General features: G+C 59.8%; 59 protein-coding genes and 1 pseudogene (1 of these 60 running past the window's edge). 24 read left to right on the forward strand and 36 right to left on the reverse strand.

Annotated elements, in window-relative coordinates; all coding sequences use genetic code 11:
* Positions 1-31: 31 nt before the first annotated feature.
* From OKC29_RS18625 to OKC29_RS18635, 3 genes are all read right to left on the reverse strand, one after another.
* Positions 32-1,081: a hypothetical protein gene (locus OKC29_RS18625; RefSeq protein WP_270669491.1), complete on the reverse strand. Its 1,050-nt coding sequence runs from the start codon at positions 1,079-1,081 to the stop codon at positions 32-34.
* On the reverse strand, positions 1,078-2,814 hold the full coding sequence (locus OKC29_RS18630) for a hypothetical protein (protein ID WP_073351659.1): 1,737 nt from the start codon (positions 2,812-2,814) through the stop codon (positions 1,078-1,080). Before OKC29_RS18630 ends, OKC29_RS18625 begins: the two co-directional genes overlap by 4 nt.
* 471 nt (positions 2,815-3,285) lie before the next feature.
* Complete coding sequence (locus OKC29_RS18635; RefSeq protein ID WP_073351657.1) at positions 3,286-3,648, reverse strand: DUF2061 domain-containing protein; 363 nt, start codon at positions 3,646-3,648, stop codon at positions 3,286-3,288.
* Between the two features lie 186 nt (positions 3,649-3,834).
* On the opposite strand from OKC29_RS18635, the gene OKC29_RS18640 reads away from it, so the two are divergent.
* Positions 3,835-4,041, forward strand: coding sequence for a hypothetical protein (locus tag OKC29_RS18640; protein WP_162275835.1), 207 nt, complete (start codon positions 3,835-3,837; stop codon positions 4,039-4,041).
* 97 nt (positions 4,042-4,138) lie between these two features.
* On the opposite strand, the gene OKC29_RS18645 is transcribed toward OKC29_RS18640, so the two are convergent.
* Positions 4,139-4,738 carry an FMN-dependent NADH-azoreductase gene (locus OKC29_RS18645; protein ID WP_073351653.1) on the reverse strand — a complete coding sequence of 200 codons (600 nt, stop codon included), beginning with the start codon at positions 4,736-4,738 and terminating at the stop codon, positions 4,139-4,141.
* A gap of 109 nt (positions 4,739-4,847) precedes the next feature.
* Between OKC29_RS18645 and OKC29_RS18650 the strand changes: the two genes are divergently transcribed.
* A complete protein-coding gene (locus tag OKC29_RS18650) occupies positions 4,848-5,777 on the forward strand; it encodes a LysR family transcriptional regulator (RefSeq protein ID WP_073351650.1) in 930 nt (309 codons plus the stop codon).
* A gap of 50 nt (positions 5,778-5,827) precedes the next feature.
* Here OKC29_RS18650 and OKC29_RS18655 read toward each other — a convergent pair whose 3' ends face one another.
* Genes OKC29_RS18655 through OKC29_RS18665 form a run of 3 tightly spaced genes read right to left on the reverse strand, consistent with a single transcriptional unit; the run spans position 5,828 to position 9,040 of the window.
* Positions 5,828-6,682: a 23S rRNA (adenine(2030)-N(6))-methyltransferase RlmJ gene (locus tag OKC29_RS18655; RefSeq protein ID WP_073351649.1), complete on the reverse strand. Its 855-nt coding sequence runs from the start codon at positions 6,680-6,682 to the stop codon at positions 5,828-5,830.
* Positions 6,676-7,137 carry a DUF2390 domain-containing protein gene (locus OKC29_RS18660; RefSeq protein WP_016351916.1) on the reverse strand — a complete coding sequence of 154 codons (462 nt, stop codon included), beginning with the start codon at positions 7,135-7,137 and terminating at the stop codon, positions 6,676-6,678. The genes OKC29_RS18655 and OKC29_RS18660 overlap by 7 nt, the downstream gene beginning before the upstream one ends.
* A complete protein-coding gene (locus OKC29_RS18665; protein ID WP_073351648.1) occupies positions 7,130-9,040 on the reverse strand; it encodes an ABC transporter ATP-binding protein in 1,911 nt (636 codons plus the stop codon). Before OKC29_RS18665 ends, OKC29_RS18660 begins: the two co-directional genes overlap by 8 nt.
* Positions 9,041-9,193: 153 nt before the next feature.
* On the opposite strand from OKC29_RS18665, the gene OKC29_RS18670 reads away from it, so the two are divergent.
* Positions 9,194-9,604, forward strand: a complete 411-nt coding sequence (locus OKC29_RS18670; RefSeq protein ID WP_011707313.1) for a CBS domain-containing protein — start codon at positions 9,194-9,196, stop codon at positions 9,602-9,604.
* An 83-nt stretch (positions 9,605-9,687) separates the two neighbouring features.
* Here OKC29_RS18670 and OKC29_RS18675 read toward each other — a convergent pair whose 3' ends face one another.
* Both OKC29_RS18675 and OKC29_RS18680 read right to left on the reverse strand, forming a co-directional pair.
* A complete protein-coding gene (locus OKC29_RS18675; RefSeq protein ID WP_041218350.1) occupies positions 9,688-10,143 on the reverse strand; it encodes an NfeD family protein in 456 nt (151 codons plus the stop codon).
* The gene (locus tag OKC29_RS18680; RefSeq protein ID WP_011707311.1) at positions 10,140-11,060 is read right to left on the reverse strand and encodes an SPFH domain-containing protein; all 921 of its coding nucleotides are present in this window, start codon (positions 11,058-11,060) and stop codon (positions 10,140-10,142) included. Before OKC29_RS18680 ends, OKC29_RS18675 begins: the two co-directional genes overlap by 4 nt.
* Positions 11,061-11,257: 197 nt before the next feature.
* On the opposite strand from OKC29_RS18680, the gene cysG reads away from it, so the two are divergent.
* The 5 genes from cysG to cysC all read left to right on the forward strand — a co-directional run bounded on the left by cysG (position 11,258) and on the right by cysC (position 17,605).
* Positions 11,258-12,670 (forward strand): siroheme synthase CysG, encoded by a 1,413-nt coding sequence (cysG, locus tag OKC29_RS18685; protein ID WP_073351646.1) that lies wholly within the window; start codon positions 11,258-11,260, stop codon positions 12,668-12,670.
* Positions 12,671-12,778: 108 nt separating this feature from the next.
* A complete protein-coding gene (gene cysD, locus OKC29_RS18690; protein ID WP_017781532.1) occupies positions 12,779-13,687 on the forward strand; it encodes a sulfate adenylyltransferase subunit CysD in 909 nt (302 codons plus the stop codon).
* A gap of 24 nt (positions 13,688-13,711) precedes the next feature.
* On the forward strand, positions 13,712-15,139 hold the full coding sequence (cysN, locus tag OKC29_RS18695; RefSeq protein WP_073351643.1) for a sulfate adenylyltransferase subunit CysN: 1,428 nt from the start codon (positions 13,712-13,714) through the stop codon (positions 15,137-15,139).
* A gap of 4 nt (positions 15,140-15,143) precedes the next feature.
* Positions 15,144-16,868, forward strand: a complete 1,725-nt coding sequence (locus tag OKC29_RS18700) for an SLC13 family permease (RefSeq protein WP_073351641.1) — start codon at positions 15,144-15,146, stop codon at positions 16,866-16,868.
* A gap of 146 nt (positions 16,869-17,014) precedes the next feature.
* Complete coding sequence (gene cysC / locus OKC29_RS18705) at positions 17,015-17,605, forward strand: adenylyl-sulfate kinase (RefSeq protein ID WP_073351639.1); 591 nt, start codon at positions 17,015-17,017, stop codon at positions 17,603-17,605.
* Positions 17,606-17,745: 140 nt separating this feature from the next.
* On the opposite strand, the gene OKC29_RS18710 is transcribed toward cysC, so the two are convergent.
* From OKC29_RS18710 to OKC29_RS18780, 15 genes are all read right to left on the reverse strand, one after another.
* The gene (locus OKC29_RS18710) at positions 17,746-18,477 is read right to left on the reverse strand and encodes an HNH endonuclease (RefSeq protein ID WP_083557472.1); all 732 of its coding nucleotides are present in this window, start codon (positions 18,475-18,477) and stop codon (positions 17,746-17,748) included.
* 83 nt (positions 18,478-18,560) lie between these two features.
* The gene (locus OKC29_RS18715; RefSeq protein ID WP_123785045.1) at positions 18,561-18,920 is read right to left on the reverse strand and encodes a hypothetical protein; all 360 of its coding nucleotides are present in this window, start codon (positions 18,918-18,920) and stop codon (positions 18,561-18,563) included.
* Positions 18,921-18,923: 3 nt separating this feature from the next.
* A complete protein-coding gene (locus OKC29_RS18720) occupies positions 18,924-19,298 on the reverse strand; it encodes a hypothetical protein (RefSeq protein WP_123785044.1) in 375 nt (124 codons plus the stop codon).
* 100 nt (positions 19,299-19,398) lie between these two features.
* Positions 19,399-19,998 carry a hypothetical protein gene (locus OKC29_RS18725; protein ID WP_073351636.1) on the reverse strand — a complete coding sequence of 200 codons (600 nt, stop codon included), beginning with the start codon at positions 19,996-19,998 and terminating at the stop codon, positions 19,399-19,401.
* A gap of 154 nt (positions 19,999-20,152) precedes the next feature.
* Positions 20,153-21,076 (reverse strand): Shedu immune nuclease family protein, encoded by a 924-nt coding sequence (locus OKC29_RS18730; RefSeq protein WP_073351635.1) that lies wholly within the window; start codon positions 21,074-21,076, stop codon positions 20,153-20,155.
* A gap of 467 nt (positions 21,077-21,543) precedes the next feature.
* Positions 21,544-21,903 (reverse strand): hypothetical protein, encoded by a 360-nt coding sequence (locus tag OKC29_RS18735; RefSeq protein WP_073351631.1) that lies wholly within the window; start codon positions 21,901-21,903, stop codon positions 21,544-21,546.
* Between the two features lie 514 nt (positions 21,904-22,417).
* Positions 22,418-24,046 carry a methyl-accepting chemotaxis protein gene (locus OKC29_RS18740; RefSeq protein ID WP_073351628.1) on the reverse strand — a complete coding sequence of 543 codons (1,629 nt, stop codon included), beginning with the start codon at positions 24,044-24,046 and terminating at the stop codon, positions 22,418-22,420.
* Positions 24,047-24,311: 265 nt separating this feature from the next.
* Positions 24,312-25,178, reverse strand: a complete 867-nt coding sequence (locus tag OKC29_RS18745) for a TIGR03899 family protein (protein WP_024945761.1) — start codon at positions 25,176-25,178, stop codon at positions 24,312-24,314.
* 139 nt (positions 25,179-25,317) lie between these two features.
* Entirely contained in the window at positions 25,318-25,797 is a 480-nt protein-coding gene (locus OKC29_RS18750; RefSeq protein WP_073351625.1) for a DUF3299 domain-containing protein, read from the reverse strand.
* A gap of 29 nt (positions 25,798-25,826) precedes the next feature.
* Positions 25,827-27,074 carry an ABC transporter permease gene (locus OKC29_RS18755; RefSeq protein WP_073351621.1) on the reverse strand — a complete coding sequence of 416 codons (1,248 nt, stop codon included), beginning with the start codon at positions 27,072-27,074 and terminating at the stop codon, positions 25,827-25,829.
* On the reverse strand, positions 27,068-27,757 hold the full coding sequence (locus OKC29_RS18760; RefSeq protein WP_073351618.1) for an ABC transporter ATP-binding protein: 690 nt from the start codon (positions 27,755-27,757) through the stop codon (positions 27,068-27,070). Before OKC29_RS18760 ends, OKC29_RS18755 begins: the two co-directional genes overlap by 7 nt.
* Positions 27,758-27,761: 4 nt before the next feature.
* Complete coding sequence (locus OKC29_RS18765; RefSeq protein ID WP_073351617.1) at positions 27,762-28,364, reverse strand: DUF2796 domain-containing protein; 603 nt, start codon at positions 28,362-28,364, stop codon at positions 27,762-27,764.
* A gap of 35 nt (positions 28,365-28,399) precedes the next feature.
* Complete coding sequence (locus OKC29_RS18770; protein ID WP_042065544.1) at positions 28,400-28,690, reverse strand: hypothetical protein; 291 nt, start codon at positions 28,688-28,690, stop codon at positions 28,400-28,402.
* A 44-nt stretch (positions 28,691-28,734) separates the two neighbouring features.
* Complete coding sequence (locus OKC29_RS18775; RefSeq protein ID WP_011707296.1) at positions 28,735-29,277, reverse strand: YtfJ family protein; 543 nt, start codon at positions 29,275-29,277, stop codon at positions 28,735-28,737.
* A gap of 257 nt (positions 29,278-29,534) precedes the next feature.
* Positions 29,535-30,413: a hypothetical protein gene (locus OKC29_RS18780; protein WP_024945756.1), complete on the reverse strand. Its 879-nt coding sequence runs from the start codon at positions 30,411-30,413 to the stop codon at positions 29,535-29,537.
* 124 nt (positions 30,414-30,537) lie between these two features.
* On the opposite strand from OKC29_RS18780, the gene OKC29_RS18785 reads away from it, so the two are divergent.
* Complete coding sequence (locus tag OKC29_RS18785; RefSeq protein ID WP_024945755.1) at positions 30,538-30,900, forward strand: hypothetical protein; 363 nt, start codon at positions 30,538-30,540, stop codon at positions 30,898-30,900.
* A 25-nt stretch (positions 30,901-30,925) separates the two neighbouring features.
* Here the strand turns inward: OKC29_RS18785 and ppa are convergent, their stop codons facing one another.
* Entirely contained in the window at positions 30,926-31,456 is a 531-nt protein-coding gene (gene ppa / locus OKC29_RS18790) for an inorganic diphosphatase (protein ID WP_011707292.1), read from the reverse strand.
* Positions 31,457-31,634: 178 nt separating this feature from the next.
* On the opposite strand from ppa, the gene mpl reads away from it, so the two are divergent.
* The gene (mpl, locus tag OKC29_RS18795; protein ID WP_073351615.1) at positions 31,635-33,005 is read left to right on the forward strand and encodes a UDP-N-acetylmuramate:L-alanyl-gamma-D-glutamyl-meso-diaminopimelate ligase; all 1,371 of its coding nucleotides are present in this window, start codon (positions 31,635-31,637) and stop codon (positions 33,003-33,005) included.
* A complete protein-coding gene (locus tag OKC29_RS18800; RefSeq protein WP_073351614.1) occupies positions 33,002-33,613 on the forward strand; it encodes a flavin prenyltransferase UbiX in 612 nt (203 codons plus the stop codon). Before mpl ends, OKC29_RS18800 begins: the two co-directional genes overlap by 4 nt.
* A gap of 74 nt (positions 33,614-33,687) precedes the next feature.
* Here OKC29_RS18800 and OKC29_RS18805 read toward each other — a convergent pair whose 3' ends face one another.
* A complete protein-coding gene (locus OKC29_RS18805) occupies positions 33,688-34,302 on the reverse strand; it encodes a TetR/AcrR family transcriptional regulator (protein ID WP_011707289.1) in 615 nt (204 codons plus the stop codon).
* A gap of 200 nt (positions 34,303-34,502) precedes the next feature.
* On the opposite strand from OKC29_RS18805, the gene hpt reads away from it, so the two are divergent.
* The 8 genes from hpt (at position 34,503) to OKC29_RS18845 (ending at position 40,281) form a co-directional block, all read left to right on the forward strand.
* The gene (gene hpt, locus OKC29_RS18810; RefSeq protein ID WP_024945753.1) at positions 34,503-35,033 is read left to right on the forward strand and encodes a hypoxanthine phosphoribosyltransferase; all 531 of its coding nucleotides are present in this window, start codon (positions 34,503-34,505) and stop codon (positions 35,031-35,033) included.
* Positions 35,034-35,144: 111 nt separating this feature from the next.
* Positions 35,145-36,062 (forward strand): ABC transporter ATP-binding protein, encoded by a 918-nt coding sequence (locus tag OKC29_RS18815; protein WP_016351893.1) that lies wholly within the window; start codon positions 35,145-35,147, stop codon positions 36,060-36,062.
* Positions 36,059-36,832, forward strand: coding sequence for an ABC transporter permease (locus OKC29_RS18820; protein ID WP_005304632.1), 774 nt, complete (start codon positions 36,059-36,061; stop codon positions 36,830-36,832). Before OKC29_RS18815 ends, OKC29_RS18820 begins: the two co-directional genes overlap by 4 nt.
* Positions 36,833-37,066: 234 nt before the next feature.
* On the forward strand, positions 37,067-38,218 hold the full coding sequence (locus OKC29_RS18825; protein WP_123785043.1) for a double-cubane-cluster-containing anaerobic reductase: 1,152 nt from the start codon (positions 37,067-37,069) through the stop codon (positions 38,216-38,218).
* 9 nt (positions 38,219-38,227) lie between these two features.
* On the forward strand, positions 38,228-39,010 hold the full coding sequence (locus OKC29_RS18830) for an acyl-CoA dehydratase activase (protein WP_049047525.1): 783 nt from the start codon (positions 38,228-38,230) through the stop codon (positions 39,008-39,010).
* Positions 39,007-39,267 carry a DUF3343 domain-containing protein gene (locus OKC29_RS18835; protein ID WP_043168093.1) on the forward strand — a complete coding sequence of 87 codons (261 nt, stop codon included), beginning with the start codon at positions 39,007-39,009 and terminating at the stop codon, positions 39,265-39,267. The genes OKC29_RS18830 and OKC29_RS18835 overlap by 4 nt, the downstream gene beginning before the upstream one ends.
* Positions 39,268-39,329: 62 nt before the next feature.
* Complete coding sequence (locus OKC29_RS18840; protein ID WP_049047522.1) at positions 39,330-39,752, forward strand: MauE/DoxX family redox-associated membrane protein; 423 nt, start codon at positions 39,330-39,332, stop codon at positions 39,750-39,752.
* Position 39,753: 1 nt separating this feature from the next.
* Positions 39,754-40,281 (forward strand): rhodanese-like domain-containing protein, encoded by a 528-nt coding sequence (locus OKC29_RS18845; protein ID WP_039214507.1) that lies wholly within the window; start codon positions 39,754-39,756, stop codon positions 40,279-40,281.
* A gap of 64 nt (positions 40,282-40,345) precedes the next feature.
* Here OKC29_RS18845 and panC read toward each other — a convergent pair whose 3' ends face one another.
* The 8 genes from panC to thpR form a co-directional block, all read right to left on the reverse strand.
* A complete protein-coding gene (gene panC / locus OKC29_RS18850) occupies positions 40,346-41,203 on the reverse strand; it encodes a pantoate--beta-alanine ligase (protein WP_073351610.1) in 858 nt (285 codons plus the stop codon).
* 187 nt (positions 41,204-41,390) lie between these two features.
* Entirely contained in the window at positions 41,391-42,185 is a 795-nt protein-coding gene (gene panB, locus OKC29_RS18855; RefSeq protein ID WP_073351608.1) for a 3-methyl-2-oxobutanoate hydroxymethyltransferase, read from the reverse strand.
* Positions 42,182-42,691 carry a 2-amino-4-hydroxy-6-hydroxymethyldihydropteridine diphosphokinase gene (folK, locus tag OKC29_RS18860; RefSeq protein ID WP_016351886.1) on the reverse strand — a complete coding sequence of 170 codons (510 nt, stop codon included), beginning with the start codon at positions 42,689-42,691 and terminating at the stop codon, positions 42,182-42,184. Before folK ends, panB begins: the two co-directional genes overlap by 4 nt.
* 11 nt (positions 42,692-42,702) lie before the next feature.
* Positions 42,703-44,202 (reverse strand): polynucleotide adenylyltransferase PcnB, encoded by a 1,500-nt coding sequence (gene pcnB, locus OKC29_RS18865; RefSeq protein WP_073351606.1) that lies wholly within the window; start codon positions 44,200-44,202, stop codon positions 42,703-42,705.
* A gap of 144 nt (positions 44,203-44,346) precedes the next feature.
* Entirely contained in the window at positions 44,347-45,255 is a 909-nt protein-coding gene (gene gluQRS, locus OKC29_RS18870; RefSeq protein WP_162275773.1) for a tRNA glutamyl-Q(34) synthetase GluQRS, read from the reverse strand.
* Positions 45,256-45,368: 113 nt separating this feature from the next.
* Positions 45,369-45,818, reverse strand: coding sequence for an RNA polymerase-binding protein DksA (gene dksA / locus OKC29_RS18875; RefSeq protein WP_005304459.1), 450 nt, complete (start codon positions 45,816-45,818; stop codon positions 45,369-45,371).
* A gap of 119 nt (positions 45,819-45,937) precedes the next feature.
* A complete protein-coding gene (sfsA, locus tag OKC29_RS18880; RefSeq protein WP_073351604.1) occupies positions 45,938-46,681 on the reverse strand; it encodes a DNA/RNA nuclease SfsA in 744 nt (247 codons plus the stop codon).
* A 42-nt stretch (positions 46,682-46,723) separates the two neighbouring features.
* The gene (gene thpR / locus OKC29_RS18885) at positions 46,724-47,251 is read right to left on the reverse strand and encodes an RNA 2',3'-cyclic phosphodiesterase (protein WP_162275833.1); all 528 of its coding nucleotides are present in this window, start codon (positions 47,249-47,251) and stop codon (positions 46,724-46,726) included.
* A gap of 156 nt (positions 47,252-47,407) precedes the next feature.
* On the opposite strand from thpR, the gene hrpB reads away from it, so the two are divergent.
* The 3 genes from hrpB to gloA2 all read left to right on the forward strand — a co-directional run bounded on the left by hrpB (position 47,408) and on the right by gloA2 (position 52,871).
* Positions 47,408-49,855, forward strand: a complete 2,448-nt coding sequence (gene hrpB, locus OKC29_RS18890) for an ATP-dependent helicase HrpB (protein ID WP_073351601.1) — start codon at positions 47,408-47,410, stop codon at positions 49,853-49,855.
* 250 nt (positions 49,856-50,105) lie between these two features.
* Positions 50,106-52,427: a penicillin-binding protein 1B gene (mrcB, locus tag OKC29_RS18895; RefSeq protein WP_073351600.1), complete on the forward strand. Its 2,322-nt coding sequence runs from the start codon at positions 50,106-50,108 to the stop codon at positions 52,425-52,427.
* 42 nt (positions 52,428-52,469) lie between these two features.
* The gene (gloA2, locus tag OKC29_RS18900) at positions 52,470-52,871 is read left to right on the forward strand and encodes an SMU1112c/YaeR family gloxylase I-like metalloprotein (RefSeq protein ID WP_073351598.1); all 402 of its coding nucleotides are present in this window, start codon (positions 52,470-52,472) and stop codon (positions 52,869-52,871) included.
* Between the two features lie 97 nt (positions 52,872-52,968).
* Here gloA2 and OKC29_RS18905 read toward each other — a convergent pair whose 3' ends face one another.
* Positions 52,969-53,289 (reverse strand): SMR family transporter, encoded by a 321-nt coding sequence (locus tag OKC29_RS18905; RefSeq protein WP_016351879.1) that lies wholly within the window; start codon positions 53,287-53,289, stop codon positions 52,969-52,971.
* A gap of 191 nt (positions 53,290-53,480) precedes the next feature.
* Positions 53,481-53,843, reverse strand: a pseudogene (locus OKC29_RS23015) (SMR family transporter); the annotation flags it as partial.
* A gap of 156 nt (positions 53,844-53,999) precedes the next feature.
* On the opposite strand from OKC29_RS23015, the gene OKC29_RS18915 reads away from it, so the two are divergent.
* A complete protein-coding gene (locus tag OKC29_RS18915) occupies positions 54,000-54,881 on the forward strand; it encodes a LysR family transcriptional regulator (RefSeq protein ID WP_011707270.1) in 882 nt (293 codons plus the stop codon).
* A 114-nt stretch (positions 54,882-54,995) separates the two neighbouring features.
* Positions 54,996-55,199, forward strand: the beginning of a protein-coding gene (locus OKC29_RS18920) for a response regulator (RefSeq protein ID WP_073351594.1). It continues 1,377 nt past the right edge of the window; only the first 204 of its 1,581 coding nucleotides appear in the window; it begins with the start codon at positions 54,996-54,998; the stop codon falls past the right edge of the window.

The raw sequence follows: 55,199 nt of genomic DNA on the forward strand, positions 1-55,199 counted from the left end.
GGCAGCCTGTCAAGGTATTCGAAGAGTACCGTCAGGCGGCATAGGCGAGTGTCGCACTTCGAAGTTGAATTCGCGCTTCACTGACTTGGCTTAAGTACCAATAAGACCAACAACCAGTTAGGGCTAAACGACCTAGAACATCAAATAATTTCAAGTTTACATCTGTGGCACAAGACGGTCTTACCGCATGTGATATCGCATACAAGCTATTGCAATGAGGGATGATTTTTTCTTCTATGTATTGATTTGATACTTGTAAATTTAGTTTAAGAATTGAATCTAAAGTTGTCAATGTGGAAACTGCTATCGTATTTTTTTTACCAAACGAAAACTTTGCGGCTTCCCAAGCATTCAGTATCATGAACTCTGCCGATAGGTATGCGCTTTCTAGATTATCTTCATCTCTACACCATGAATATAGAATCCAAAGACATAAGTATAGTTGGCGAATTCCCGTTAAAATATCTTTTGGTTTTTTATTATCAGTACGAGTTAGGTTAATGGCAAGCTTGCTAAAGTGTTTGAATGATACTTCTGGTTCATCAATCATCGCCAGTGACTTACGAAGTAAAGCACGACAGTTTCTGGGTAACAATTCCTCACGCAGCATATGCAGTTCAATTAAGTAAGCAAGCCTATCGCCATTCCATTCAGAAAAAGTTAAGTCATCTGTTTTTAATTTACCTAAAAACATACTTACGTTAGGTCTTACTTCTTCTTTAACTTCACCACCAAAACACAAACAAATCTCAACAGGAAAGTCTTTGTATTCCGCTGGAATTCTGGTAGGAATAAATACATCTATTATTTCATTGATAGAAGGACGCAGATCTTGTGGGTTACCACCATCCCAATCCTTTCTATCTAAATCACCAGATTTCACCGAGAATAGATAAACCTTATCTTCAGATTCACTAGACAACTTACCAAAAGCTGCCACATCTACTCCAAATTGCCTACTGCCTACTCCCGGTTTTAAAAATACTTCCAATCCTATTTGCGATAGTAAGTCGGGCAGTAAAGCATCCAGTTCACCCCGCTCTTTCAAAGAAGCTAAATATTGTCTAATCACTAACTTCATGATGTACAGCCCTCCACCTTAAACTGCCATATCATATTTTCTAAACTGTGTGGGTCGAGGTTATGCATTGATGCAAATTCAATTGATGTGCTGATTTCACTAAGAGGTACTTCCTGGCGGGTCTTTTTTTCACCATGATGTATATAGTGAATCGACTTGTTTCCATATAGTAACACTGATTCATTTCCAGCAAATAAAGAGGTAAAAAATGACTTGCTTCTGGCTTTTGTCATAGACTCGCTCATTAATTTGTTGTGATATCTCCAATACGTATGTCTATCCTGTTCGCTAGGGATTAATTCATGAATTTTCAATGCTGATCTTACTGATGTTTGATATTCTTCGTATTCAGATAACACATGAGATGCTAACTGCTTTATTCTTTCTTCTTTTGACTCTTTAAGGGTATTTATATGGTCGCATATACTTCCTGGATAACTCACGCAAAGAGGGTGGATAATGAGTCGTTGAATATTGTTTAATTCATCTTCAGTAGCTGTAAGAATTAACGACTCAATTAAGCTAATTGCTGTTTTCGGTTGATTGAAGAACCATCCACAAGCTTTTCTCGCCAGAAATAAATGCACACCTTTGCTTTCATTAGTCAAGCTAGAAATGTCAAAACCAATGGAAATGCCTTTATTTGAATCTCGAAGAAGGTCAGCCGCGTACTTGCCTAGCGCTACTTTTTTTGACAACAACCATCGAGTAAGCAATGAGGATAACTGAGTATGTTTATTAACATACAGCTCTCTAACAAAGCTATCGAAATGTTTAACTGATAGCTGATAATTGCACAGCTCGAAAAAGCGCTCTAAAAAGTCAACGCAATTATCATAATCATTTCGTTTCAATATACGCTCTAGTGTATAATCAATGTTGTTAATGGTACCTTTGTTTTTAGGGTTAGTGTGGCTGCAAATATTTAACAATTCAGATTCAACGTTCGCACCTACCTTTTTTTCTTCATAGAAAAGAATTTCGGAAGCAGCATGGATATATCGGTCACCTAAATTGTTTGAGTGTGTACTTAAAAAATTTAAGAACAAACCTTCTAACTCACTAGATTTAGATGTTATCGAAAACAATGTATGCATCGACGTTGCCAAGATAATATCACTCGGCGAGGAAACAGATGCTTTGCATATGGCTTTTGCAACAGGCTCCAATAGAGTTTCGTCTCGAAATCCAATTCTACCTAATGCAAAAATAGCTCTTTGCATTACTAATTTATTTTCATTGCCAAGTAACTCAATAGCTTTGCCAACATAAAATGTCTCGTCGCTGTTAGCTCCTGCTTCAATAGCAGTTGATAAGTGATCAAACTCTTCGTCAATTTCTGTTAATGCGAGCTCTAAAAGAGTTTGACTTCTAGAAGGATCATGCTGACAAAACTCTCTAAATGGAGACAATAGCGTATAAGCCGCCATGTCTTGACCTGCTTCTAAGATAAGGTGCTTAACACATTGAGCTACTTCACCGACATGAGCATTGATAAGTGGTAGAACTTTCTCGAAAACTCGTCGTACTGAAAAAAAACCATGATTTTCAGTCTTGTTTTTGAAGCCGTGAAACAACTCTACAAGGTTCAAATGGCCCTTGTTATGTAGTTCAGCCAATATGTCAGGTAGAAGTTTTTCATCTTTTAGGTCTTGGTAATAAATTTCTTGGATGAGCTCAAAAAAATTGCCATCCTTATATGCCAGAGTCAATTTACCTTTTAAGTCATCCACGTTATTCCATTCCTATAGTGATAATCTGCGATGTTGTACAGTTCACGCTTTAAATAGCAGAAAACGCGAGCGTAGCGAGTGGTTTTCCGCTGATTTAACTTGTTATAAGTACATTCTTACCTCTGAAGCTGACTGTATTCGCTTGCCCTCTTCTTTTTGCACAACCATTACAACAACATAGAAAAGTCGTGTGACCTTGGTCATGGCAAACGCCGGCATGGCTACCGCCCCTGAATTTCAGCCTCCAGTCTGCTGCTTTGTAACCAACGGGAGTGGCGGAGAGGGTTCATGGATGACTCCGACGAGGCTTGGATTGCCATTCGGATATGGTAGCGAGAGAGGGGCGCAGGGGAAGGGCGGGGTGATAAATGTTGGGGCGGGATCAACAAATTGGTCAGTACGGCAGGGAGTGGTGCCCTTGCCGGGGGAGAGAAGCTTGTTCAGGTGTGGGGAGGGGCCGTAGCCCCTCCCTCAGGCCAGTGCCAGTGGCTGACGTGCGCGCCACAGCCGCTCGTGGAAGAAGAACACTACAGTGTTGATGGCAGGCTCGATCATCGCCATCACGCCGCCGGTGAGCAGCTCGCCGCTCAGCAGGTAGGCGACGCCAAAGGCCACCGAGAAGTGCACCAGGGCGAAGCTGCTGGTCTTGGCCTGCAGGCTGTGGTGGGGCTTGAGCTTGTGCCAGCCGAGATCGTGAAAGTAGAAGGCGACCGTGTTGACGGCGGGCTCTATCAGGGCGATCAGGCTGGCGGTGAGCAGTTCACCGGTCAGCAGGTAAGCCACGGTGAAGGCCACGGTGAAGTGCAAAACGGCAAAGCTGATGGTCTTTTTCATGATGGCGGCTCCCTCTGGTTATGAGCAGAGTATCCCCCGAAACTGCATTAAATGAAAATTATTCTCATCTAATGGTTGGATAGGGAGGACCTATCAAGTGAGAACGCCCTCACCGGATTGGGAGTTGCCTGGGGCCACAGCGGCGCTAGAGTGAGCCTTTGCCATGAAAAAGGAGCTTTCATGCATATGAATATCAACGCCACCCTGATGGGGCAGTTCATCCTGTTGCTGATGATCATCGTCGGCATCGTGGCCTGGCGACTGGCCCGCCGCAAGAGTGAGCATCCGGTGCTGATCACCGTGCTGTGCATGCTGCTCAGTCTGGCCCCGCCTTTCGCCCTGCTGGCGCTGCTTATTCTGGCGCTCTGGCGGGATCTCCCGGGCAAAACGTGAGGTTGGCCGACATGCAAAAAGCCCCGTGACGGGGCTTTTTTATTTGGGCGTCTCCCGCGCAGTTGCCGGTTGGGGCGGCAAGAGGCGGGCGAGGGTCTCACCGGCTGAGGGCGACGATCCGCTCATGGGCCTGGCGCATGCCCTGCTCCGCCCCATGGGGGCGCAGGTCCATCCCTTCCGCGTAGACGAACTCCACCTGTACGATGCCCATCAGGCCGAGCACGGACTCGAGGTAGGGGGTGACCGCATCCGTTGCCTGTCCCTGATGCACGCCGCCGCGGCTGCTGAACACCAGGGCTTTTACCCCCTCTACCAGCCCCATGGGGTAGCTGTCGGTGTAGCGAAAGGTGACCCTGGCTCGCGCCACCAGATCGAACCAGTTCTTGAGCGGGGTCGGTACGTTGAGGTTGTACATGGGGGCGCCGATCAGCAGCAGGTCGGTGGCCTTGAGCTCGGCAATCAGTTGATCCGACAGCACCACCGCCTGGCGGATGGCCTCGCTGGCCGGTTCGCCCCCCCGCAGGGCGTGAAACAGTGCGCTGTCCAGTGGCGGCAGGGCGAGGGCAGGCAGGTCGCGCACCACCACCTGGTCCTGGTGGCCCTGCTCCCGGCGCGCTTGCAGAAAGCGTTCCATCAACTGGTTGGTACGGGACGCGGGGCCGTTGAGGCTGGATTGCAGCAGCAGGATCTGACTCATGAGGTGAACTCCATCTGACAAAGTGTGGGGATGAAGGGAGCTTATCAGTCATTTTTTTCCGCAGTGCTGATACTATTTCGCCATATTGGTTCCACAAGGTATGCAACAGATGGCAAACAGTCTCAATGGCCTCGATCTGTTCGCCAGCGTGGTGGAGGCGGGCAGTTTCGCCCAGGCCGCCGAGCGGCTCCACCTCACCCGCTCGGCGGTGGGCAAGGGGATTGCCCGGCTCGAGCAGCGTCTCGGCGTCCAGCTGTTTCACCGCACCACCCGCAGCCAGAGCCTGACTGAGGAGGGGGCGCTGTTCCATCGCCACTGCCTGCGGGCGCTGGAGGAGGTGCGCCTCGGCGAGGCGGCGCTGGCCAGCAACAAGCTCACTCTCAACGGCAGCCTCAAGGTCTCCATGCCGGTGCTGTTCGGTCAGCTGTGTGTGGCGCCCCTGCTGCTGGAGCTGGCGCAGGCCCATCCCGGGCTGGCGCTGTCGCTGTCGTTCAGCGATCGCAAGGTGGATCTGGTGGAGGAGGGGCTCGATCTGGTGATCCGCAACGGTGAGCCGCCGGACAGCCTGGATCTGGCGGCGCGCCGGCTCGGCGAGCACGGCATGACGCTCTGCGCCGCGCCCAGCTATCTGGCCGAGCGTGGCGAACCGATGACGCTGGCGGATCTGGCCGAGCACGAGGGCATCGCCTATCTGCGACAGGGGCGGGTGCTGGCGTGGCAGTGGCAGCTGGATGGCCAGTGGCAATCGGTGCGGCCGACGGGGCGCCTGCAGCTGGACGATCTGCACGCCATCACTCAGGCAGCCATCGCGGGCTTTGGCCTGGCCTGGTTGCCGGCCTGGCTGGCGCGCCCGCACCTTGAGCGGGGCGAGCTGCGCGAAGTGCTGGGTTCGCTCAAGGGCAGGCGCTACCCCATCAATGCCCTCTGGCCTCACAGCCCGCACCTGCCGCTCAAGACCAGAATGGCCATCGACTGGCTGGCGAGCCGGCTTCCGGAGCGGCTTGCCAGCGTGGCAGGGGCGGGCAGTCATGGTCAATAAAAAGGGCCTGCAGTGGCAGGCCCTTGGCGGTGTGCGAGTGATGCAAGGCGTTACGCTTCAACCTTGTTGAGCCACTCGACCTTGTACTGGGCGCCGGCGCCCTGCGCCAGCTTGGCACAGAGGGGTTTCAAGAAGGCTTCAATCTGCTCGTCCAGCAGCCAGGGCGGGCTGATGATGAGCATGCCTGAGCCGTTCATGCCCCAATCGGTGGTCTGGCCGGCCACTTCCAGCTCGGCCACCAGGACGTTGCCGAAGTTCTCGCGCTTGATGGCGCGCAGCATGTCGCGGGACTTGTCCGCCTCTTCCCCCAGAATGGGATACCAGAGGGCGTAGATGCCGGTGGCCCAGCGTTTTTGCGCTTTTTTAAGGGTATCGACCACCGCGAAGTAATCTTCCTTCAGCTCATAGGGCGGGTCGATCAGCACCAGGCCGCGGCGCGGGGTGGGCGGCAGCAGGGCCACCAGCCCCTCGAAGCCGTCACGATGGTGGACGGCGACGCGGGGGTCGTAACCCATGTTGGCGCGCAGGTCTTCCACCTCGTTGTTGTGCAGCTCCATCAGCGCCAGCTTGTCCTGCTCGCGGGCGAGGCGGCGCGACAGCTCCGGCGAGCCGGGGTAGTAGTGCAGCTGGCCATCGCTGTTCATCTCCTCGATGACACCCAGATAGGGGGCCATGGCAGACCACTGGGCCCGCTCATCCCACAGCCGGCCGATGCCGTCAGCATATTCCGCCTTCTTCTGGGACCAGTCGCCGCGCAGGTCGTAGAGACCGCCGCCGGCATGGGTGTCCAGCACGATGAAGGGTTTCTCCTTCTTCTTGAGGGACTCGATGATCAGGGCCTGAACGGCGTGTTTCAGCACGTCGGCGTGGTTGCCGGCGTGAAAGGCGTGGCGATAACTCAGCATATTAGGTCTCTGAGGGGGCCCTGCTGGGCCCCCAGTAACAATAGATAGTTCAACAAGTTGCGGCTGTTGCCGCGAAACAGGGTGAGGCTGCGCAGGGTCTGCAGCAGCACTCCCTGCTGCAGCCGCTCCAGCTCCAGCTCGTGGGCCAGCATGGCCTGATACTCCTGCTCGCCGAGCCGCGCCTTGGCGCTCGAACGCAGGGTACGCCAGGGGCCGAGCACCGCCTCGGTCTGCACCAGCGCCGGTTGCAGGTCGGTCAGATCGACCGGGATCCCGCACTGATCCAGCCGGTGCAGCAACAGGGCCAGATTGACGTTGCCCCCCTGCGCCTGCACGCTGAGCCAGTCCTGGCTGCGTGCGCCGTACACCTCGCCGCTCCACTGCCAGAAGTCGAGCGGGCCCGGCAGTTCGTGGGCGGCGATCCGCTCGCTCGCCATCAGCTGTTCGTCACGCAAGGAAGGCCTGCTCCATGGTTTCCAGCTCCTCGGAGAGGCTCATCCACTCCAGTTCCACCCCTTCCAGCTCCTCCTTGATGGGGCCCTGGGACTTGAGCAGCTCGGAGAGCTTCTGCTTGGCGCTCTCTTCGTAGATGGCGGGGTCGGCCAGCTGCTCTTCCACCGCGGCCAGCTTGGCCTGCAGTTTCTCCATGCTGGTTTCGAGCTTCTCCAGCTTCTGGCGCAGCGGCCGGGTCGCTTGCCGGAACTCCGCCTCGCGCCGCTTCTGATCCTTGCGCGCCACCGCCGAGTTGGCGGAGACAGGGCCATCGTCCGGTTTGGCGTTGGCCTCTTTCTCCTGCTCGCCGAGCCACTTGTGGTAGTCGTCCAGATCGCCGTCGAACGGCTCGACCCGGCCACCGTGCACCAGATAGAAGTCATCTGTGGTGGTACGCAGCAGGTGCCGGTCGTGAGAGACCACCACCATGGCGCCCTCGAAGCCTTGCAGCGCCATGGTCAGGGCGTGGCGCATCTCCAGATCCAGGTGGTTGGTCGGTTCATCCAGCAGCAGCAGGTTGGGCTTTTGCCAGGTGATGAGGGCCAGCACCAGCCGCGCCTTCTCGCCGCCGGAGAAGGGGGCCACCTTGTCGAGCGCCTTGTCACCGTGAAAGCCAAAGCTGCCGAGGTAGTTGCGCAGCTCCTGCTCGGTCTTGTCCGGCGCGAGGCGCACCAGGTGATCGAGGGGCGAGTCGTCCAGGCGCAGGGTCTCCAGCTGATGCTGGGCGAAGTAGCCGATGCTCACTCCGGCGCTCACCTCGAGCTTGCCGGAGAGCGGCGGGTTGGAGCCCGACAGCATCTTGATAAAGGTGGATTTGCCGGCGCCGTTGCGACCGAGCAGGCCGATGCGCGAACCGGGCACCAGGTTGAGTTTGATCTTCTCCAGGATCACCTTGTCGCCGTAACCGGCGCCGAGGTTCTCCATGGCAATCAGCGGGGTCGGCAGGGCCGACGGCTCGCGAAACTCGAAGCTGAACTCGGAGTCGGCGTGGGCGGGCAGGATCTTCTCCATCCGCTCCATCGCTTTGAGCCGGCTCTGGGCCTGGCGGGCCTTGGAGGCCTTGTAGCGGAAGCGGTCCACATACGCCTGCATGTGGGACATCTCGCGCTGCTGCTTCTCGTACATGGATTGCTGCTGGGCCAGGTGTTCGGCGCGCTGCAGTTCGAAGTCGGAGTAGCCGCCGGTGTATTCGTTGAGCTTGCCGTTCTCGATGTGGATGATGCGGCTGATGACCGAATCGAGGAAGTCGCGGTCATGGGAGATCAGCACCAGCGTGCCCTGATAGGCCTTGAGCCACTTCTCCAGCCAGATGACGGCGTCGAGATCCAGGTGGTTGGTCGGTTCATCGAGCAGCAGCAGATCGGAGCGGCAGAGCAGCGCCTGGGCCAGGTTCAGGCGCATGCGCCAGCCACCGGAGAAGCTGCGTACCGGCGAGCTCAGCTGCTCGTCGCTGAAACCGAGGCCGTGCAGCAGTTCGGCGGCGCGGGCACGAATGCTGTAGGCGCCTATGGTGTCGAGCTTGCCGTGCAGCTCGGCCACCAGCAGGCCGTTGTCATCCTGCTCGGCCTGGGCCAGCTGGGCCTCCAGCGCGCGGAACTCCTTGTCGCCGTCGATCACGTAGTCGAGGGCGGAGCAGTCCAGCGCCGGAGTCTCCTGCGCCACGCCGGCAATCTGCCAGCCGGCGGGCAGGCTGAAGGTGCCGCTGTCGATGGCCAGCTCGCCCCGTACCAGTGCAAAAAAAGTGGACTTGCCACAGCCGTTCTTGCCCACCAGACCCACCTTGTGGCCGGGATGAATGGTGGCGGATGCGTTGTCCAGCAGCTTGCGGCCGCCGCGGATCAGTTCGATTTGACTGGCAACTATCATGGATTGGTCTGCTTGGCTCAAATGGAGGAGAAAAACTGGCGCGGATCTTACGTGAAACGGCGCAGATTTGCACTTGAGGTGGGGGGCAACCACTGGCTGGGGGGGCAAAAACATGCCATAACAGAGCAATCAGTCAGGGTTGGGGAGGTTAGCATGCTTATCAGGGACATCATGACGACCCGGGTCGCCACCGTTTCCATGGATGACAGGCTCAATGTCATCAAGGAGATCTTCGAGCAGGCTCACTTTCGCCACCTGCTGGTGCTGGAAGAGGAGGAGCTGGTGGGGGTCATTTCGGACCGGGATCTGTTCCGCGCCATCAGCCCCTATCTGGACTCCGAGGCCGAGATGAGCCGCGACACCGAGACCCTCAACCGGCGCGCCCACCAGATCATGAGCCGCCACCCCATCACCATCGCCCCCCAGCTCACGGTGCGGGACGGGGTCAAGATGATGCTGGAGAAGAACGTCTCCTGCCTGCCGGTGCTGGAAAACGGCGCCCTGGTCGGCATCATCAGCTGGAAGGATCTGCTGCGCGCAGCCCTCGACAGCGACGCCTTCTAGCGCGCCGGCACAGTTTGCAAGACAGCGAAAAGGGCTCCGAGGAGCCCTTTGTTGTCGGCGGTCACTGGCGCCTTGCCCCTGTGTCAGGGCAGCGGTTCCACCAGCAGGATATGGGAGTCATGCCCCGTCACCCGCACCTTGCTGCCGGCGCTCAGCGGCTGGCTGCAGCGCACCGTCCAGGCGGTGTCGTCCAGGTGTACCCGGCTCATCCCCTGGGTCACGTCATCCAGCAGCACCAGCTCGCGGCCAAGATACCCCTGCATCCGCTCGTTGATGGGGGCGGCGGCATCCCGGCTGGAGCGATCCCGGCGATGCTGCCAGCGCCACCAGGCCCAGGTGGTGAGCAGGGATTGTAGGCCGAACAGCAGCAACTGCGCCTGCCAGCCGAAGGGCCAGACCAGCAGCAGCAGGCCCACTTCCAGCGCGGCGATGCCGGTCCAGAGCAGAAAGCCCACCGAGCCCAGCACCTCGATGGCCAGCAGCGCGAAGCCGAGCCCCAGCCAGTGCCAGTGGGTCAGCCCCTCGAACAGGGCTGTCATGACTTGCCGCCCTTGCCATCCTTGAACAGCTCGGCCATGCCGGCCACGGCGCCGATCAGGCTGCCCGCCTCCAGCGGCATCATCACCACCTTGCTGTTGGGGCCTTCGCCGATGCGGGCCAGCGCCTCGGTGTATTTCTGGGCCACGAAGTAGTTGATGGCCTGCAGATCCCCTTCGGCGATGGCCTTGGAGACCATGTGGGTCGCCTTGGCTTCCGCCTCGGCGGCGCGCTCGCGCGCTTCGGCGGCGAGGAAGGCGGCTTGACGTTCACCCTCGGCCTTGAGGATCTGGGACTGCTTCTCCCCTTCCGCTTTCAGGATCTTGGACTGGCGCACCCCTTCGGCTTCCAGTACCTCGGCCCGTTTCTGGCGCTCAGCCTTCATCTGGGCGTTCATGGCTTCAACCAGTGCCAGCGGCGGACGTACATCTTTAATCTCGATGCGGGTCACCTTGATGCCCCAGGGGGCGGTGGCGGCATCCATGGTGCGCAGCAGCTTCTCGTTGATGGTGTCGCGCTGGGAGAGCATCTCGTCCAGCTCCATGGCGCCGAGCACGGTCCGCATGTTGGTCATGGTGAGATTGCGGATGGCGCTGGTGAGGTCGTTGACCTCATAGCCGGCTTTGCGGGCATCCACCACCTGCACGAAGCTGATGGCGTCGATGGTGACGTTGGCGTTGTCGCGGGAGATCACTTCTTGCGCCGGGATGTCCAGCACCTGCTCCATCATGATGATCTTGTGGCCGACCCTGTCCACATAGGGGATCAGCAGGTTGAGGCCCGGCACCAGGGTGCGGGTGTAGCGGCCGAAGCGCTCCACGGTCCAGTTGTAGCCCTGCGGCACTATCTTGATGCCGGCGCTCAGGGTCGCGAGTACCAGAAACACGAAGATCCCCAGCACAATCAATGATTCATTCATTATTAAGCTCCTTATGAAACACTTTCACTAGCCTATGGTCTTGCGCCTGGCACCACAAGCGCCTTGCTTCGCCTTTGTCATCATACGGCTTTGTTAATTACTAAAACGCATTAAAAAGCATTTTTTATTATTTTGAGGGATAAGCAGCCCTGCCTATAGTCGCCCCATATTAGTCGTGTTCCGAGGGATGGGCCGAAATGGATTATTTGCCGATGTTTGCCAAATTGGACGGTCGCCCTGTGCTGCTGGTGGGAGGGGGCGAAGTGGCCCTGCGCAAGGCGCGCCTGCTGTTGGCGGCCGGCGCCAGGCTGACCCTGGTCTCCCCCGAACTGGAACCCGAATTCACGGAATTTTCCGGTCGTTTTACCCATCTGGCCGAGCGCTTCACTCCGGCCCATCTGGCAGGCCAGATTTTGGTAGTGGTGGCGACCGACAACCTCGAAGTCAACGCCCTCGTTTATCAGAGTGCCAACCAGCTGGGTCTGTTCGTCAATGTGGTGGATGACCCCAAGCGTTCCAGCTTCATCTTCCCTTCCATCATCGATCGCAGCCCCATCATGGTGGCCGTCTCCAGCGGCGGCAAGGCACCGGTGCTGGTGCGCCTGTTGCGCGAGCGGCTGGAGAGCCTGCTGCCGCGCCATCTTGGTGGGCTGGCCGAGCTCTCCGGCCGGGTCCGTGACCAGGCCAAGCGGGTGCTCTCTTCCATTTCCGACCGTCGCCGCTTCTGGGAGCGCGCCTTTGCCTCCAACACCCTGGCCGGTTTGATTGAGAAAGAAGATTGGCAGGGGGCCGAGCAGTGGCTGAACGATGGCCTCGACCATGCGACAAGCGAAGTGGGCGAGGTGGTGCTGGTGGGGGCGGGCCCCGGCGATCCGGGCCTGCTGACCCTCAAGGCGCTGCAACAGATTCAGCAGGCCGAAGTGGTGCTCTACGACCAGCTGGTCTCGCCCGAGATCCTGGACCTGGTGCGCCGCGATGCCACCTTGGTGTCGGTCGGCAAGAAGGCCGGCGCCCACAGCGTGCCGCAGGAGGAGACCAATCGCCTGCTGGTGGAATACGCCAGGGCGGGCAACCGGGTGGTGCGGCTCAAGGGGGGCGATCCCTTCATGTTCGGTCGTGGCGGCGAGGAGCTGGAAGTGCTGGCCGAGGAGGGCATCCCCTTCTCGGTGGTGCCCGGCATCACGGCCGCCGCCGGTGCCACCGCCTATGCCGGCATTCCGCTCACTCACCGCGACCATGCCCAGAGCGCCGTCTTTATCACTGGCCACTGCCAGAAAGAGGGCAAAGAGCCCGACTGGCAGCAGCTCGCCGCTACTAGCCAGACCCTGGTCATCTACATGGGGCTGATGCGCTCCGAGCATATTCGCCAGCAGCTGGTGAGCCATGGCCGAAGCAGTGCCACCCCCATCGCCATCATCGAGCGCGGCACCACCGCCCGCCAGCGGGTGCTGACCGGCACCTTGGCAGACCTGGCCGAACTGGCCCAGCAGGCGGTGAGCCCGTCACTTATCGTCATCGGCGAAGTGGTGGCCCTGCGCGAGCGGCTCGCCTGGTTTGGCGAGGGGCAACAGCAGGGCGCCTGCGACCTCAAGCTGGTGAGTCTGGCCTGAGCGCCGGCGGCGACATCCATCGATTTGACGGTGCGGCCATGGCGGCACCGACCTGAACCAACACCGCGCCCTGACCAGGCGCGTTAGCAATGAACCGAGGACCCAGACATGGACCGTGAAAGACTGACCCACTTGCAGCAGCTGGAAGCCGAGAGCATCCACATCATCCGCGAGGTGGCTGCCGAATTTGAAAACCCGGTGATGATGTACTCCATCGGCAAGGACTCCTCCGTCATGCTGCACCTGGCCCGCAAGGCCTTCTATCCGGGCAAGATCCCGTTCCCCTTGCTGCACGTCGACACCGACTGGAAGTTCAAGGAGATGATCAAGTTTCGCGATGAGACCGCCAGGAAGTACGGGCTGGATCTCATCGTCCACAAGAACCCGGACGGCCTCGCCATGGGCATCAACCCCTTCGTGCATGGCAGTGGCAAGCACACCGACATCATGAAGACCGAGGGGCTCAAGCAGGCGCTCAACAAATACGGCTTTGACGCCGCCTTCGGTGGGGCCCGCCGCGACGAGGAGAAGTCCCGTGCCAAGGAGCGGGTCTACTCCTTCCGTGACAAGTCCCACCGCTGGGATCCGAAAAACCAGCGCCCCGAGCTGTGGCGCGTCTACAACAGCCAGGTCAACAAGGGGGAGAGCATCCGGGTGTTCCCGCTTTCCAACTGGACCGAGCTCGATATCTGGCAATACATCTACCTCGAGAACATCGACATAGTGCCGCTCTACTTTGCGGCCCATCGCCCGGTGGTGGAGCGCAACGGCATCAAGATCATGGTGGATGACGAGCGCATGCCCATCGGCCCGGAAGATGAGGTGAAGCAGGAGCTGGTGCGCTTCCGTACCCTCGGCTGCTACCCGCTGACCGGTGCCATCGAATCCAATGCCACCACCTTGCCGGAGATCATCGAAGAGATGCTGATCACCACCTCGAGCGAGCGGCAAGGGCGGCTCATCGACCACGATCAGGCCGGCTCCATGGAGCAGAAGAAGCGTCAGGGCTATTTCTAAAAAAATGTTCTAAGGAATCGCAACATGAACAACCACATTCAGACCGCAATCAGCGAACAGGGGATTGAAGCCTACCTGCACGCCCAGCAACACAAGAGCCTGCTGCGCTTTCTCACCTGCGGCAGCGTGGACGACGGCAAGAGCACCCTCATCGGCCGCCTGCTGCACGACTCCCAGCAGATCTATGAAGATCAGCTCAAAGCGCTGGAGTCCGACAGCCAGAAGCTCGGCACCACCGGCGAGAAGCTGGATCTGGCGCTGCTGGTGGACGGCCTGCAGGCGGAGCGCGAGCAGGGCATCACCATCGACGTGGCCTACCGCTATTTCTCGACCGCGAAACGCAAATTTATCATCTCGGATACCCCGGGCCACGAGCAGTACACCCGCAACATGGCCACCGGCGCCTCCACCTGCGATCTGGCCATCATCCTGATCGACGCCCGCAAGGGGGTGCTGGATCAGACCCGCCGCCACAGCTTTATCGCCAGCCTGCTCGGCATCAAGCAGTTCGTGGTGGCGGTCAACAAGATGGATCTGGTGGAGTTCAGCCAGGAGGTGTTCGAGCGCATCAGCTTGGAGTATCGCGCATTCGCCAAGAAGCTCAGCGTCGACACCATCCATATCGTGCCGGTCTCGGCGCTGGACGGTGACAACGTGGTCAACCCGAGCGACAAGCTGGCCTGGTATCAGGGTGAGACCCTGCTCTCTCTGCTGGAGTCTGCCGAAGTGGAGCGCGAGCTGGAGCGTCACCCGGTGCGCCTGCCGGTGCAGTACGTGAACCGCCCCAACCTCGATTTTCGCGGCTTCGCGGGGACCTTGGCTTCCGGCATCCTGCGGGTCGGCGACAAGCTGGCGGTGCTGCCGTCCGGCAAAGAGAGCACGGTGACTCGCATCGTCACCTTCGACGGCGATCTCGACTACGCCCTGCCGGGTCAGGCCATCACGGTCACCTTTGCCGATGAAATCGACATCAGCCGTGGCGACCTGCTGGTGGATGCCGCCAGAAAGCCGCTGGTGACCCAGAACCTGCTGGCCCACATCGTCTGGATGGGGGAAGAGTCTCTGCAGCCGGGCCGGGTCTATGACGTCAAGCTGGCCACCAAGAAGAGTCGCGGCCAGGTGGAGGCCATCCGCCACCGTATCGAGATCAACAAGCTCGATGAGCTGGATGCGAGCGAACTCAAGCTCAACGAAATTGGCCTGTGCGAGCTGAGCCTGACCGACCCGGTGGCGTTCGACCCGTATCAGGAGATCCGCGATACCGGCAGCTTCATCCTCATTGACCGGCTGACCAACGTCACCGTCGGTGCCGGCATGATAGTGGAGGGCTTGGCCGCGAAAGTGGCAACCGGGCACTACAGCGAGTTCGAAGTCGAGCTCAACGCCCTGGTGCGCAAGCACTTCCCCCACTGGCAGGCGCTGACCATCAGCAACGACGCAAGCAAGGAATAAGCCCATGACCTGGCAACAATCCCTGGTGCTGGGTCTGCTGGTTGCCCTCGTCGCCCTGCTGATCCAGGGCAAACTCCGGCCGGCGCTGCTCTTCTCGGGCGCTGTGCTCATCACCTACCTGAGCGGCCTGGCGGACATCAACGCCGTGGTGGCGGGCTATACCAACAGCGCCCTGCTGACCCTGGTGTTGTTGCTGCTGGTCTCGCTCGCGGTGGAGAAGACCCGGGTCATGAGCTGGTTCGCCAATCTGGTGGGCACCGGCTCCTTCAACAAGGTGCTGGTCAAGGTGTGGTTCTCCACCGCCTTCCTGTCGGCCTTCGTCAACAACACCGCCGTGGTGGCCTCCATGCTGGGGGCGGTCAAACGCAATCCCAACCATGCGCCCTCCCGGTTGCTGCTGCCCATGTGCTTCGCGGCGACCTTTGGCGGCGTGCTGACCCTGATCGGCACCTCCACCAACCTCATCGTCAACAGCTTCCTCATCAAGATGGGAGCCAAGCCGCTCGGCATGTTCGACTTCTTCATGGTGGGGGCGGGGACCCTGCTGACCGGCCTGGTGGCCGTGCTGCTGTTTGCCCGCCACCTGCCGGAGCAGGACACCGAGATGAGCCGGGAATCCGGCTACTTTCTCGAGGCCAAGGTGGGCCCCGGCTCGCCCATGGCCGGGCGCAGCGTCAAGGAGAACGGTCTGCGCAGCCTGAAAAGCCTCTACCTCGCCGAGATCATCCGTGGCAACCAGGTGATCTGCCCGGTACAGCCGGAACACGAGCTGCACGAGGGGGACATGCTGCTGTTTTGCGGCGATGTGGAGAGCGTCGGCGTGCTGCAGGAGCTCAAGGGGCTGGATCTATATGGCCAGCACCGGCTCAACGGCCAGCATCTGGTGGAGGTGATCGTCAGCCACAGCTCGCGGCTGGTGGGGCAGACCATCAAGGATGCGGAGTTTCGCACCCACTTCGATGCGGTGGTGCTGGCGGTGCGCCGGGGCGAGACCCAGCTCACCGGTGGCCTCGGCCAGATTGAACTGCACGCAGGGGACACCTTGCTGCTGGCGCCCGGCCCCAAGTTTGCGGGCAACAAGTCCCTCTCCCGCGAGTTCGTGGTGGTGAGCGGGCTGGAGGCCTCCACCCGGCTCGATGCCACGCGCAGCGCCGCCGTGGTGGGCGGTTTCCTCGGGGTGCTGGCGCTGTCGGTGTTCGACCTGGTGCCGCTGTTCAAGGGGCTGCTGGTGATGCTGGTGGTGCTGCTGTTCTCCCGCATCCTGACCCTGGACGAGATCCGCCGCCGCTTTCCGCTGGATATCTGGCTGGTGGTGGGCGGGGCGCTCGCCATCGCTGATCAGCTGGAAAAAAGCGGACTGGCCCGGGTCATCGCCGACTGGCTGATGGGGGAGTTCAACGGTGCCAGCCCCATCATCGCCTTTATCGGTATCTACCTGTTTACCCTGGTGCTGACCGAGCTGATGAGCAACAACGCCGCGGCGGCCCTGGCCTTCCCCATGGGTTACCAGCTGGCGCTCAGTATGGATGTCTCCACTATGCCGTTCATTCTGGCGGTGCTGTTCGGGGCGAGTTCCAGCTTTATTCTGCCCTACGGCTACCAGACCAACCTGATGGTCTATGCGGCGGGCAACTACAAGATGCCGGATTATCTCAAGCTGGCCCTGCCGGTCTCCCTGGCTTACAGCCTCGGGGTGATCGTCATGGTGCCCCTGCTGTTTCCGTTTTAAGGCGGCGCAATTGGGGGCCTGGTGGCTGGTAGGGAATAGGAATACACGACGACCATGGCCCCGTCAGTGGCGAGTGGCCAGAGGCTGAGCTCCAGGGAGCCAGACCGTTTCAGCATTGAGGCGCGAGCGCCAAGCAAGGAGTGTGAATGAGCAATATCGTGTGGCATCAGCATGCCGTGGGCAAAGAGCGTAGGGCCGAATTGAAAGGGCAAAAGCCCCTGGTGATTTGGTTCACCGGGCTCTCAGGGGCGGGCAAGTCCACCCTGGCGGGGGCACTGGAGCAGGCGCTGGCCGCGCAAGGCAAGCACACCTATCTGCTGGATGGGGACAACGTGCGCCACGGCCTGTGCGGCGATCTCGGCTTCGATGACGCCGCCCGTCAAGAAAACATCCGCCGGGTCGGCGAGGTGGCAAAACTGATGGTGGATGCGGGCCTTATCGTGCTCACCGCTTTTATCTCGCCATTTCGTGCCGAGCGGGAGCTGGTGCGCAATCTCGTGGGTGAAGGGGAGTTTGTCGAAGTGTTTGTCGATGCGCCGCTCGCCATCTGTGAAGAGCGCGACCCCAAGGGGCTCTATAAAAAAGCGCGGGCAGGGGAAATTCGCAACTTCACCGGCATCGACTCCGCCTACGAGGCACCGGAGGATCCCGAGATCCATCTGATCAATGCCGGCAAACCGGTGGAAGTGCTGGTGGAGGAGTTGATGACTGCGCTAAAGCTGGGGAATTATTTATAGTGATTGAGTTGCGCCATTTGATAAAGGTAGCTGGATTGTTATCTCGGCGCGGTTATTCGCGATTGTCCGAATACGCTGCGCTATTCGAGCCTACGGACGCCTAAATCAGGTGCGCCGCAGGCGTCACCTGGATTTAATTTTTAGGCGCTTGGATTGCCAAAGTGGAACTTCCGGTGACAGTTTGGACATAAAGCTATTGTATTTTCCAATGTGTCCTCACCGCCATCAGCTAATTTTTCTTTGTGATGAACTTCGAGATAAGGCGTTCCATCTTTTATCCTGATAAAGGGAGCATCTTTTTTACAGTGCTCACATTTTCCATTGGCTATTAGAAGCCTTTCAGCTACAACGTGAGGATTTCTGGAGAAGATATGAGTTGTTACTTCAACTTTAGTTGGCTCCTTTGCGCTTTCCTTAATCAGTTTTTTTCTTTCTGAAGAAGAAAGGCTGAGAGCATTCTTTACTTCTGCGTCAAATTGCCGAATGTAATCAGACTCTGTTTTTGGTAGATTACAAACTTTTTCGAATTGTTCAGAAACACGTCTCATTGAATGAGCCGTTACGTTGTAATGATTTTCCCAATACTCAATATGAAGGTTTAACGCATTTAAAGCCTTTCTAAGAGAGTTTGAGTTACCATCTTTATATATGCTCTCTATGAAATATTTCATGGCAGAGGCGCTCATGCCTCTTTGAAAAAGTCTTCCATTTAGCATACATCTGTAGTCATTAATGAAGTCTGTTGCACTAGTTCGGTTCAATCCATGTTCTTCAGTAAGAAACAAAGATCCATCCTGTGTTTTTAACTCACCACTATAGACTTTCTTTGCAATAGAATATGCAGCTTCTACCTGCTGTTCTGTGATTTTCATGTTGAACTCGATTTTGCGCCTAACGCCGCGCTCTGTGGCAAATTTGGAGAGCAGCGGAAAATTTGTCCGACAGCGGCGCCTTGTTATGCCTTTGTTGATTCGTAAAATTCGTTTAAAGATTTACCTTCGACCTCATGCTTCTGCAAAGCAGAATATAACTTCTTGGTGGTATTTCTATGTGTTTCTTGAACATATTCAAATAATACCAAGAATCTTTTGTATTCTGACTTAGAAAATCCATATACATGCATCGCAGAAGTGGTTATCAGTGGTGGTAGATTTTCTTCGATCGACGGATGAAGTAACAAAAATGTCTTAGCACTTTCATACTTTGTGTTTCCCCCGTGTGCTACATAGTCATTTCTCTGAGCCATTAGATCATCATGAGTATCTTTAATTGATCTATCAGCATCTTTGAAGATCGCCCCTCTATCTAGCTTCACTTTTCAACCATGTGCTTGAGAAAAACATTTCCCATAAGTAACAACCGAAGAAATGTAGATAGCTTTTAAAATATCCGATTTATAATCAATTTCGTCTCGTACGAAAATACTAGTCGACTCATCGTCATGGTTATCATCTAAGGCGACTGAAGAAGCATACTTCATCATTTTTATAAGATATTTCAAATCTTTTGCGATGAGAGAGTGTGCTGCATATTTTTTAGCCAGCTCCGTTGTTATTTCTTTTTTTACTAATTTGACACCCGCAGCATAGTACTCTGGACTACATTCCAAAGTTTCTGGGTTAACATTAACTTCAGCATAAAACTGTTGATGAATGTCAGAACCATCAAGGGATTTTATCGCTCTCTTCTTCATGCTCAATGGGATATCCTCACTAGGCATAATGCTTCAATAACCGGCGCAGCTTTGCTGCGTCCGGCGCCGAAGGCGCAAAGTTGATTGACTTGTTATACGTTTAATCTTGTGAGAACTCATCTATATCGATTTTTTTTGCCTTAGCAATGGCATATATTTCTGACAAAAATCCATTGAAATCATCTTCATTTTTCATTTGCAAATAATTTGAACGAAGCATCAAATAGCTACTTTCTCCAATGTATGGCCTTACTATCTCCATATTTTTTACCGAGTATTTCTTTATTTCACTAACAGTGGTGTTGGTTGCCATAAGGAAGAAGATAAGCACAAGAAATGCGCTAGAAAATAATATTCCATCCCATCCTTTGAATTGATTAGTCATCGCACGATGTAATATGCGTACTACAGTATTGTCTGTTTTAGAACTAAGTGCATGGAAAAGTATCCATACAAATATAATGATTAGAAGTAGGATGCCGCCAACATCTGGCTGGTTGTAATTTTCTATTGAGGATGCCTTTGAATAGATTGAGTCTGAATATGTTTGAGATATGGAAGAAAGTGATTTTGTAGTGAATTCACTTAGGTTCTTTAGTCCTGGCGATAGAAGCTTTTCCCAAACACCGCTGCCTATGGCTCCTAGTAATATAGTGGCTAGCCCTGCGCCAATAACTTTTATTATGCTATAAATTTTCATTTATTTTTGTTCTCGCTCCATATGTACGTATAACGCCCGCTTAAGGGGCAGCCAACGCTACTACTAACTTTCCGCATAACACCGTAATCACCAAAACCAACGCATAGTAAAAATGCCGCGCGTTGGCTGTCCCTCTTGAAGCGTTTGTTAGATATTAATTTACTATAGCCAAAGTATCTTTAGACTTTTGAAAAAGCTCATCATAAGTGAGTATTTCTACTCCGGCACTGTTATTTCGAAATAGTTCGAATGATTTGTATTGTGTTTCATTATTGAACTCACTCTCAAGACTACCAGCTATAACTAGGCATTTAGGATTAAAAGCATTAAATGTCTCATCTTTTAGTTGATAGAGTTCTTTCATCAACTGTTCTTTATAGTTTAATACTTGTACCACTGAGCCTGATAGTTCTTCACTTATTGAATATGCGTTATTGCGATACTTTTTCCCTAGCAACTTTGTTTTTGGCGTTTTAATTTCGACCAGAACAATATTACCAGTAAATTTGTTAAGGTAGATGAAATCGACTAAGTTTCCTCCAGTATTAGTCCAAGATTTACCACCGACATAACATTTACTACCTAACTGATACATACTTTTAGGAAAAGCTTGAGAAATTAGTGGAGGGCAACTTTCAAATAATCTTTGCCAAAACTCTTCTGATGAGTTTTCTCGTTCACGCTCCCATTTATTAAGTGCTTTCGATAAAGATATGCTAGTTGTGTCTTTATGTTCAGACTCAGGCTGAGATAGAAGCTTCGTTATATTTTTTAGGTGCTGTTCCCGTGCAGCCTTTAACCAATCAATAGAGTACTTTTCGGGCTCTTTATCTATCAAGTAATGATGATTTGGACATAGCAATATATAATTATCTGCATCTAATAATTCACTAGATGACTTCGCGGGGTTAAACCTTGGTGCTCCTGGAGACATGGACTCAATTAATGCAATGTGACCAATTATGTTTCCACTTTCCGTAGTCAAATTTTCCCCACAACCAGGAAATGCGCACTTGTTTCCACTTAAAGCCATGAGCTTCTTTTTCACTTGTTGAGTTGGAATTCGTCTTTTTTCCATATTTTTTCTATCTTTTAAATGTAGATACTTGAAACAATTGGGTAATGCCTAACAATTTATTATACGGAATGTTTCCACATAGAAACATGCGGCTGTTCCACATATCCTGCCAATTTTTTTGTATCACATCAATGTAGTTATCCATACTTTCAATATGTTATATCAATGTTTCTTGCATTAACTGTAGGATAAATGGTCGTGTTTCCTCTATATCCAATATGGTGCTCCACTAGCATCCATACTGTGTGCAAATACATCTAGTATGTTGGGCCAAAAATTGTATCTCGTATGTTGGGCTAAAAATCGTAGGTTGGTGCTGAACGAAGTGAAGCCCAACGTTTACCGCGAACATATCTGAAAATTTATTTTACCGAACGACCCAATCCATGTTTATCCTGCTCTGGTTGACGTGATAACGCTCGTCTGTTGGGCTTCGCTACGCTCTGCGCCAACCTACAAGAGCGAAGCTACCGAGTATAAATATCGGAACGCTCATTTATTTTACCTAGACGAACTAACCTGGAGGCAATGGAACCTTTTGTTCTTTTATGGATTCTTGATAATTCATCAACACCTAAGCCTGAATCAAAGCTATTTGCCAATAGCTCATCTTCGTCTGGCTTCCACGGCTTCCCAGCATTTTCTGGTAAATCAGATTTACGCTTTTGAGAAGAAATTGATGCTTCGAGGCTCTGTTTTGCGATAAATAAAGCTCGAATGACTTTCGGCTGATTGAAGCAGCTTTCTTCAGATAACTCTTCACCGGTTTCAGGATTAACACCTTCTGACAATGCTGAGATGATTTCTAAAGCCTTAATGACATCCATATTTTTCCCTTTAACGCTGAAGAACTTGTCTGTTGGTCTTCGCTACGCGCTGTGCCAACTTACAAAAACCACGCTACCGCCCCTGAATTCCAGCCTCCAGTCTGCTGCTCCTTTCCCTGTGGTGTGGCTCTGGTCTGGTATATGGCTGCTCCGACAAGAGGGGATCTGCTGGCCATGTTACCGAACGGAGCCTTTTAGGGAAGGGGGAGTGGATGATTTCTCGGGCAAGATCAATAAATTGAGCTGCCATGGGGTGGTGGTCGGGCGATGGGGGGATCTCAGCGCCCTTGCTTGCTCAGTGCTCGCTGCGTATCTGGACGGAGGAATGAACTGCGGGGCCGTCACGCTGTTGAGTGAGGTGTAGTGCAGAAGCCAGGACGAGGGCATCAAGGTTGGGGCAGTGGTGGTATGGGTGTACCCATACGGCCAGAACCGTCTTTTCCACAAGAGATAAATGGGCCCGCTGCCGGTGACGACAGGGGCCTTTTTTTGTTGTTAGCGCACGCTCTTGGGGTCAGCGGGCCAGCACTACCTGGCCGCTGGGTCTGGGGTTGTCGAATTGATGGGGGGCGGGCTGCTGCTGGAACTGGCGTACCAGCCGGTCCAGGTCACTCAGCTGCCGCACCAGCTGGTTGATGCCCTGTACGGCATGCTGGCTGCCTTGGCTTGAGTCATCGGCCAGGGTCTTGATGCTGAGCACGTTGCGATCGATATCGGCAGTGACCTGGGATTGTTCCTGCACGGCCTGGGCTATCTGGTTGCTGCCGGAGGCGACCTGCTGCAACATGCTGTTGATCTGCTGCAGTATGGTGCCGGTGGCGGAGGCCTTCTGCTGGCAGCTGGCGGAGAGCGCGCCCCCTTTCTCCATCGCCAGTTCGGCATTGCCTGCACTGGCCTGCAGCAGGGTGATCATCTTCTGGATTTCGCCGGTGGAGGACTGGGTCTTGATGGCCAAGGATCTGATCTCGTCCGCCACCACCGAGAAGCCGCGACCCGCCTCGCCGGCCCGGGCTGCCTCGATGGCTGCATTGAGGGCAAGCAGGTTGGTCTGGTTGGCGATGCTGTTGATGACATCGAGAATGCCGTCGATGTCCCGGCACTGTGCCGCCAGAGTGTGGATCACCGTTTTTGAGGTGGTGAGTTCGCTGTGCATCCCCTCGACCGCCCCTATGGTCTCCTGCACGCTGCGGTTGCCCTCCAGGAACAGCTCGGCGGTTTCATCGAGCAGGCCGGAGGCGGCGGTGGAGCTGTGGGAGACCTCGTGGATCGACTCGGCCATCTGGGTGATGGCGGTGGCGACCTGATTGGTCTCGGCCTGTTGTTGCTGCAGGTTGCTGGTGATGGACTCGGCATTGCGCAGATCGCCTTCGGCCGAGCGCAGGATCCGGCTGCAGGTCTGCTGGGTGCGCGCCAGCACGGCGTTGAACTCGGCCTGATTCATCAGCATGGCGAGCTCGATGGCGGCGATGTTGTCGACCTTGTTGGTGTAGAGCAGTTGCATCAGCGGGTTGTCGAAACGGCTGCGGGCCATCTTGTCGAGCTTGCCGAGGCGACGGGCCAGGGCATGGGTGATCATGGCTGCCAGCAGCAGCGGTATGGCCGCCAGGGCCAGCTGCCAGAGCGCAGCCTGTTGATACCCCAGCGCAACCATGGCCGTCAGGCTCAGCAGCAGGCAGAGCCCGATCGCCAGGGTGTGGGAGAAGGTCGGCAGCCTGAGCGCCAGCGGGGCCTTGTCAGCGCGCAGCCCGGCATAGATGCGCTCGGCCCGCTGCTTGATCTCCTCACTGGGGGCGGTACGCACCGATTGATACTCCACCACCTTGCCGTGGGCATCCTTGAGCGGCGTGACGAAGGCGCTGACCCAGTAGTGATCGCCATTCTTGCAGCGATTCTTCACCGGCCCCATCCAGCTTTTGCCGGCCCGAATATGGTGCCAGAGATCGGCGAAGGCCTGCTTGGGCATATCCGGGTGGCGCACCAGGTTGTGGTGCTCCCCTTGCAGCTCCTCCAGATTGAAGCCGGCGATATGGCAAAACTCGTCGTTGGCATAGGTGATCCGGCTCTCCAGATCCGTGGTGGAGATCAGGCTCTGGTGCTCCGGATAGAGGCGTTCGCGCTGGGTAACGGGTTGATTGATTCTCATGGTGGCTCCGGAACAGGGTTGCTGGAAAGATGTATGGTAAATGCAAGTCATGAGCCAGCACGCAGAGATTGATGATTATTTTGTGAATAGCGGGTGATGAAGGTGAAACGAGTCAGCCTGGCTCAGCCAGGAGGGCAATTATTGGCAGCACAATGGAGAAGGATTCGCATTTCGAGAACCGTTTTGGCAACGGCTGGTCGATATTTCGCAAGATGCTGCGGCGGTGCGCGAAACGATGGAGCCCGGTGGGACGGGCTCCAGGGGATCAGGGGGCAGGGTCGGCCGGGGCAGGCTCAGGTCCGGCGGGCGGGGTCAGTATCATGGTCTCGATCTGCAGTCCCTGCACCAGCACGGTTTTCAGATCCTGCAGGTACTCCTCCAGCGGCGGCTCTTGCAGCAGCTGAGCGAGCTCGTTGCCAACCGGGGTCAGCCGGTAGTAGAGCAGGGTGATGTTGGCCTGCTTGCGCTGCAGCCGCCAGCGCTGATCGCCGAACTCCAGCTCCACCCCGTCGGCGGGCAGCGGGCCGGATTCCAGCTCGCCCCGGTGCAGCAGGCCGAGTTCGAACAGCTGCAGCAGGGCGTTGTAGGGGATGCGGTACTTGCCAAGGCCGAGCCGGGTCACCCGGGCGCGGCTGAGCAGGCTGGCTCCCTTGTGCAGCCCCAGCAGCAGCCGCTGCTCGTCGCTGCCCACGTAATGGCAGGAGAGGGAGCAGATGCGCTGGAACAGCTGGGCCTCGCGCTGGGTCATCTCCTTCAAGGTGGAGAGCGCGCGGATGGAGAAGCGGCCTGGGGTGGCGATCTCGATGGCGAAGATGCGGCCCCACAGCTGCTGCATCGGCACCATGCTGATGTCTTCCGCCAGTTGCAGGAAGCGGGTCAGCCAGTCGCTGTCCATCTCGCCGCCGGCGGCTGTCTCCTCGCAGTGGCGGGAGGCCATCACCATGATGGCTTCCAGGTTGCGCTGGCGGGCGGCCTGATCCGCCAGCTGGCGAAAGGTGGCGCGCTGCTCGAAGGTGCTGTCGCTGTTGCGGGTGAGCATGCCGTCGATACCGCGGCTGCGGGCCAGGCGCAGGGTCTGCTCCTGGCTGCTCAGGATGGAACTCTCTTTCTTGGGCGGGGGCAGGTCAGCCATGCTGGCTCCGTGATCGCAAGGTCTAGCCTTGAATGTTACTCCAACCGGGATGGCGGGCAATCCCTCAGGCAGGGGCTGGCGGGGATCCTGTCGTCGCGGATAACAAAACGGCCTCCCGCGGGAGGCCGTTTGTGCCTGGTTACTGCTCTTCGTAGACGCTCACCTCGACCGCCTCCATGGAGTAGGAGGCGGTGGCCATCTCGTGGCTGGAGCTGACCGTGTGCATCTTGCCCTTCACCCAGATGGCGTCCCATAGGTCGTCCACCGGCGCCCCCTTGGGGTAGCTCACGTAGACCACCTGATTGGTGGGCGGGGGCGGCACATGGATGCAGGCGCCGAAGTAGGGCACCAGCAGGAAGGCGGTGATCTTCTTGGCATCTCCCTCCAGCGGTACCACGAAGCCCGGGATGCGCACCTCTTGGTTGTCCAGCTTCTGGTTGACCCCACCCACCGGCTGCGGCACCGAGGCAAGGTTGCCGTCGTGGCTCACCTGGGGGGGCGGCAGCAGTTTTTCACCTGCGGGAATGAGCACATCCCAGTCGATGGTCTTGTACTCCACGGCCATGGCCGGCAGCGCCAGCAGGGCGGCCAGCAGCGCCACAATTTTCCACTTCATCATCTGTCCTTCTCGTTTTTATGGGCGTCTGGCTAGACGCGAATGCTCATGCCGTCGCTCAGGCTGTAGCGATAAGCGCGGGCCGCAGGCAACAGGCCGATCACCATGCCGGCCAGCCAGACCAGCCCCAGCAGCAGCCACTCGTGGGCGCTCGGCAGCCCCAGGCTCAATTGCAGGCCATAGTGGCTGAGCAGCCAGGGGGTGGCAAGCCCCTGCCCCAGGTAGAGCACCGCCACCCCGAGCGCGATGCCGGCGGTGGTGAGGGCCATCGCCTCCAGTGCCAGCAGCAGGAACAGGTGGGCGGGGCCGGCGCCGAGGGATCGCAGGATGGCAAGCTCCCGGCGCCGCTCATTGAGACCGGCCAGCAGGGTGGTCAGCATGCCGATGAGGCCCGCCACCACCACGAAGCCGGCGATCACCGACAGCGCCGTCTCCGCCACGCTCATCAGGCTCCACAGCTCCTGCAGAGCGGCCCCCGGCAGGATCGCCATCAGCGGCTCACCCCGGTAGGTGTTGACGCTGCGCTGCAGCTGGAACGCCAATATCCGGTTGCTGAGCCCCACCATGAAGGCGGTGATGGTCTTGGGGGTGAGATCCTGCGCCAGCGCCTGCTCGGCAGTCATGTTCTTGCTGTGACGGCCGGTGTCCCAGCCCAGATGGATCGCCTCGATGCCGGCCAGCGGCACGTGGATGGTGCGATCGATGGGGGTACCGGTCGGTGCCAGGAGCCCCACCACCTTGAATGGCAGGTTGTCGTGCTGGCTGAACGAGGTATTGCCGGCGCCGTGGGCGATGACGATGGACTGCCCCAGGTGATAACCGAGCTTCTCGGCCACCTGGGCACCGATCACCGCCTCGAACGGCGTGTCGAACGCTCGCCCTTCACGCAGCGCCAGCGCCTGCTGCTGGCCGTACTTCAGGTGGGTGAAGTAGTCGCCATTGGTGCCGAGCACGCGAAACCCCTTGTGGGAGTCGCCGAGGGAAAGCGGGATGGTCCAGGCGATGCCGCGCTGGTTCTTGATGGCCTGATAGGCATCCCAGCCCACGTTGTTGGTGGGGTTGCCGATGCGAAACACCGAGTAGAGCAGCAGGTTCACCTGGCCGGAGCGGGCGCCGACGATGAGATCCGTGCCCGACACCGTATTGGCGAAGCTTTCGCGCGCCTGGTTGCGCACTCGCTCCACCCCGAGCAGCAGGGTGACGCTGATGGCGACGGCCAGCAGGGTGAGCCCGGCGGTGAGGCGGCGGGCCCAGAGGCTTTGCAGGGCAAGTTTCAGCATGATGCCCTCCTGTTCAGTTGTTGCAGGTTTTCCACCCGCGGAAAGAGCGGTTCGAGGTAGGGGTCGTGGCTGACGAAGATCAGGGTCGAGCCCTGCTTGCCGCACTCCTCGAACAACAGCTTGATGAAGGCGGCCCGGTTGTCGGTATCGAGGGCCGAGGTGGGCTCGTCGGCGATCACCAGTGGCGGTGAGCCGATCAGCGCGCGGGCGGCGGCCACCCGCTGCTGCTGGCCGATGCTGAGGGCATGGACGGGCCTGTGCAGCGCCTCCTCGGGCAGTTGCAATTCCCGCAGAAGGCGGCGTGCCTCGTCGGCCGGGCTGCCCTGCAGCCGGGCCCGCTTCTCGGGGGAGAAGGTGAGGGCGCTGGTGACGTTGTCCTGCACGGATAAAAATGGCAGCAGGTTGAACTGTTGGAAGATGTAACCCAGATTGGCCGCCCGAAAGTGGTCGCGGGCACGGCCAGAGAGCCGGGCCAGCGGCTGGTCCAGCACCTCCAGGGTGCCGTGGTTGGCGGTCTGGATCCCGGCCAGCAGGCCGAGCAGGGTCGACTTGCCGGAGCCCGACGGTCCCTTGATGAACACCCGCTCCCCCTCGCTGATGGTGAGGGCGGGCAGATCGAGTACAACCTCGTGACCCGGCCAGGCAAAGGCCAGATCGCGGATCTCAACCACGGCGTTTTTCATGGCGTTACCAGCTCAGTTTGTTGGTGGAGGGGGTCAGCTCGGCTGCCGTCTGGCCGCTGGGCAGGATGCCCTGCACGCTCAGCTTCTCCAGGCTCGGATAGATGCTGAACAGGGTGGCCTCCAGCCCGGTCAGCTTGGCTGGGGTCGCGCAGGTATAGGTGTACATGGCGCCCATGTCGGCGTGACCGGCGTCGTCGTGCTGGTGTTCGTCGTGCTTGCCGTCAGACTGCTGGTGGTCATGGTCATGGTCATGGTCATGGTCATGGTCATGGTCATGATCGTGATCTTCCTTGGCGGCTTGCAGCTCCTGCTGGGTCAGCTTGCAGCCGGCGGCCGGGTCGAAGCGAAACAGGGCGTCGGGTTGTTTGAGTTGAGCCATGGCCTTGGCGTATTGCGCCTTCTCCTCGTCGCTCTTGGCGGCGTGCTCGAAGCCCACCAGATCGGCGGCGGGAGCCTGCAGCTCGATCATCAGCTGGTTGCCATCGAGCACCAGGTTGAGGTGACCGTGGCCGTGCTCGTGGGCGCCGTGGCCGTGACTGTCGTGTTCATCGTGGTTTGCCTGCACGCCAAATGCGGCGGCCGCCAGTAACAGGGTGACTGCTTTCATCGTTAATCCTTTGAAAAATTTATTGAAAAATGGATTTAGCCGGATAAGCGATGAAGCAGTGGCGGCGCGCGAATGCGGCACTGGCCTGACGGGGTGGCATGAGGTTTGGGCAAGGCAGCATCAACGAGCTTGCCGATGACCACTTGTGAAGAGGGGATGACCAGGGTTGGGGTGAGTGCCAGCTTGCCATCCAGATGCAGGGCGCAGAGGACGCAGGCGTGGTTGTGGCCGGGCAGGTCGGCTTCCAGCGGATGTTGTGCCAGCACCGGTTGCAACCACAACCAGCCCAGCAGCAGCAACCAGATTTTCAGCTTGGTACGACCCATAGACCCCTATCAAAGGGGCGCCATCAGCGCCCCTTCTCTCTGACTTAGAGATGGGACTTGATGAGCCCCATCACGGTAGCGATATTGTTGGCATCGAGCTGGCCATCTTTGGCAAACAGCACCTTGCCCTCTTTGTCCAGCAGGATGATGGCCGAGCTTTCCGGCGCCAGATCCCAGGCGTTGCGGGCCATGCCCTTGGCATCCAGCACCATGGCGGACCAGGGGAATTCCTTCTTGCTGTCCTCGGCACTGCTCTTCACAAAGCCGGAGGTGCCCCAGATGGCGTCATTGCTGTTGATGATGGTGACGGTCTGGTACTTGTCGTGGGGCAGCTTGGCCGCCTTGATCGCTTCGATCATGGGGGCGTTGAGCTCCTTGGCGCTGGAACGACCGGCGATGTGCTGGATCAGAAAGACCTTGCCGGCCAGCACCTTGCTTTGCCAGGGCTGATAGCTGATCTCTTTCTCTTTCAGAACCAGTTCACCCTTGTCGCTGATGTTGACCAGCGGCACCTGGGCCGACTCCTTGATGTTGTGAGCCAGGGCCAGGGTTGGCAGCAGCGCCAGAGTAAGTACGAGATGTTTCATCCTGATGACACTCCTTTTGTTATGTTATAACGATTTTTGCATTGAGGGAATGGGGCAGTACTCATCCTAAACTGATCGGATCTGTTTAAGAAGTGTTAAATAAACGTGTGATTGGCCCGCTTGCCTGCCCGCCAGCGCGGAGCCTGGCTGGCAAAGGCGGCTAGAATGGCACGCAGTCGATAAAAATCAATTGCTTATCAACTGGTTTGAGGAGTCTGGCTGCGGCATGCAGCCAGACAGAAGGTGAGGGGGAGGGCTCAGTAGAGCGGTTCGCTTACCAGCGGGATCTTGGCCATGGTCATCTGTTGGGCCAGCAGGGGCGAGCCGGTCAGCAGAATGTGGCGCTGGTTGCCGATCACCACCGTATCCCCTTTCAGGCCGCTGTCGGCGGTAATGGCGAGCCAGGCCGGCGAGACGCTGCCGATGCTGATGTTCGGGTAGATGATGCTGAGCATGTACTGGGGCGCCAGTTCGGCCAGCAGGCTTGCCATCAACAGCGCCTTCTCGTCGCTGTCAGCCTTGTTGCTCTGCAAGGCTTGCAGTGGCGGCGCGAAGTGGTCCATCTGCTCGGGTGGGGTGGGAATGCCGCTCAGCCACTCCTGCAGCAGGCCGACGCTGGTGGCCAGATCCTTGGCCAGGAACTGTTTTGCCAGGGGCCTCAGGTCGCCCTTGAACTGGTAGAACAGCTGCGAATAGTTGGGACGCACACAGGGCAGCTTGCGATTGGCGGGATGAACGCAGGGCACTACCCGCATCTGATAGAAGGCATCGTCCTGATATTGCTGATAGGCCTGCCAGAACAGGGTCGACTCCATGCTGTCGTCGTGCAGGGTGAAGGCCTGCTCCAGATTGCGAAACTTGGTGGCGGTCTCGGGGCTGGTCTGATTGATCAGGTTGATGCTGTTGTAGAGCCGCGGACTGATGTAGGAGTAGAGGGTCTCCAGCGGATAGTTGAGGGAGGCATCGAGCAGGCTCATCTCGTGGCGGCTGGCGGAGATGACCCGCTCATCCGTGTTCAGTAGCAGATGCTTCTGCTGGCCGTCGGCCGATTGCCACTGCCAGCTCAGGGTGACCTCGTTGGCCCCTGCCATGGACGCGAACACTAGACTCAACAACAGACCTTGTGCCAGTTTCATGATGTGCATCCTGCTCGGGGTGATAATAAACAACTAGGTGAGCTGGCCGATTTTGGATGAGTCTGGCATTTGTGATTTTGATAACAGATTGATCGGGCTTTTAATTTAATTCTGGAAATAAGTCATGCAGGAAACCGTCATGAAGCGAATCACACCGTTGTTGCTGCTGTTGGCCACCTTGCCGGCCGCGGCGGGGCCGGTCATCGTCAACCAGGGGATGTCCAGCGCCGATACCTTTGCCCTGCGGGACAAGCTGGCGCGGGAGCATGAGTGGCAGGAGTGGTTGCGTTTCCAGCAGGCCATCAAGTGGCTGGAGGTGCTGCCGGTGAACTGCGAGCTGATGAGCGATCAGGATGGCAGCTATCGCTGCGGAGGAGACTACTACCGGCCCTATCGACAGGATGGGCGCGACATTTATATCCAGGGGGATCCTGCCGGTGTGACGCCGGGTCAGCGCCCGCAACAGCCCATAAAAAAGGCGCCCTGAGGCGCCTTTTTCACGAGAGATACGCTTACTTGGCAGCGTAACGCTCGGCAGAGCTGATGATCTCGGCTTCGGCAGCGGCCTTGTCGCCCCAGCCTTCAACCTTGACCCACTTGCCTGCTTCCAGCTCTTTGTAGCGCTCAAAGAAGTGCTGGATCTGGGCGCGCAGCAGCTCGGGCAGATCGTTCACATCCTTGATGTGATCGTACTGCTTGGTCAGCTTGGAGTGCGGAACGGCCACGATCTTGGCATCTTCACCGGATTCGTCGGTCATCTTCAGCACGCCAACCGGGCGGCAGCGAATGACGGAGCCGGCCAGCAGCGGGTAGGGAGTCGGCACCAGCACGTCGACCGGATCACCATCCAGAGACAGGGTGGCGTTCACGTAACCGTAGTTGCACGGGTAGAACATCGGGGTAGACATGAAGCGATCGACGAAGATGGCACCGCTGTCCTTGTCGACTTCGTATTTGATCGGGTCGGCATTCTGCGGGATTTCGATGATGACGTAGATGTCGTCGGGCAGGCTCTTGCCAGCCGGGACCAGGTTCAGGCTCATGACGTTTCCTTTGAGTGTTGGAGTCAAGTTTGCAGGCCGATATTATAGCGATGTCGCGTCAAATGACCATATTTCAGGGCCACTGCGACAGAGTTGGTGGATACCGCACAGCTTGGGTCTGCCAAATTGCCGTCACCTTGCTAGAATGCGCACTCCCTTTACTGGAAAAGGCAGCGGTATGCACATTCACATCCTCGGGATCTGCGGCACCTTCATGGGTGGTCTGGCGGTGTTGGCAAAACAGCTTGGTTACCGGGTGACCGGTTCGGATGCCAACGTCTATCCCCCCATGAGTACTCAGCTCGAGCAACAGGGCATCGAACTGACCGAGGGCTATGACCCCTCCCAGCTCGATCCGGCGCCGGATCTGGTGGTGGTCGGCAATGCCATGAGCCGCGGCAACCCCTGTGTGGAGTATGTGCTGGATCGCAATCTGCCCTACATCTCCGGCCCCCAGTGGCTGCTGGAGCACGTGCTGCAGGATCGCTGGGTACTGGCCGTCGCCGGCACCCACGGCAAGACCACCACCGCCAGCATGCTGGCCTGGGTGCTCGAATACGCCAAGCTGGAGCCCGGCTTTCTCATCGGCGGCGTGCCCGGTAACTTCCCGGTTTCCGCCCGTCTCGGCTCCGCCCCCTTCTTCGTTATCGAGGCGGACGAATATGACTGCGCCTTCTTCGACAAGCGTTCCAAGTTCGTCCACTACCACCCGCGCACCCTGGTGATGAACAACCTAGAGTTCGACCACGCGGACATCTTCCCGGATCTCGCCGCCATCCAGCGTCAGTTCCACCACCTGATGCGCACCGTGCCGAGCAACGGCCGGGTGCTGTTCCCCAAGGGGGACGTGAACCTCGCCGCCGTGCGCAAGATGGGCTGCTGGAGCGAAGTGGAGCTGGTGGGTCAGGACGACGCCCAGTGGAAGGCGGTCAAGCTGGCCGACGACGGCTCCGCCTTCGAGGTGTGGCTGGACGGGGTGAAGCAGGGCGAGGTGCACTGGGAGTGCATCGGCGAGCACAACGTCAACAACGGCCTGATGGCCATCGCCGCCGCCCGCCATGCCGGCATCATGGTGGAGCACGGCATTGCGGCGCTCTGTCAGTTCAAGTCCCCCAAGCGGCGGATGGAGCTCAAAGGCGAGGTAGCTGGCATCAGCGTCTATGACGACTTTGCCCATCACCCCACCGCCATCGAGACCACCCTCGGCGGACTGCGCGCCAAGGTGGGCAAGGCCCGCATCCTGGCGGTGCTGGAGCCCCGCTCCAACACCATGAAGCTGGGGGTTCACAAGGAGGAGCTGGCTGGCTGCTTCGATGGCGCCGACGAGGTGTTCTTCTTCCAGCCGCCCAACATCGGCTGGGATCTCGGCGAGGTGACCGCCCACATGACCCGACCGGCCAAGGTGTTCAACGATCTGGAGACTCTGATCAACCGGCTGGTGGCCGAGTGCCGCGATGGCGATCATATTCTGATCATGAGCAACGGTGGCTTCGGCGGCATTCATGACAAGCTGATCGCCCGCCTCAAGGACTATCACGGCCAGCTATGAACAAAGCGATCACCCTGGCGCTGACCGGCGCCTCCGGCGCCCCTTATGCCCTGCGCCTGCTGGAATGCCTGATGCAGGCGGATTATCGGGTCTACCTGCTCGCCTCCTCGGCGGCTCGTGTGGTGCTCAAGACCGAGCAGCAGCAGGAGTGGCCCGGCTCGCCCAAAGAGCTCTCTGCCTATCTCTGTCGTCAATATGGCGCCAGCGAGGGGCAGATAGTCGCCTGCGGCAAGGAGGAGTGGTTCTCGCCGGTGGCTTCCGGTTCGGCGGCGCCCAGGCAGATGGTGGTCTGTCCCTGCTCCATGGGTACCGTGTCGGCCATTGCCAACGGCACCTCCGACAACCTGCTGGAGCGGGCGGCGGACGTGGTGATCAAGGAGCGTGGCCAGCTCATTCTGGTGCCCCGCGAGAGCCCCTTCTCGGCGATCCACCTGGAGAACATGCTGAAACTGGCGCGGCTCGGGGTGACCATCATGCCGGCGGCGCCGGGCTTTTATCATGAGCCAAAGAGCATCGCGGATCTGGTGGACTTCATGGTGGCGAGGATCCTCGATCATCTGGGGATCGAGCACGATCTGACCCGCCGCTGGGGCTACGCCAAAGGGTGAGCTGAGAGATAGCGGACAAACAAAAGCGGCGCCGACCTGAACAGTTCGGCGCCGCTTTATTTTGACGGAGCGGGTTAGGCTGCCTGGATCGGGGCTGTCACGTACTTGAACAGAAAATCGGTCACTTCTTCCCGGTCAGGGCGTTGTGGCTGATTGATCATCTGCATCATGACGTAACCAAAACCGGTCAGGGAGCGGGCCAGGTCCTGGGCGGACAGCACGCTCTGGATCTCGCCAGCATCCATGGCGCGTTGCAGGTGGGGTGCAATGCGCTCCAGTGCCTTGTCCAGCAGCTTGGCGTAACGGGGCCAGACCTCTTCCCGCACCGATGAGCTCCACTCCAGCCAGATGCTGGCGTGGTCAGGCTGATCGTAGGCGGCGTCGACGAACAGCTTCACGTGGCGGCGAATGCTGTCGCTGACCGGGCCCTGGCCGGTGTAGGCCTGTTCCAGCATCTGATGCACGAAACGTTCGATCTCGGCCAACACTTCATCCACCAGCTCTTCACGGGTGTTGAAATAGTTGAACACGGTAGCAACCGAGACCTTGGCCTGTTCTGCGATTTCGGCGTGACCCGCACGGCCAATGCCGCGACGGGAGAACACCTCGATGGCACATTCCATCAATTGATTGCGTCGGGCCTCCGGCGAAAGCCGGGTTCGACGTCTTATTTCTGCGCGTGGTTCCATAGTTTTTTCATCTAATAGTTATTGATTATGGTGTTTATAGTATTGTCACCGATAATGCCCGAGGGCCTGCTAACTCTATCAATTAAAATAAGCCGATAAAAGCATCACGTATGCCTGACGCCCTTCGGCTTGAATGGTAGAATCATCGGTTTTGACGTTAATGAACGGCCAAATTCGCTTTGGCCATTATGGAGTAAGTGATGAAACACACTGTCGAGGTGATGATCTCCGAGGCTGAAGTCGCCGCCCGGATCGCCAAATTGGGTGAAGAGATCACCGCCCGTTATCAGGGCTCTGACGAAGTGGTCATGATCGGCCTGCTGCGTGGTTCCTGCATCTTCCTGGCCGACCTGTGCCGCCAGTCCCAGCTGCCCATCACCCTGGATTTTATGACCGCCTCCAGCTATGGCTCCGGCATGCACAGCACCCGTGACGTGCGCATCCTCAAAGATCTGGATGACGACATCAAAGGGAAGGACGTGGTGATCGTCGAAGACATCATCGATACCGGCTACACCCTCAACAAGGTGCGCGAGATCCTCTCTCTGCGCGAGCCGAAATCCCTGGCCATCTGCACCCTGCTGGACAAGCCGTCCCGCCGTGAAGTGCAGGTACCGGTAGACTGGATCGGTTTCTCCATTCCCGATGAATTCGTGGTGGGCTGCGGCATCGACTATGCCCAGAAGTACCGCAATCTGAAGTTCATCGGCAAGGTAGTACCGCAAGAGTAAGCAAGGTTCAGGAATATCACGGGCGAGGTGGCAGAGCGCCATTTTCTGTCTGCAGGCGGCCTTGGCCGCCTTTTCTGTCTCGAGATGGGATGCGCCATCACAGGGGTTGCAATGAACGCACTGGAAATCAGCGGCCTGAAAAAGACCTATCAGGGGGGCGTCGAAGCCCTTAAAGGCATCGATCTCACCGTCAAGCAGGGGGATTTCTTCGCGCTGCTCGGCCCCAACGGGGCGGGCAAGTCCACCACCATCGGCATCATCAGCTCGCTGGTGAACAAGAGCGCCGGCAAGGTGAAGGTGTTCGGCTACGACATCGACACTCACCTGGAAGAGGCCAAGGCCCAGCTCGGGCTGGTGCCGCAGGAGTTCAATTTCAGCCAGTTCGAGAAGGTGATCCAGATAGTCACCCATCAGGCCGGCTTCTATGGCGTGCCGAGGGCCGAGGCCAAGATCCGTGCCGAGAAGTACTTGCGCCAGCTCGACCTGTGGGACAAGCGCGACATGCCGGCCCGCACCCTCTCCGGCGGCATGAAGCGCCGGCTGATGATCGCCCGCGCCCTGATGCACGAGCCCAGGTTGTTGATCCTCGACGAACCGACCGCCGGGGTGGACATCGAGATCCGCCGTTCCATGTGGAGTTTCCTCAAGGATCTCAACGAGCAGGGCGTCACCATCATCCTCACCACCCACTATCTGGAAGAGGCGGAGATGCTCTGCCGCAACATCGGCATCATCGACAAGGGCCGCCTGATCGAGAACACCAGCATGAAGAATCTGCTGGGCAAGCTGGGTCGCGAGACCTTCATGCTGGATCTGGCGCCGGGCTCCGCCGTACCGAACGTGCCCGAGTTCAACGGCCGCATGCAGGACGAGCGCACCCTGGAGGTGGATCTGGACAAGAGCCAGTCCCTCAACAGCCTGTTCGAGCAGCTGTCGAGCCAGCAGGTACAGGTATTGAGCATGCGCAACAAGGCCAACCGGCTGGAAGAGCTGTTCGTCACCCTGGTCGAGGAGGGGAGAAAAGCATGAATCTGACCACTTACTACATCGCCTTCAAGAGCATTCTGGCCAAGGAGATCAGCCGCTTCACCCGGATCTGGATCCAGACCCTGGTGCCGCCCGCCATCACCATGAGCCTCTACTTCGTCATCTTCGGCAACCTCATCGGCGGCCGCATCGGTGACATGGGGGGCTTCAGCTATATGGAGTTCATCGTGCCCGGCCTCATCATGATGTCGGTGATCACCAACTCCTACTCCAACGTCGCCTCCTCCTTCTTCAGCGCCAAGTTCCAGCGCAACGTGGAGGAGTTGCTGGTGGCGCCGGTGCCCAACTACGTCATCATCGCCGGCTACGTGGGCGGTGGCGTGGCGCGCGGCCTCTGTGTCGGCCTCATCGTCACCCTGGTGTCGCTGTTCTTCGTGCCGCTGCAGATCCACCACCTGTTCAGCGTCTGCTTCACCGTGCTGCTGACCGCCATCCTCTTCTCGCTGGGCGGCCTCATCAACGCGGTGTTTGCCAAGACCTTCGACGACATCAGCATCATCCCCACCTTCGTGCTGACGCCGCTCACCTATCTCGGCGGGGTGTTCTACTCCATCAGCCTGCTGCCACCCTTCTGGCAAGGGGTCTCCCAGGTGAACCCGATCATCTACATGGTGAACGCGTTCCGTTACGGCTTCCTCGGGATCTCCGATGTGCCGCTCGGTACCGCCTATCTCATCATCATTGGCTTCATCGTGGCCCTCTACGGTCTGGCCTGGTGGCTCATCTCCCGCGGCACCGGGCTGCGCCACTGATAGAATGCAACGGGCACCCTGGGGTGCCCGTTTTTTTGTCGCCTCTTTTCCCTCCCCTGTACTGGCCCCCTCTCGAACAGGGTCAATAACCACCTTCTTATCAAGGTTTTATCCGGCACCTTGTGATCCACCGCAATTTTCAGATTACCCCCAAAGGTATAATTCCCGCGGTTGGAAGGTCTGCACAATGGAGGCCCTCCGTCTCTTCTTTTTCTCACCAGGGCAGGATCGCCTATGTCACTGATCACCGAGTTGCCAGCCATTTTTGACAGTTTTTCAGATGCCCGCCGTCAGGGCTTTCTGGCCGTGATGGCACTCAAGGAGCGACAGATCCCCCTGGTCGGCACCTACTGCACCTTCATGCCGCAGGAGGTGGCGATGGCCGCCGGCGCCGTGGTGGTATCGCTCTGTTCCACCAGCGACGAGACCATCGAGGAGGCCGAGAAAGACTTGCCCCGCAACCTCTGTCCGCTCATCAAGAGCAGCTACGGTTTCGGCAAGACCGACAAGTGCCCCTACTTCTACTTCTCCGATCTGGTGGTGGGAGAAACCACCTGCGACGGCAAGAAGAAGATGTACGAGTACATGGCCGAGTTCAAACCGGTGCATGTGATGCAGCTGCCCAACCGCGCCGATGACGAGGCCTCCCGCACCCTGTGGCGCAGCGAAATCGTCCGCTTCAAGGAGTTGCTGGAGCAGCAATTCGGCAACCCCATCAGCGAGCAGGCGCTGCGCGACGCCATCGTGCTGAAGAACCGCGAGCGCCGCGCGCTGGCCGACTTCTACCGGCTGGGCCAGCTCAACCCGCCGGCGCTGAGCGGCTCCGACATCCTCAAGGTGGTCTATGGCGCCACCTTCCGCTTCGACAAGGAGCAGCTCATCAGCGAGCTGCAGGAGATGACCCGCCGCGTCAAGGCCGAGTATGCCGAGGGCAAACGGCTCGATGCCCGCCCGCGCATCCTCATCACCGGCTGCCCCATCGGCGGCGCCGCCGACAAGGTGGTGCGTCTCATCGAGGAGCACGGCGGCTGGGTAGTGGGTTACGAGAACTGCACCGGCGCCAAGGCGACCGAGCAGTGTGTCAGCGAGGAGGGCGATCTGTTCGATGCCCTGACCGACAAGTATCTGGCCATCGGCTGCTCCTGTATCTCCCCCAACCACCAGCGCATGAAGCTGCTGAGCCAGATGGTGGAGGAGTATCAGGCGGACGGGGTGATCGACGTGATCCTGCAGGCCTGTCACACCTATGCGGTGGAGTCGCTCGCCATCAAACGCCACGTGCGCGATCGCCACGGCATTCCCTACATGGCGGTGGAGACCGACTACTCCAGCGCCGACAAGGGACAACTGGCCACCCGGCTGGCCGCCTTTATCGAAATGCTGTGAGGAGGTGCCGTGTCACTCACCATCGGGATTGACTCGGGCTCCACCGCGACCAAGGGGATCCTGTTCGACCACAGGGACGGCGGGCGCATCGTCCGCCGCTTTCTGGTGCCGACCCCCTTTCGTCCGCTGGCCGCCATCGAGCAAGGCTGGGAGACGCTCTCGGCCGCGCTGCCAGAGCGCCCCCATCTGACCCTGACCGGTTATGGCCGCGATCTGGCGTCGTTTGCCGATCGGCGGGTCACCGAGATCTCCTGCCACGGGCTGGGGGCGCGCCTGCTCTGCCCGTCGGTACACACCGTCATCGACATCGGCGGCCAGGACAGCAAGGTGATCCAGCTCGATGGCGAGGGCAACCTCACCGACTTTCTGATGAACGACAAGTGCGCCGCCGGCACCGGCCGCTTTCTCGAGGTGATCACCCGCACCCTGGGGGCGCGGGTCGAACAGCTCGACGAGCTGCTGGAAGGGGCCGAGCCTCACGACATCAGCAGCATGTGCACCGTGTTTGCCGAGTCGGAGGCGATCAGCCTGCGCTCGGCGGGCATTCCGGCCGAGTCGATCCTGGCCGGCATCGTCCGCTCTATGGCCCGGCGCAGCGCCAACTTCATCGGCCGCCTCGGTGCCAGACCGACGGTGCTCTTTACCGGTGGCGTCAGCCACTGCGCCACCTTCCGCCACTATCTGGCGCAAGGATTGGGCTGCGACGTGGCCACCCACCCGGACGCCCAGTTTGCCGGTGCGCTGGGGGCGGCCCTGTTCGGTGCGCGTGCCCGCACGGGAGGCAAGTCATGAACGCAGAGTTCCTCTACCTGTTCCACTCCACCCTCGGCACGCTCAGGCTGCGCAAGCGGCTGGAGCAGCAGCCTCATCCGTTTCGGGTCTGCGACGTACCGCGCCGGCTCAGCGCCGGCTGTGGCCTCGCCATCCGCCTGCACTGCCCGCCCGAGGAGTGGCAGCAGTGGTGCCAGTGCGGCGAAACCGCCGCCGTTTTTCGTTGTGACGAAGACGGTGAGTATTGCGAACTGGCCCGCTATCCGGCCGCCGGCTAGAGCATGGTGACGCCTGGTCGGGGAGTTGGCAGTGGGGGGCATGGATGATAAAGAACTATCCCATGGCCGTGTATCTGCGGCTGCTGGTCAGGCTGGCGCTGGGGGGATTCTTCGTCGCCTCCGCCGGGTTCAAGCTGGCGGCGCCGGAGCTGTTTGCCGAGCAGATCGGCGCCTTCGGCCTGCTCTGGTCGCCGTTCATTCCCCTTGCCGTCTGGGGGCTTGTCGGGCTGGAGCTCTGCGCCGGGCTCGCGGTGATCGCCAACCGGCGCTGGGGGCTCTGGCTGGTGATCGGGCTGCTCGCCCTGTTTATTCCGGTGTTGGGCTATGGCATCGCCATCGGGCTCGACATCTCTTGCGGCTGTCTTGGCAGGGCTGATCTCAGCTCGCTGCCACAGGCCCTCGTGCGGGATCTGCTGCTGTTGACGCTTGCGGGCGCCTTGCTGCGCCACTCCCGCCCCGTTTTTACCGTTCCAAAGGAGCAGTGACATGATGAGATTGCAATCCCGCACCCTGATGGCCTCACTGATTGCGGCCAGCTTTGCCCTCGGTGGCTGTGGCGACAACCAGTTCGAGCAGGAGACCAAGCTGGAGCAGGCGGCGGTACAGCTCTCCCAGGAGACCCAGCAGGGTGGCTATCAGCTGCTGACCGTGGCGGAGCTGAAAACCCGGATGGATAAAGGCGAGGCGCTGGTGATCATCGACACCATGCCGTTCGAGGACTCCTACAAGAAGGAGCACATCCAGGGGGCCAAGAATTTTGCCTTCGTGAAGGAGGCCAAATCCGGCGATGACTGGAGCCAGATCGTCGAGGGGAGCGGCACGCCCGAGCAGTTGCTGGCCCTGCTGGGGGACGACAAGACCCGTCCGGTGGTGTTCTACTGCGGCTTCGTCAAGTGCGGCCGCAGCCACAACGGGGCCGCCTGGGCGGTCACCCAGGGCTATCAGCAGGTCTATCGAGTGCCGGGCGGCATCTTCGCCTGGAAAGGGGCGGGTTACCCGGTTACCGCCGAGTAGGGCGGATACGCTCAGAAACAACAAAGCCCGCACATGCGGGCTTTGTTGTCAGTGGCGCAGCGGCTCAGGGGCGGGCCAGCGTCACCACCCGGTTGTCGATGAGGCGGGCCTTGCCGAGATACGCCGCCATCAGGATCACCAGCTGCTCGCTCTGGTCGGTGGCCGCTTCCAGGGTGGCGGCATCGACGATGTCGATGGCGTCGGTCCGAAAACCGGCCTTGTCAAGACGCTGGCTGGCCTGGGCCACCAGGGAGGGCAGGTGATGGTCACCCGCTTCAATCTGCTCGGCGATCCAGTTCATGGTGCGCGCGAGCTCAGGGGCCAGGGCCCGTTCGGCCGCAGTCAGGTAGCCGTTGCGCGAGGAGAGCGCCAGCCCGTCCTCGGCCCGCACGGTGGGCACGCCGACGATCTGGATGGGCATCGCCATGTCGGCCACCATCTTGCGAATGAGCGCCAGCTGCTGGAAATCCTTCTGGCCGAAGCAGGCCACATCCGGCTGTACCAGATTGAACAGCTTGGTGACCACGGTGCTGACACCGCGGAAGTGACCCGGACGCAGCGCCCCTTCCAGTAGACCGGAGAGGCCCGGCACCTCGACGAAGGTGTGACTGGCGAGCCCCTGCGGATACATGATCTCCGGGGTCGGGGTGAACACCATGTCCACCCCGGCTGCTTCTAGAGCGGCGCAGTCCTGCTCCAGAGTGCGCGGGTAGTTGGCGAGATCCTCGGCCTTGTCGAACTGCATCGGGTTGACGAAGATGCTGGTCACCACCTTGTCGGCGTGGTGGTGCGCCTCTTTCACCAGGGTCAGATGGCCCTGATGCAGGTTGCCCATGGTGGGCACGAATGCGATTGTGAGCCCTTCACGGCGCCATTGGCCGATCTGTTCACGCAGAGCGGCGGGATTGTTAACGACCAACATCAGCAGTTCACCTTCGAAAAGATCAAAGAGAGGCGGGCGGTATGGGCCCGCATGGGTAAGAAAGGAGTGGCAACGGGCAGCATCATCGACAGGTCACCTTGGGATGAATCATCAAGAGACGGGTTGCTCAGTCAGCACCAGAGGGCGAAGCGGGGGCGCAGGCCCCCGCTCTCGTCACGCTATCGGATCAGTTGAAGCAGTGTTCCGGGCCCGGGAAGGTGCCTTCGCTCACCTGCTTCACATAGAGCCGGATGGCGGCACGCATGTCGCCGGTCTCGGCCAGGAAGTTCTTGGTGAACTTGGGCACGTAGCCGGAGGTGATGCCGAAGGCATCGTGCATCACCAGGATCTGGCCGTCGGTGGCGGGGCCGGCACCGATGCCGATCACCGGAATGCGCAGCGCCTTGCTGATGCGCTCGGCCAGCGAAGTGGGCACGCACTCGAGCACCAGCAACTGGATGCCGGCAGCCTGCAGTTCGAGGGCCTGACGGTAGATCTCCTGGGCCTGGAACTCGTCGCGCCCCTGCACCTTGAAGCCGCCGAATATGTGCACGGATTGCGGGGTGAGGCCGAGGTGGCCGCACACCGGCACGCCGTTGCGGGTCAGGTGGCGAATGGAGTCGCACAGCCAGTCGCCCCCTTCCATTTTCACCATGCGGGCACCGGCCGCCATCAGCCGGGCGGCGTTCTGATAGGTCTGCTCCGGGGTGGCATAGCTCATGAACGGCATGTCGGTCACCACCAGTGCGTTGGTGGTGCCGCGCACCACGCAACGGGTGTGATAGACCATCTCATCCATGCTGACGCCCAGGGTATCCTGACCCCCCTGCAGCACCATGCCCAGCGAGTCGCCGATGAGCAGCACGTGGGCGCCCTCGTCGTCGAACAGCTTGGCAAAGGTGGCATCATAGGCGGTGATGGCGGTGATTCGTTGGCCTTCCTGCTTCATCTTCAGCAGGTTGGTGGTGGTGATCTTGCTCATAGAGGCTCCTGTTCGTCTGCACCGGGGGCAATGATGGCAAGATCATTGTGCGGGCAGCGGGCAACCAGTTCTGCGAGTGGGGTGCCGCAAGGCAGTACCAGAGCGGGTGCAATCTCGGCCAGGGGCAGCAGCACGAACTCCCGCTCCTTCATGCCGTAGTGGGGAACAATGAGGCGTTCATGCCTGATGATCTGATCGCCAAACAGCAGCAGATCGAGATCCAGGGTTCTCGGCCCCCATCGCTCATCCTTGCGCACACGTCCTTGTTCCAGCTCGATGCTTTGTAGTTGATCCAGCAGCGCCAGCGGCGTCAGCCGGGTGTTGAGCCGGGCCACGGCATTGACGTAGTCCGGCTGGTCAGCAGGGCCCATGGGGCGGCTGCTGTAAAACGACGAGGCCTGCACCAGCACGGATTCCGGCAACCTTGCCAGAGCGGCGACGGCGCGACGAGCCTGACCGAGCGGGTCAGACAGGTTGGAACCAATGGCGATGAAGACCTCGGTCATCACGTCAGTTGTCACTCGGTCGCTTTCGGTTTGCGGCGACGGGGGCGACGACGGTTGCGGCTGTTGCTGCTGCGCTTCTCGCCATCGTTGCTGCGGGCCTCACCGGCCTGACCGCGCTCACCGCTTGCCGGGCGGCGGGTCGCCTCCCGTTGCAGCTGCGGGCGTACGTCCGGATTGGACTCCACGTAGCGTTCCCACCAGCTGGCCAGCTCGCCCAGACCGCGCTCGACCCGGTTGCGCAGTAACAGGAAGTCAAACGCCGCGCGGAACTTGGGATGTTCCATGGCCCGCTCGGGGTGGCGGCCTTGACGGCGGGTCAGCCGCTGCTGCAGGGCCCAGATGTCGCGTACATCGGTGGTGAAACGGCGCGGGACGGCGATGATCCGCACCTGGTTGTCCAGCACCTCGTTGATCGCCAGCATGAAGGCGTCATACCAGGGCAGGCCGCTCTCGTTCTCCAGCACCCGGCCGCGGGCCTCGACACAGCCCCACAGCAAGGTGGCGTAGAGGAAGGCGGGGGTGACGCGCTTGTCTTCCCGGACCCGGGTGTCGGTATCGATCAGCGCCTGCTCGATGAACTGCTCGTAGGGCGAGTTGCCGTGCGGGGTAAACAGCGCCGCTACCTGCGGGAACAGCTGTTGGAACAGGCCATATTCGCGCAGCAGCTTGTAGGTGGCCAGGCCATCGCCAGCCAGGAACAGCTTGAGGGTTTCCTCGAACAGGCGGGCCGCCGGAATATCCTGCAGCAGCGGCGCCAGCTCCTTGATGGGGGCGGCGGTGCGCGGGCTGATGGTCATGTCCAGCTTGGCGGCGAAGCGCACGGCGCGCAGCATCCGCACCGGATCTTCGCGGTAGCGGGTCTCGGGATCGCCAATGAGCTCCAGCTTGCGCTCGGCCAAGTCTTCCAGCCCGCCCTCGAAATCGTGCAGGGTGAAATCCTTGGCGCTGTAATAGAGGGCGTTGACGGTAAAGTCGCGGCGCTCGGCATCCTCTTCGATGGTGCCGTAGACGTTGTCGCGCAGCAGCATGCCTTCATCGGATTGGGCCGACACGTGTTTGCTGGTATTGACCTGATGGTGGTGACCGCGGAAGGTGGCCACTTCGATCACGTCACGACCAAAGACGATGTGGGCCAGCCGGAAACGGCGGCCGATCAGGCGGCAGTTGCTGAACAGTGACTTGATCTGCTCCGGCGTCGCATCGGTGGCGATGTCGAAATCCTTGGGCGTCTTCCCGAGCAGCAGATCCCGGACTCCGCCGCCGACCAGGTAGGCTTCGTAGCCCCCCTTGTTCAGGCGATAGAGCACCTTGAGTGCATTCTCGCTGATCTCTTTGCGCGAAATCGGGTGCTGGTCACGGCTCAAGGTACGACGTTGCCCGGCGACGCGGGCCGGAATGGGGGACTCCGCCGACTGCTCGCCGTCTTCCTTGCCGAGCACTTTGCGGCAAAAGTTTGCGATCTGGGAAAAAATGGTACACCTCGTTATGACTTCAAATTGACGGGAGGCCAAAAAAATAGCGGCCTATCATAGCTCACGCCTAACCAAATGAAAAACCGTGCTGGCAATTGATCTCGTTTGACTCGGATTATCCCGACAAAATCACGGCCAACAGCGGCGATTTACGTTCAATCAAACCAAAATTGCCTGCGCGACTCAGTAATCAGCCAGCTGGATCTTCTCGCTGGCAGGCACCCGGGCCAACTGCCAGTGGGCGATGCCCCAGTCGATAATCTCGTCCACCCGGCTCGCCATCAGCTCGGGGGGCGGGCACTGGCCGAGAAAGTGCAGCGCCTGCCACAGGGCCGGGCGCACCTCGTCCTGTGCCAGCGCCGGTGCGTGATTCTGCTTGGAGAGCTTGTTGCCGTCGGCCTGCACCGCCAGCGGCAGATGCACCCAGGCGGGCACGGGGGCGCCCAGGGTCTGGTAGAGGGCGATCTGGCGCACCGTCGGCTCCAGCAGATCGGCACCGCGCACTATCTCGGTGATGCCGCAATCCATGTCGTCCACCACTACCGCCAGGTTGTAGGCATAGAGGCCATCGCGCCGGCGCACGATGAAATCTTCCTCGGCCAGCGCCGCCGGCACCGCAATGCGGCCCTGCAGCCCGTCCACAAAATCGTACACCGGGTGGTGTTGGCGCACGCGGGCGGCAGAGCCCTCTGCGGTCAGCCCAAGAGTGCGGCAGTGCCCGTTGTAAAAGCCGCCGCTCGCCATGATTTCGCGCCGGGTGCAGCGACACCAGTAGAGATCGCCGGCCCGGTAGAGCTGGTCGATGATCTCGTCATAGCGGCTGTGGCGCCGGCTCTGGTACATCACCTCGCCATCCCACTGCAGGCCATGGGCCTCCAGGGTCTGCAAAATGAGCGGGGCGGCCCCCGCCATCTCCCGCGGCGGATCGATATCTTCGATGCGCACCAGCCAGCGCCCCTGCCGTGCCCTGGCCTGCAGGAAACTGCCGAGCGCCGCGATCAGGGAGCCGAAGTGAAGCGGGCCTGAGGGGGAGGGGGCAAAGCGGCCGATATAAGGGCGGGTCTGGGACGAGGGGATGGTATTCACGGGCATGCAGATTCGGGCAAACGGGACATTGAGGCTGCATTCTGGGACGGCCCGGCCAAAAGCTCAATAAAAAAGGGAGCCCGCGAGCTCCCTTTTTTCTGTTATGCCAGAGGTCGGTATCAACCGGCCATCTGTTTTTCCTTGATTTCAGCCAGGGTCTTGCAGTCGACACAGAGGTCGGCGGTGGGTCTGGCTTCCAGACGGCGGATACCGATCTCGATACCGCAGTGTTCACAGTAACCGAAGTCATCGTCTTCGAGCAGCAGCAAGGTTTTCTCGATCTTCTTGATCAGCTTGCGCTCACGGTCGCGGGTACGCAGTTCAAGAGCGAACTCTTCTTCTTGCGCGGCGCGATCCACGGGATCCGGAAAGTTGGCAGCCTCATCCTTCATATGGTCAACGGTGCGGTCAACTTCCTGCATCAGTTGGTTGCGCCAGGCTCCCAGGATCTTGCGAAAATGTGCCTTTTGTTGGTCATTCATGTACTCCTCACCCGGTTTTTCCTGGTAAGGCGCCACACCCGCAATGGCCAGGGGGCCCAGAGATTTCCTGTTTTCGCCTGTTGGCATGCCCTGTCTCCTAATTCAGCACGCTACCCGTGCCATCCATAAATTGAGGGCGACATCTATAGCAGAAGGGTAACTTGGAGGCAAACAAGCCGTACCAATAATGTTACCCACTCCAACATTTATTCGCTGCCCTCGGGTAGCAGGTGACAAGATTCAAACGGGATAAAATCTTGCGCCACCATGCTCTGCACCCCAACATGGGGTCGATAGCATAAAATTTCAACCCCTGCCGTAATTGCTTGCTCAATAAGCAGACTATAGTGCGGATCTATATGCGCTGCCGGGCGCATTCTCATGATTCCGGAGTGCAAAACCATAAATAACAGCACGGCTCTGTGGCCTGCCGCCTTCATGGCCATTAATTCACGCAAGTGCTTGGCGCCACGGGTGGTGACCGCATCGGGGAAGTAGCCCATGCCGGGTTGCTCCCGCTCGTCGAGCAGGGTCACCGATTTCACCTCGATATAACAGGCCGGCCGGTGGTCATCTTCCAGCAGCAGATCGATGCGACTGTTCTCTTCGCCGTATTTCACCTCGGTGCGCAGCCTGGCATAGCCGCGCAGCGGGGCGAGGGCATCCTGCTCGATCAGCTCGCGAGCCAGCTGGTTGGCGCGGGCCGTGTTGACACAGATGAAGTGACCGGCCGGGCTCTCGGCGATCTCCCAGCTGTGGGGCAGCTTGCGCTTGGGATTGTCTGAGGTGGAGTACCAGACCCGGGTGCCCGGTTCGGCACAGCCGGTCATGGCGCCGGTATTGGCGCAGTGGATGGTGATCACTTCGCCGTTGTCGAGCTGCACATCGGTCAGGAAGCGCTTGTAACGGGAGACCAGCTGCCCGGATTGCAGGGGGGGATCGAAGATCATGGTATGGCTCTCTTAATCAATGAATCTGGGCATGGCCGCCGGTCAGGATGCCATTTTCTCTCTGGTCCGCAGCGGCCAGCAGGCGAGGGGCTCGTAGCGCACCCCGTCCGGGGTGGAGAGGGATTGATAGAGGAAGAAGCGGTCGGCCTGCAGCACGAAATCGGGGGCGGGCAGCAGCGCCGGCGGTTCGCTCGCCTTGCGCGACAGGGTGACGTGGGGGCGATAGCCCTGTTCGCCGTTGCCAAGCCCCAGTTTCTCGCCGTGGCGACGCAGCGCCCTGGCCAGCACGGTGAGCTCGTTGGGCCACTCCGTCGGGCCGACCCAGGCGGCCTTGGCGCGGCCGAACCAGCCGGTTTCATTGAGCGCTATGGTGAGCGGCGGGCAGTGCTGGCGCTCGACGGCGGCCATCAGGCGGGTGGTGGTGAGCTGATCCGCTTCGCCGAGGAAGGCCAGCGTCAGGTGGAGATTGGCGGCGGGCACCGGTTGACCCGGCCAGGGCAGCTGGTCGCGCCAGGCGACGAGATCGGGTGCCAGCGCCTCGGCGGGCAGGGCAAAGAAGAGTTTGGCCATTCGGGTGAGCATGCCTCTTTCATGCAGACAGGGTGGCCCATTCTAGGGCAGCCACTGCATCCTGTCTCGCCGGCCGACATCCGCTCACGGTGGCCGGCCAGGCTGTGGCAGAATAGGCGCCGCTTTACGACTTGCAACAAGAAGGTGCAGATCCCTTTGTCTTCCCTCCCCATAGTGTCGGTGCTGCCCGCACTCTTTGCCGCCATCGACAACCATGCCAGCGTGATCCTGCAGGCGCCCCCCGGCGCGGGCAAATCGACCCTGCTGCCGCTGGAGCTGGTGCGCCAGAACCGGCTGCCCGGTCGCATCATCATGCTGGAGCCCAGACGTCTCGCGGCGCGCAATATCGCCGCCTTTCTGGCGCGCCAGCTCGGGGAGAAGGTGGGCGAGCGCATCGGCCTGCGGGTGCGTGGCGAGAGCCGCACCAGTTCTGCCACCCGGCTCGAGATCGTCACCGAAGGGGTGCTGACCCGGATGCTGCAGCAGGATCCCGAGCTCACCGGCGTCTCCCTGGTCATCTTTGATGAGTTCCACGAGCGCAGTCTGCACGCCGATACCGCACTGGCCTTCGCCATCGAGAGCCAGCAGGGATTGCGCGATGATCTCAAGCTGCTGGTGATGTCTGCCACCCTGGATGGCATGGCGCTGGAGCGGCTTTTGCCGGAGGCCCCAGTGGTTCGATCGGAGGGGCGCGGTTTTCCCATCGACTACCACTATCGTCCCGCCAATCGCCAGCAGTGGCTGGAACCCCAGGTCGGCGCCGTGGTGCTGGAGGCGTTGGCCGCCCACGCCGGCAGCCTGCTGGTGTTCCTGCCGGGCCAGGGGGAGATCGAGCGGCTGGCGCAGTGGTTGGAAGGGCGGCTGCCGGACGAGGTGACCCTCGCCCCCCTCTACGGTCGCCTCGACATGGCGGCCCAGCAGGCGGCCATCGAGCCGGCACCTGCGGGGCGCCGTAAGCTGGTGCTCACCACCAATGTGGCGGAGACCTCGCTCACCATCGAGGGGATCTCCGTCGTCGTCGACAGCGGGTTGGAGCGGCGTGCCTCCTTCGACATCAAGAGTGGCGTCACCCGGCTGGAGACCCGCCCCATCGCCAAAGCCTCCGCCACCCAGCGGGCGGGCCGCGCCGGTCGTCTCGGCCCCGGTGTCTGCTACCGGCTCTGGAGCAGCGAGGTGCAGGAGCGCCTCGCCGAGCAGAGCCCGCCCGACATCCTCACCCAGGAGCTGACTGGTCTGTTGCTGGACGCCGCCCAGTGGGGGGCCAAGGTTGAAGAGCTGCCACTGCTGGACATGCCGCCGGCCGCCGCCGTCGCCAGCGCCCAGCGACTGCTGGTGAGCCTCGGCGCCATGAAGCCGGAGGGTGAGCAACAACTTACCCCGGCTGGCCGCGCCATGGCGGCCTTCGGTACCCATCCCCGGCTTGCCCGCATGCTGCTGCGCGCGCGCGAGCTGGAGGCCGAGGGTCTGACAGGGATTGTCGCCGATGCGGCTTTCCTGGTGGCGCTGCTGGAAGAAGATCTGCGAGGATCGGAGCGCCTCTCCGTGCTGTTTCACCGCCGCCAGGGGGCCCTGCGCCAGAGTGCAGCCCGCTGGTTCGAGCGGCTCGGCGCCCGCCCCGCCAGTGCTCAGGGGCAATGGCTGGGGCTGCTGTGCGCCCTCGCCTGGCCCGATCGCATCGGCAAGCTGCGCAGCGGCAGCCGCTATCAGCTCAGTGGCGGGGTGAGCTGCGATCTGGTAGAAGGTCACCCCTGTCAGGGGCAGGGGGCGATCATTGCCATCGAGATGGGTCAGAACGAGCGCGGCAGTCGCATCTTCATCGCCGAGCCGGTGGAGCTGGATGAACTGGTGCGCCAGCTGCCTGAGTTGGTCGGCGAGCGCCAGTGGTTCGACTGGGACGAGCGCGAGGAGCGGGTGCGGGCCGAACGCCAGCAGGTGCTCGGCGAGCTGGTGCTGAGCCAGCGGCCGCTGACGGATCTCTCCGATGAACAGAAGGGGCGCTGCCTGCTGCAGGGCATCCGGCGCAAGGGGTTGCATGTGCTGCCCTGGGATGATGCCAGCGAGGGGTTGCTGGCCCGATTGCGCTGCGCCCGCGACTGGTTGCCCGACGAAGGGTGGCCAGCCATGGACGAGGGGAGCCTGCTGGCCGACCTCGAGCAGTGGCTGCTGCCGGCGGTGAGCGGTATGACCCGGCTGGAGCAGTTGAAAAAGCTCGATATGAGCGACATCCTGCGCCAGTCGCTGCCCTGGCCATTGCCCAAGCGGCTGGACGAGGCGCTGCCCGGCCACTTTAGCGCGCCGACCGGTAGCCGGGTGCGGATCCGTTATCAGCCGGGCCAGGCGCCGGTGATCCCGGTGCTCATCCAGGAGATGTTCGGCCAGGCCGCGACCCCGTGCGTGGCCGATGGCCGGGTGGCGTTGGTGGTGGAGCTGCTCTCCCCGGCCCAGCGGCCGCTGCAGATCACCGCCGATCTGGCTGCTTTCTGGGCCGGCTCCTACGAGCTGGTGAAAAAAGAGATGAAGGGACGCTACCCCCGCCACTACTGGCCGGACAATCCGCTGGAGGCGATGCCGACCAGGGTCACCAAGAAGAAGATGGGATTGTAGGTTGGTGCAGGGAATAACGTAGCCCTACTCCAGCAGATGACCCTCACCCTGGCCCTCTCCCAGAGGGAGAGGGAACTGATCGAGGTGGGTGTTTGCTCCCTTCTCCCCTTGTGGGAGAAGGGCCGGGGATGAGGGGTGAGACATCCATCTGTCTGGCGGAGCGAACCCGGAATCCAGATCCAATTGGTTAAGCCCGATCGGACGTTCGCGAACGCGACATAACAAGTAGAAAGGAAAGCAAAGAGGATCTATGGCAACGCAACGACGCAAGCGCACCCCCAAGAAGGCGGCGCCCAAACGCACCATCTGGCGCACGCTGTTCTGGCTGGGCTTCAAGCTCTCCCTGGTGGGAGCGGCCTTCATGGTGGTGTTTGGCATCTACCTCGATACCAAGGTGCGTGAACGCTTCGACGGCGAGAAGTGGCAGCTGCCGGTGATGGTCTACAGCCGGCCGCTGGAACTCTATCCCAGCCAGCGCCTCTCCCAGGCCCAGATGCTGCGCGAGCTCAACATGCTGAGCTACAAGCAGGTGCGCCAGCCCCACACCCCGGGCGAGTATGCAGTGAGCGGCAACCGCATCGAGCTTATCCGCCGGCCATTCGAATTCCATGACGGGGCCGATGCCGCCCGCGGCCTGCGCCTCACTTTCAACGGTGCGCGGCTGGAGGGGATCCAGTCGCTGGAGAACCAGCGTCAGCTCGGTTACGCCCAGATGGACCCGGTGCTGCTCGATCGCCTCAACACCGAGGATCGGGAGGATCGCCTGCTGGTGCGCATCGCCGAGGTGCCGGACAGCCTGCTGATCACCCTGCTCACCACCGAGGATCGCGACTTCTACCAGCACGGCGGCGTCTCGCCGGTGGCCATCATGCGCGCCATGGCGGCCAACCTGCTGGCGGGTCGCACCGTGCAGGGGGGCAGTACCCTGACCCAGCAGCTGGCCAAAAACTTCTTCCTGACCCGGGAACGCAGCCTGTGGCGCAAGGCGCAGGAAGCCTACATGGCGGTGCTGATCGACTATCGCTACAGCAAGGACGAGATCCTGGAGGCCTATCTCAACGAGGTCTATCTGGGGCAGAACTTCTCCCAGGGGGTCTATGGTTTCGGGCTCGCCTCCTACTTCTACTTCGGCATTCCGGTCAACGAGCTGGACATCGATCAGGTGGCCCTGCTGGTGGGCATGGTGAAGGGCCCCTCCTATTACGATCCCTGGCGCTTCCCGGAGCGGGCCAAGGCACGTCGTGATCTGGTGCTCAAGCTGCTGATGGATCACGGCAGCCTGCAACCGGCCGAGTATGAGCTCGCCAGCAAGCAGCCGCTCGGCATCATTACCCGCGGCCAGATGAGCTATGGCCGCACCCCGGCCTTCATGGGCCTGCTCAAGCGGGAGATCCAGAGCCGCTTCGGTCCGGATCTGCTCAAGCAGTCCGGCCTCAAGATCTTCACCAGTCTGGATCCCATCGCCCAGCACGCCGCCGAGCAGGCGGTGGAGTCGGGTCTGGCCCAGATCGAGAAGCTGCGCGGCAAGAAGAAGCTGGAGGCGGCCATGGTGGTCTCCGACTGGCACAAGGGCGAGGTGGTGGCCATGGTGGGCGGCCGGGATCCGCGCTACGCCGGCTTCAACCGGGCGCTGGATGCCCGTCGCCAGATAGGCTCCCTGGTCAAGCCCGCGGTCTACCTGACCGGCCTCTCCAACGGCCTGACCCTGGGCACGCCGCTCAAGGACCAGCCGATCCGCATTCGCGGCAAGGATGGCCAGATCTGGACCCCGCAAAACTACGATCGCAAGTTCCGCCAGAGCGTGCCGCTGATGGATGCGCTGGCCAGCTCCCTCAACGTGCCGACCGTCAATCTGGGGCTGCAGGTGGGGCTGGACAAGGTGGTGGACACCCTGCACAAGCTGGGGGTGGAGCAGGAGATCCAGCCCTATCCCTCGCTGGTGCTGGGAGCGGTGGCGCTCTCGCCGATGGAGGTGAACCAGATGTACCTGCCCATCGCCAACCAGGGGCTGACCCAGCCGCTGTCGGCGATCCGGGCGGTGGTCAACAGCGACGGCAGCAAGCTCTATCAGCATGACGAAGCAGCCAAGCGGGTGACCGATGAGCAGGCCAGCTGGCTGACCCTGTTCGCCATGACCAAGACGGTGAGCCAGGGCACGGCGCGCGCGCTCGGTGCCAAGTTCCCCGGCGCCACCATGGCGGCCAAGACGGGCACCACCAACGAGCTGCGCGACTCCTGGTTCACCGGGCTCGACAACAACGAGCTGGTCAGCATCTGGGTCGGACGCGACGACAACACCCCGGCCGGCCTGACTGGTGCCAGCGGTGCCCTGCAGCTGTTCAGCGGCTACATGAGTCAGCGCGGGGTCAACAGCCTGGCCATGAACATGCCGCAAGGGGTGAGCTGGGCCAGCTTCTCCCGTGCCAGCGGCACCCGGGTCACCAGCGACTGCCCCGGCAGTCTGCAGGTGCCGGCGAAGCTGGCCGGACTGGCCGAGCCCATGGGCTGCGCCAGCCCGGTGTCCGGCCCGGCCAATGCGCTGGACAACTGGTTCAACGGTTTTTTCAACTGACCGCTGCGGGCAGCCCTGGCTGCCCGCTTGCCCGGAGTGCTCATGTCACATCCTCTGTTCGATGCCATCCACCACGTGGCCATCATCGCCAGCGACTATGCGCGCTCGCGCCACTTCTACCATCAGGTGTTGGGGCTGCCCATCATCGCCGAGACGCTGCGCGAGGAGCGCCAGTCGTGGAAGCTGGATCTGGCGCTGCCGGACGGCAGCCAGCTGGAGCTGTTCAGCTTCCCGGCGCCGCCGCCGCGCCCCTCCCGGCCGGAGGCGTGCGGCTTGCGCCACCTGGCCTTTCGGGTCGCTGAGCTCGACCGGGTCATCGCCCATCTGCAGGGCCATGGTATCGAGGTGGAGCCGGTGCGGGTGGATGAGCTGACCGGCAAGCGCTTTACCTTCTTCGCCGACCCCGACGGCTTGCCGCTGGAGCTCTACGAAGCGAGCCGCTGAGGCAGACTCGCCGTGAGCCCGCATTGCCCCATAAAGAGCAGAAGCCGCCCGGTTAGCCGGGCGGCTTCTTTCATGGTGTGCAGTGCGTGAGGGGCGATCAGGCGGTGGTGAGCAGGGTCACCGCGACGGCCATCACCAGCATGCCGACCCAGCCGATGGGCTTGAGTCGCTCGCCAAACAGCAGCAAGCCACCGAGGGCGGTGCCCAGAATGCCGATGGCACCCCAGGTGGCATAGGCCACGGCCAGATCGATCCTGCCGGTGCTCACCGCTTCCGACAGCAGGGTGAAAGCACACAGCACCAGCAGGATGCCGAGAAATCCCCAGCCTTTGTGACGAAAACCAACCGAGCGGTTGATCGCCATGTTGGCGCCGATATCCAGCAGGGCTGCCCCCAGTACGATGATCAACGGGTGCATACGGCCTCCTTGGCAGCGCCAAGGCAGCGAGTACTGCCAGTACCTGCGGCCGGTTTGTCATGGGCAGCGCCAAGACGGCGGGTGCTGCTGGTGCCTGCGGTCGGTTTGTCATGGGCAGCGCCAAGACGGCGGGTGCTGCTGGTGCCTGCGGTCGGTTCGTCATGGGCAGTACCAAGGCGGCGGATGCTGCCGGTGTCCGCGGTCGGTTCGTCATGGGTTTCACCCATTGTCACCAGAACAATACCCACTATGGCCAGCGCCAGTCCGATCAACTCCTGAGCATTCAGGTGGTAGTCGAGGAACAGCACGGAGACGACGGTGATCAGCGCGATCCCCAGCCCCTCCCAGAGCGCGAAGGCAATACCAATGGAGATTGTTTTGGCGGCTTTGGCCAACAACAGATAGGAGAAGGAGATGAGCAGCCACATCGGCAGATAGTTGAGCCAGCCGGCCTCGTTCTCCGGGATCATGGCCATGCTGGAGGTCCCGGCGACCTCGGTCAGGATGGCGCCCGTCAGGAAGATGCGGGCTAGGAGCATGCGATTGAATAACATAAAATGTCCTTTTGTTGCTGCGACGGGGCCATGATAGCCGCAGCCCGCTCAGGCGGCAGAATCGCTGAGCGTCGACAATTCAGACGCTGACGGTTTGCCTTGCTAGAAGAGGGCAGGGTAAGGTGAATATCGGATACCCAGCTCACGACCCAGATCATGAAGCTCTACCAGATACAACTCTTTGTGGAATCAGCCAGCAGTGGCTCCATTGCCAATACGGCGCGCCGGCTTGGCAAGAGTCGCAGCGCCGTCAGCACGGCGATAGCGGCGCTAGAGGTTGAGCTTGGCGTCGAACTTTTTGAACGAGGCGCCAACCAGAGCCGATTGACCGAGATCGGCGAGCAGGTGCTGGACGACTGCAAGCGGCTGCTGCAGGCCGCCAACAGCCTCAAACTCAAGTGCGAACACTACGCCTCCGGCGCGGAGGTGGCGCTGCGGGTGGCGCGGGATGACGCCATTCCCGAGGCGGTGTGGCGGGAGATGCTGGGGGCGCTGCGCCACCAGTTTCCCGGCACCAGCATCTCGCTGGTGCTGGCCTCGCCACCGGAGCTGCCCGCGCTGGTGGAGGAGGGGTTTGTCGACGCCGCCTTCGGCCTCATCACCGAGGAGCAGGAGCGCAGCGGCCTCAACATCGAGGTGCTCAACCCGATCCGCACCCTGATGGTGGTGGCCCCGAGCCACCCGCTGGCCAGCCTGAAGCGGGTATTGCAGCAGGATCTGACCGGCCATACCCAGGTCACCCTCTCCTATGTGGACGAATTTTCGGTCAAGAGCCTGCTGCCCATCGGCGGCCACCACATCGGATTGTCGAGCTTCGAGCTGATGCGCGATGCGGTGCTCGACGGCCTCGGCTGGGCCGTGCTGCCGTCGCCGCTGATCCAGAGCCAGCTGCGACAAGGGGAGCTGCTGACCTTGAAGCACAAGTTCAGCCTGCAGTGGCGCGACTACGGCGTCTATCTGTCGGAAAATGCCTACCACGGCAAGGTGTTGGCGTGGCTGAGGAAGGCAATCCAGGCCTATCTCGAACCGTTCGAATAAGCCGGCCGGCGCCGGGCGGGCATGAGGGGGGCAAGTGCAGGGGCTTGTGATCCATCACTGCCTGATGGTACATACTGTCAGTACCCTCATGCAGCGCCTGGAGGCGTGAACGATATGAGCAGTGCCCAAGACAAGGACGAGCTCTGGCTGGATGACGACATCATCGAGCTGGATGACGATGAGGCCGTGGTGACCAAGGCGATCAACCCCTGGCAGGTGTTGATCGTCGATGATGAGCCGGACATTCATCATGCCACCCGGCTGGCACTTTCCAACATTCAGTACAAATCCCGCCCGCTTGAACTGCTCAACGCCTAC

Source organism: Aeromonas sp. QDB34, from assembly GCF_027705405.1.
In the GTDB taxonomy this organism is placed as follows: domain Bacteria; phylum Pseudomonadota; class Gammaproteobacteria; order Enterobacterales; family Aeromonadaceae; genus Aeromonas; species Aeromonas hydrophila.

Coding starts and splice junctions, on each gene's coding strand:
- OKC29_RS18625 (WP_270669491.1), bottom strand. CDS start 1,081: ATGAAGTTAGTGATTAGACAATATTTAGCTTCTTTGAAAGAGCGGGGT.
- OKC29_RS18635 (WP_073351657.1), bottom strand. CDS start 3,648: ATGAAAAAGACCATCAGCTTTGCCGTTTTGCACTTCACCGTGGCCTTC.
- OKC29_RS18640 (WP_162275835.1), top strand. CDS start 3,835: ATGAATATCAACGCCACCCTGATGGGGCAGTTCATCCTGTTGCTGATG.
- OKC29_RS18645 (WP_073351653.1), bottom strand. CDS start 4,738: ATGAGTCAGATCCTGCTGCTGCAATCCAGCCTCAACGGCCCCGCGTCC.
- OKC29_RS18650 (WP_073351650.1), top strand. CDS start 4,848: ATGGCAAACAGTCTCAATGGCCTCGATCTGTTCGCCAGCGTGGTGGAG.
- OKC29_RS18655 (WP_073351649.1), bottom strand. CDS start 6,682: ATGCTGAGTTATCGCCACGCCTTTCACGCCGGCAACCACGCCGACGTG.
- OKC29_RS18665 (WP_073351648.1), bottom strand. CDS start 9,040: ATGATAGTTGCCAGTCAAATCGAACTGATCCGCGGCGGCCGCAAGCTG.
- OKC29_RS18670 (WP_011707313.1), top strand. CDS start 9,194: ATGCTTATCAGGGACATCATGACGACCCGGGTCGCCACCGTTTCCATG.
- OKC29_RS18675 (WP_041218350.1), bottom strand. CDS start 10,143: ATGACAGCCCTGTTCGAGGGGCTGACCCACTGGCACTGGCTGGGGCTC.
- OKC29_RS18680 (WP_011707311.1), bottom strand. CDS start 11,060: ATGAATGAATCATTGATTGTGCTGGGGATCTTCGTGTTTCTGGTACTC.
- cysG (WP_073351646.1), top strand. CDS start 11,258: ATGGATTATTTGCCGATGTTTGCCAAATTGGACGGTCGCCCTGTGCTG.
- cysD (WP_017781532.1), top strand. CDS start 12,779: ATGGACCGTGAAAGACTGACCCACTTGCAGCAGCTGGAAGCCGAGAGC.
- cysN (WP_073351643.1), top strand. CDS start 13,712: ATGAACAACCACATTCAGACCGCAATCAGCGAACAGGGGATTGAAGCC.
- OKC29_RS18700 (WP_073351641.1), top strand. CDS start 15,144: ATGACCTGGCAACAATCCCTGGTGCTGGGTCTGCTGGTTGCCCTCGTC.
- cysC (WP_073351639.1), top strand. CDS start 17,015: ATGAGCAATATCGTGTGGCATCAGCATGCCGTGGGCAAAGAGCGTAGG.
- OKC29_RS18710 (WP_083557472.1), bottom strand. CDS start 18,477: ATGAAAATCACAGAACAGCAGGTAGAAGCTGCATATTCTATTGCAAAG.
- OKC29_RS18720 (WP_123785044.1), bottom strand. CDS start 19,298: ATGAAGAAGAGAGCGATAAAATCCCTTGATGGTTCTGACATTCATCAA.
- OKC29_RS18725 (WP_073351636.1), bottom strand. CDS start 19,998: ATGAAAATTTATAGCATAATAAAAGTTATTGGCGCAGGGCTAGCCACT.
- OKC29_RS18730 (WP_073351635.1), bottom strand. CDS start 21,076: ATGGAAAAAAGACGAATTCCAACTCAACAAGTGAAAAAGAAGCTCATG.
- OKC29_RS18735 (WP_073351631.1), bottom strand. CDS start 21,903: ATGGATGTCATTAAGGCTTTAGAAATCATCTCAGCATTGTCAGAAGGT.
- OKC29_RS18740 (WP_073351628.1), bottom strand. CDS start 24,046: ATGAGAATCAATCAACCCGTTACCCAGCGCGAACGCCTCTATCCGGAG.
- OKC29_RS18745 (WP_024945761.1), bottom strand. CDS start 25,178: ATGGCTGACCTGCCCCCGCCCAAGAAAGAGAGTTCCATCCTGAGCAGC.
- OKC29_RS18750 (WP_073351625.1), bottom strand. CDS start 25,797: ATGATGAAGTGGAAAATTGTGGCGCTGCTGGCCGCCCTGCTGGCGCTG.
- OKC29_RS18755 (WP_073351621.1), bottom strand. CDS start 27,074: ATGCTGAAACTTGCCCTGCAAAGCCTCTGGGCCCGCCGCCTCACCGCC.
- OKC29_RS18760 (WP_073351618.1), bottom strand. CDS start 27,757: ATGAAAAACGCCGTGGTTGAGATCCGCGATCTGGCCTTTGCCTGGCCG.
- OKC29_RS18765 (WP_073351617.1), bottom strand. CDS start 28,364: ATGAAAGCAGTCACCCTGTTACTGGCGGCCGCCGCATTTGGCGTGCAG.
- OKC29_RS18770 (WP_042065544.1), bottom strand. CDS start 28,690: ATGGGTCGTACCAAGCTGAAAATCTGGTTGCTGCTGCTGGGCTGGTTG.
- OKC29_RS18775 (WP_011707296.1), bottom strand. CDS start 29,277: ATGAAACATCTCGTACTTACTCTGGCGCTGCTGCCAACCCTGGCCCTG.
- OKC29_RS18780 (WP_024945756.1), bottom strand. CDS start 30,413: ATGAAACTGGCACAAGGTCTGTTGTTGAGTCTAGTGTTCGCGTCCATG.
- OKC29_RS18785 (WP_024945755.1), top strand. CDS start 30,538: ATGCAGGAAACCGTCATGAAGCGAATCACACCGTTGTTGCTGCTGTTG.
- ppa (WP_011707292.1), bottom strand. CDS start 31,456: ATGAGCCTGAACCTGGTCCCGGCTGGCAAGAGCCTGCCCGACGACATC.
- mpl (WP_073351615.1), top strand. CDS start 31,635: ATGCACATTCACATCCTCGGGATCTGCGGCACCTTCATGGGTGGTCTG.
- OKC29_RS18800 (WP_073351614.1), top strand. CDS start 33,002: ATGAACAAAGCGATCACCCTGGCGCTGACCGGCGCCTCCGGCGCCCCT.
- OKC29_RS18805 (WP_011707289.1), bottom strand. CDS start 34,302: ATGGAACCACGCGCAGAAATAAGACGTCGAACCCGGCTTTCGCCGGAG.
- hpt (WP_024945753.1), top strand. CDS start 34,503: ATGAAACACACTGTCGAGGTGATGATCTCCGAGGCTGAAGTCGCCGCC.
- OKC29_RS18815 (WP_016351893.1), top strand. CDS start 35,145: ATGAACGCACTGGAAATCAGCGGCCTGAAAAAGACCTATCAGGGGGGC.
- OKC29_RS18820 (WP_005304632.1), top strand. CDS start 36,059: ATGAATCTGACCACTTACTACATCGCCTTCAAGAGCATTCTGGCCAAG.
- OKC29_RS18825 (WP_123785043.1), top strand. CDS start 37,067: ATGTCACTGATCACCGAGTTGCCAGCCATTTTTGACAGTTTTTCAGAT.
- OKC29_RS18835 (WP_043168093.1), top strand. CDS start 39,007: ATGAACGCAGAGTTCCTCTACCTGTTCCACTCCACCCTCGGCACGCTC.
- OKC29_RS18840 (WP_049047522.1), top strand. CDS start 39,330: ATGGCCGTGTATCTGCGGCTGCTGGTCAGGCTGGCGCTGGGGGGATTC.
- OKC29_RS18845 (WP_039214507.1), top strand. CDS start 39,754: ATGATGAGATTGCAATCCCGCACCCTGATGGCCTCACTGATTGCGGCC.
- panC (WP_073351610.1), bottom strand. CDS start 41,203: ATGTTGGTCGTTAACAATCCCGCCGCTCTGCGTGAACAGATCGGCCAA.
- panB (WP_073351608.1), bottom strand. CDS start 42,185: ATGAGCAAGATCACCACCACCAACCTGCTGAAGATGAAGCAGGAAGGC.
- folK (WP_016351886.1), bottom strand. CDS start 42,691: ATGACCGAGGTCTTCATCGCCATTGGTTCCAACCTGTCTGACCCGCTC.
- gluQRS (WP_162275773.1), bottom strand. CDS start 45,255: ATGCCCGTGAATACCATCCCCTCGTCCCAGACCCGCCCTTATATCGGC.
- dksA (WP_005304459.1), bottom strand. CDS start 45,818: ATGCCAACAGGCGAAAACAGGAAATCTCTGGGCCCCCTGGCCATTGCG.
- sfsA (WP_073351604.1), bottom strand. CDS start 46,681: ATGATCTTCGATCCCCCCCTGCAATCCGGGCAGCTGGTCTCCCGTTAC.
- thpR (WP_162275833.1), bottom strand. CDS start 47,251: ATGGCCAAACTCTTCTTTGCCCTGCCCGCCGAGGCGCTGGCACCCGAT.
- mrcB (WP_073351600.1), top strand. CDS start 50,106: ATGGCAACGCAACGACGCAAGCGCACCCCCAAGAAGGCGGCGCCCAAA.
- gloA2 (WP_073351598.1), top strand. CDS start 52,470: ATGTCACATCCTCTGTTCGATGCCATCCACCACGTGGCCATCATCGCC.
- OKC29_RS18905 (WP_016351879.1), bottom strand. CDS start 53,289: ATGCACCCGTTGATCATCGTACTGGGGGCAGCCCTGCTGGATATCGGC.
- OKC29_RS18915 (WP_011707270.1), top strand. CDS start 54,000: ATGAAGCTCTACCAGATACAACTCTTTGTGGAATCAGCCAGCAGTGGC.